Consider the following 57,671-nt stretch of genomic DNA (forward strand, 5'->3'; position numbering starts at 1 on the left):
CTGTGGAGCACCGTCACGGCGATGAACGGGAACGCGTCGAGCGCGAGCCACGTGCCCGCGGTGCTCGTGGCGTAGGCCAGCCACAGCCGTCGGAAGTCCTGCCCCAGCGCCACTCTCGTCCCCCTGTAGTCGTCCGACGCATCCAACAGCGCGCGAAACGGCGGTGGCAAACAACCTCGTGACGCGGTGCACAACCTGCGGTTGTGAGCCCGCGTCACCAATCCGACCAAAGGCGGGCGGACACCCAACTGCACGTCACAGCGTGTGCCGGCGGTCTCCGCCGTGACTGTGGTCGGATTGGTGACAAACGGCGCAGTAGGCCCCCCGTGCGTTCGTCACCCACGCGGACTAGCGACAATGGACAGCGTTGTCGTCGGTGCGAGAAGGGACATCACGTGCGGGATCTGGTCGAGATCGGGATGGGTCGCACCGCGCGGCGGGCATATGACCTCGATGACGTGGAGATCGTGCCCTCGCGGCGCACGCGGTCGTCGTCGGTGGTGTCGACCTCGTGGCAGATCGACGCCTACCGCTTCGACCTGCCGCTGGTCACGCACCCGACCGACGCCATCGTGTCGCCGGGCACGGCCGTCGCGATCGGCGAGCTGGGCGGCCTGGGCGTGCTCAACGCCGAGGGCCTGTGGGCGCGCCACGCCAACGTCGAGGACGCCATCTTCCGGCTGGTCCGCGCCGCGGAGGACACCGAGGACCCCGCGGCCGTCGTCCGCGAGCTGCAGGAGCTGCACGCCGCGCCGGTCCGGCTCGACCTGCTGAGCGAGGCCATCAAGACCGTCCGCGAGTCGGGCGTCACGGTGGCCGCGCGCGTGAGCCCGCAGCACGCCGCCGAGCTCACGCCCGACCTGCTGGCCGCCGGCGTCGAGATCCTCGTGGTGCAGGGCACGATCATCTCCGCCGAACACGTGCAGCGCGATGCGGAACCGCTCAACCTCAAGGAGTTCATCGGCCGCCTCGACGTGCCGGTGATCGCCGGCGGCGTGAGCGACTACCGCACGGCCATGCACCTCATGCGCACCGGCGCGGCGGGCGTGATCGTCGGCCACGGCTACACCTCGGGCGTCACCAGCACCGACCGCGTGCTCGGCATCGGCGTCCCCATGGCCACCGCCATCGTCGACGCCGCGGCCGCCCGCCGCGACTATCTCGACGAGACCGGCGGCCGCTACGTCCACGTCCTCGCCGACGGCGGCATGACCACCTCGGGAGACATCGCCAAGGCCATCGCCTGCGGCGCCGACGCCGTGATGCTCGGCGCGCCGCTGGCGACCGCCACCGACGCGCCCGGCCAGGGCCTCTACTGGACCGCCGCCGCGGCGCACCCGTCGCTGCCGCGCTCGCGCGTCGTCGCCGGCCCGGACTCCGACTACGCGGTGGACCTGAAGACGCTGCTCTTCGGCCCGTCCTCGGACGCCGAGGGCGTGGTGAACCTCTTCGGCGCCCTGCGGCGCGCGATGGCGAAGACGGGGTACTCGGACCTCAAGGAGTTCCAGCGGGTCGGGCTGACTGTCCGCCGCTGATCGTTCGCTTGGTGAGGCCCCCGCGTCCTGGACGTGGGGGTCTCTTTCACGAGTTTCAGGACGCGGTGCGAGACGCCCAGTGCCGGCCTCGGCGCGGGGTTCGCCAGTGCCGACCGCGCTCGGCGCGCAGGGGTCCACGCCCAGCCGGCCGGTGCGCGGCGAACCGGGCCGCCGTGAGTCCCATCAGGACGGGGTACCGCACCTCCCCGTGCCGCAGCTCGGTGTCGCGCGGCCGGCCTTCCTCGCGGAAGCCGAGTTCTCCGTGCAGCGCAAGGGAAGCGAAGTTGGCGCCGTTCACGCTCACCACGCACTCGCGGTAGCCGCGCTGCTCGAACATGACCGTGAGCAGCACGGCGACGGCGTCCGCGGCATACCCGCAACGGCGGTGCTGCGGGCCGATCCCGATGCCGTAGCTGAAGCGGCGCGTCGCCGGATCGGCCTGGATCCACATGGACCCGACCACTGCCCGGCTGTGCCGCGCCTCGATGGCGAAGTGGAAGTCGTCGCCCGAATCGGCTGCCCGGCCGCGGTGCGCGGCCCAGTGCCGGTAGCCGCCGAGACGCAGGTCGTGGCCGCGCGCCGCGTCGCGGTCGAACCCGGCGAGCACGCGGTGGTCGGCGGGGCGGATCTCGCGCAGGCGCACCTTCACGCCGGCCTGGCTCGCCGCGCCGGCCCGTCTCCGGGCTCGGACCGAATTCACCGTCATCGGCGGGCATCGTATCGGTTGGCCGAGCTCGGTTTCCTCGGTTCGACGATGTAACCGGCGAGTAACTTACCTCTGGTCAGAAGGACATCCCCGGGTTACGCTCGGACCTGTGACTGCCAGTAACACCACCACAGCGCAGGGCGGGCCCGACTACGACGTCGTCGTGGTGGGGTCCGGGTTCGGGGGCAGCGTGGCGGCGCTGCGGCTCACCGAGAAGGGCTACCGCGTCGCCGTGGTGGAGGCTGGGCGGCGGTTCGCGGACGACGAGTTCGCGAAGACGTCGTGGGACCTCAAGCGGTACCTGTGGGCGCCGCAGCTCGGCTGTTTCGGGATCCAGCGCATCCACATGCTCAACGACGTGATGGTGCTGGCCGGCGCGGGTGTCGGCGGTGGCTCGCTCGTGTACGCGAACACGTTGTACCGCCCGTTGAAGCCGTTCTACGCCGACCGCCAGTGGGCGCACATCACCGACTGGGAGGCGGAGCTCGCGCCGCACTACGACCAGGCGAGCCGGATGCTCGGGGTGGTCACGAACCCGACGCTGACGCCGTCCGACGTGGTGATGCGCGACGTCGCGAAGGACATGGGCGTGGGCGATTCGTTCCATCCGACGCCGGTGGGGGTGTACTTCGGCAAGCCCGGCGAGACCGTGCGCGACCCGTTCTTCGGCGGCGCCGGTCCCGACCGCGTCGGCTGCACCGAGTGCGGCGCCTGCATGACGGGTTGCCGCGTCGGGGCGAAGAACACGCTGGTCAAGAACTACCTGTACCTCGCCGAGCAGGACGGGGCGAAGGTCATCCCGCTGACGACCGTCGTGTCGGTCGAGCCGGCGGGCGACGGTTACCGCGTGACGCTGCAGAAGACCGGCACGCGCTCGAAGCGCTTCCGCACCACCGTGACCGCGGGCCAGGTCGTGTTCGCCGCGGGCACGTGGGGGACGCAGAACCTGTTGCACCGCATGAAGGACATGGGCGCGCTGCCGAAGCTGTCGCGGCGGCTCGGCGAGCTGACGCGCACGAACTCCGAGGCGATCATCGGCGCCGCGCGCACCGCGGTGGACTCCGCGCGCGACTTCAGCCGCGGCGTCGCGATCACGTCGTCGATCCACCCCGACGAGAACACCCACATCGAGCCCGTGCGCTACGGCAAGGGCAGCAACGCGATGAGCCTGCTGCAGACCGTCTCCACGGACGGCGCTTCGCCGGTGCCGCGCTGGCGCCAGGCGCTGACGTTCCTGGTCAAGCACCCGCTGCAGTCCGCGAAGCTGCTCAACGGCTACCGCTGGAGCGAGCGCACGGTGATCCTGCTGGTGATGCAGAGCCTCGACAACTCCATCACCACGTACACGCGGCCCGGGCTCTTCGGGCGGCGCAAATACACGTCGAAGCAGGGTCACGGCGAGCCCAACCCGAGCTTCATCCCGGCCGGGCACGAGGCCAACGTCCGCACGGCCGAGCGCATCGGCGGGATGCCGGGCGGCACCTGGGGCGAGATCTTCGACATCCCGCTCACGGCCCACTTCATCGGCGGCGTGCCGATCGGGGACAGCGGGGAATCCGGTGTGATCGACCCGTACCACCGGGTCTACGGCTACCCAGGACTGTCCGTTGTGGACGGTTCGGCGATCACGGCGAACCTGGGCGTGAACCCGTCGCTGACGATCACGGCGCAGGCGGAGCGAGCGTTCGCGTTCTGGCCCAACAAGGGTGAGGCGGACCAGCGCCCGGGGCAGGACGCGGCGTACGCGCGGCTCGACGCGGTGGCGCCGAAGAATCCCGCCGTTCCCTCCGACGCCCCTGCCGCACTCCGTCGTTAGGACCCAGCGTCGATAGCTCCTACGATCACCGGGTGACGACAACGGCGTTGACCCGCGTGCAGGAACTGCAGGACGAGTGGGCCCTGGTCATCGGCACCCTCGACGAGACCGCGGTGCGCGCGCCGAGCGCGTTGCCCGGCTGGACACGCGCGCACCTGCTCACTCACCTCGCCCGCAACGCCGATGCCGTCGGCAACCTCCTGACCTGGGCGTCCACCGGCGTCGAGCACCCCATGTACGGCCCCGGCACCGCCCGCGACGACGACATCGCCGCCGGTGCTGCCCGTGGCTCGGCCGAGATCCTCGCCGACGTCATCGCGTCGGGGGAGCGGCTCGTGGACCTGGCTTCGTCGCTGCCGGACCAGGCGTGGACCGCGCCCGTCCGCGGCCGCGGCGGCCAGCCCATGACCGGCGCCGACGCCCTGTCGCTGCGCCTCGCCGAGACCACCATCCACCTCGTCGACCTCGACGCCGGCCACGACTTCACCAGCGCGTGTTCCCTGCTGGGCGGCTACGTCGACGACGTCGTGGCCAACATGATCCGCATGTACCTCGGCGACCTGCCCCCGATCCGCCTCACCGACGGTACCCACACGTGGACCATGGCCGACGGCTCGGCCGGCCTCGTCACGGGCACCCCCGGCGACCTCCTGGCGTGGCTCTCGGGCCGCGGCCCCGGCGACGCGTTGGCGGGCCCCGTGCCGGAGTTCAAGTCCCTGGTGTGAGGCGGTTTTTCGCGTTGTGCTTGGCTTTGCCCGGTACTGGGGAAGGGACGGCTTCGTGCGCTGGTCTTCGGTTGCGGCTGTGCTGGCCGTGGTGGTGGTTTCGGGGTGCTCGGCGAGTCCGCAGCCCGCGCCCGTCCCTCCGCCGGCCTCGTCCTCCCCGGCGGAATCCGCGGCCTACCACTGGGTGGGCGAGTTCTGCAGCGGTCCTTCGGCGGCGCTGCTGTCGCTGAAGAACACCGGCTACGGCGCCATCCCGTACGACGCCATGGTCGACGCCACCGTCGCCGAGCGTCAGAAGGCCCAGCAGGACGCCGAGCTGAACCTCGCGCTCCTCGACGACGTCGTGAAGACCAACGCGGCCCACGTCGCCGGCGCCTCGCCGAGCCCCGCGCGTGACCGCCTGACCGCGGTCTACACCCAGCTGCGGGCCGACCTCACCCGCATCGAGCACCAGGTCACAGGCCTCGTGCCCACAGCCGCCGCCACCTTCGGCCCCCAGCTCGCAGCCGACGCCGGCCAGGTCCACACCTCCTTCGAAGCCGCGCGCCAGGTCTTCGCCGCCGAACCAGTCACAGCCCGGTTCATGCGCGACTTCCGCGTCTGCTCGTAGAAAGTCCCTGATCATGCGCTGGTTTCCGGTGATGGCCGTCGTGGCGGCCTTCGGGCTTTCCGGCTGCGCGGCGAGCCCGCCGCACGCTCCCGCGCCGACCAAGTCTTCGGCCCCGATGTCGCTGACCGACACCCTGGCCTGGCACTGGGCGGGCGCGTTCTGCAGCACACCCAGGGAGATCCTGACCGAGATCGGGAACCTGGGCGCCCACGCCGCAGGCGACCAGACCGCCGGAACCAGCACTCCGGCGCACCGCAAGCAGTTCCAGCAGGAAGCCGTGCAGGACACCACCACCCTCGCCGGGCTCGTGCACGACAACGCGGTCCAGGTCGCGGAAACCCCGCCGAGCGCCACGCGCGACCGGATCAACGCCGTCTACCAGCGCCTCGAAATCGGCCTCGCCCAGCTCCGACGCCGCGCCGACCAGCTGCCGACCTCCGACGCGGCGACCTTCGGCGACGCCGTCGTGGCGATCACCGACGACGTGCACGCCGCCATGGAGCGGGCCAGGAAACTCGTCGCCGCCGACGCCGTCGTGGGGCACTACCTGCGGGGCTACTCACCCTGCTCGTAGCACTCACTCGGGCGACCCGATGAACCACTCCGCTGTCCGGAACGTCTGATCAAACATGACTGTCGGGAGAAGGACGTTGCTGCGGGCCGCCGGGCTCGCCACCCTCGGTGCGGTGGCCGCCGCGTGTGCGCCGAACTCCGCGCCGCCCGGGCAACCGCCGGCGACGACCACGCCGACGACAACAGCACCGCCGCCGTCGACGAAGCCGTCCGGGCCGCCCGACTGGAACGCGTTGAGGAGCAAGCTCAGCGGCGACCTCGTGCTGCCTGCCGACAGCGGCTTCGGCACCGCCAAGCGCGGCTACAACCCGCTGTTCGACGGCCACACCCCGGCCGCCGTGGCGAAAGTGCGAAAGCCCGAAGACGTGCAGGCCTGCTTCGCCGCGGCGGCGGGAAGGCTGCCCATCGCCGCGCGCAGCGGGGGCCACAGCTACGCCGGCTACTCCGTGCCCGATGGCGGCCTGATCGTCGACGTCGGCAGCATGTCGAGCGTCCAGGTCCAGGGCGACCAGGTCGTGATCGGCGCCGGCGCGCGGCTGGGTGACGTCTACGCGGCGCTCGCCAAGGCCGGCCGCTGCCTGCCCGCCGGCTCGTGCCCGACGGTCGGCATCGCCGGGCTGACCCTCGGCGGCGGCATCGGTGTGGTGGCGCGCAAGTACGGCCTGACCTGCGACCACCTCGTTTCCGCCCAGGTCGTGACGCCCGACGGCAAACTGCGCACGGCCAGCGCGGACTCCGAACCCGACCTGTTCTGGGCTCTGCGCGGCGGCGGGGGTGGCAACTTCGGCATCGTCACGTCGTTCACCTTCAACACCGACCCCGCGCCCGGCATCACGGTGTTCTCGCTGCACTTCCCAGGCGGCTCGGCGGGCGACGTGCTCGACGCGTGGCAGCAGTGGCTCCCGACGACCCCGCCCGAGCTCTGGTCGAACCTCGTGGTGTCTGGCGGTTCGCCGGTGGCGTGCCGCGTCGGCGGCGCGTTCGTCGGCGGCACGAGCGAGCTCACCACGTTGCTGGGCAAGCTCAACGCGTCGCCGTCCAGCCGCACGATGAAGAGCCTCAGCTACGGCGGCGCCATGAACTACTTCTCCGGCAGCTCAGCGCGCCAGACGTTCGTGGCCTCGTCGCGGATCATCACCGACCCCATCCAAGGCGCGAAGGTCAGCGACCTCGCCGCCGGCCACAAGGGCATGGACCTGCTCATCGACGGCCTCGGCGGCGCGGTCGCCGACGTCGCCCCGGCCGACACCGCGTTCCCGCACCGCAAGGCGCTGGCCAGCATTCAGGTCTACGCGCCCGCCACCTCGAGCAACCACGCAGGCGTCGCCAAGTCCGTGTCCACTGTGGTCAGCGGCCTCGCCGACGCGGGCGCCGGTGGCGGCTACGTCAACTACCTCGACCCCGCCATGCCCGACTGGAAAACCGCCTACTACGGCGACAACGCCGCCCGGCTCGATCAGGTCGCCAAGACCTACGACCCGGACGGCGTGCTCAAGTTCGCGCAGTCCGCGTAAAGGCTCGTGGGTGCCGGCGCGAGACCGGCACCCACGAGTCCTACAGATCCACCCCGGTGAACACCGTCACGCGCTCCTCGGTGAGGTCGGTCATCGCCGCCAGCACGCCCTCGCGTCCGACGCCCGAGCCCTTCACGCCGCCGTACGGCATCTGGTCGGCGCGATACGACGGCACGTCACCGATGATCACGCCGCCCACCTCCAGCTCGGCCGACGCGTGGAACGCCAGCTGCACGTCGGACGTGAACACGCCGGTCTGCAGCCCGTACGCGGAGTCGTTGACCGCCGCGAAGGCCTCGTCCACACCGTCCACAACGGACACCACCAGCACCGGCCCGAAGACCTCCTCCGACCACACGCGCGCGTCCGGCGGCACGTCCGTGAGCAGCGTCGGCGCGACCTGGGTGCCCTCGCGCGTGCCGCCCGTGAGCAGCTTCGCGCCCGCGGCCACGGCTTCCTCGACCCACGCGATGATCCGCTCGGCCGCGGCCTCGTCGACGACCGGGCCGACGTCGGTGTTGCGGTCGTAGGGATCACCCGTCTGCTGCGCCTCTACGGCCTCCACCAGCGCGGGCACGAACTCCTCGGCCACCGCCGCGTCGACGATCACGCGCTGCACCGAGATGCACGACTGCCCGGCCTGGTAGTTGCCGAACGTCGCGATGCGCTGCGCCGCGCCCTCGGGGTCGGGCCAGTCGCGCAGCACCACGGCCGCCGCGTTGCCGCCGAGCTCCAGCACCACGTGCTTGCGCGGCGCCGCGTCGGCGATCGACCAGCCGACGGGACCGGAGCCGGTGAAAGACACCACGGGCAGCCGGGGGTCGGCCACCAGCGCCTGGGTCTCCGCGTTTCCCAGCGGCAGCACGGAAAACGCGCCGGGCGGCAGGTCCGTCTCGGCCAGGATCTCGCCGAGGATCAGCGCCGACAACGGCGTGCGGGGCGCCGGCTTCACGATGATCGGCGCGCCGACCGCCAACGCCGGCGCGACCTTGTGCGCCACCAGGTTAAGCGGGAAGTTGAACGGCGAGATGCCCAGCACGGGCCCGCGCGGCACCCGCCGCGTGAGCGCCAGCCGCGCGTCGCCCGACGGATCGGCGTCGAGCCGCTGCACATCACCGCTGAACCGCCGCGCCTCCTCGGCCGCGATGCGGAACACCGAAACCGCGCGGCTCACCTCGGCTTCCGCCCACTTGAGCGGCTTGCCGTTCTCCGCGGTGATCACCTCGGCGATCTCCTCGGCCCGCATCCGCAACCCGCGCGACACGTGCTCCAGCGCCGCCGCGCGCTCGTGCGCGGGGGAGCGGCGGAACTCCCGCGCGATGCCCGCGGCGGCTGCCACGGCGCGCTCCACCTGCTCCGCGCCGGGCACCGCCACGGTCGCCACTTCGCTGCCGTCGACCGGGTGCCGTACGACGAGCGTCTCGGCCCCCTGCTCCGCCCGTCCGGCGACCCACGCGGGCCGCGGCTCCGGGGTGATCATGTCCATGCGTACCAAGGTATGCGGGCGCGGCGCGCGCCGGGTGAACCCCCACCCTTACGGGGCTCACACGGCGCGTCGGTCACGGCTTGACGAGGACCTTCAGCGCCTCGCGGTCGGCCATCGCCTGGTAGCCCGCGGGCACGTCGGCGAGCCCGATCGTCCGGTCGAACACGCGGCCCGGCTGGTAGCGCCCTCGAGCACGTCCGGCAGCAGCTGCGGGATGTAGTGGCGCGCGGGGGCGACGCCGCCGGTGATCGTGATGTTGCGCGTGAACACCGGGCGCCCGATCGGGCCCTCCGGGTACTGCGGCACGCCCACGCGGCTCAGCGCACCGCCCGCGCGCACCACGCCGAGGCCCATCTCGAACGCCGCTTTGGTACCGACGCACTCCAGCACGGTGTGCGTGCCGTGGCCACCGGTCAGCTCGCGCACGCGCGCGATGCCCTCGTCGCCACGCTCGGCCACGACCTCCGTCGCACCGAACTCGCGGCCCAGGTCGGTGCGCGCCCGGTGGCGTCCCATGAGGACGATGTGCTCGGCGCCGAGGCGCTTCGCGGCCAGCACGGCGGACAGGCCCACCGCGCCGTCGCCGATCACGGTCACCGCCTTGCCCTGCGCGACGCCGGCGGTCACGGCCGCGTGGTGGCCGGTGGAGAACACGTCCGACAGCGTGAGCAGTGAAGCGAGCAAGTCGTCGGAAGTTTCGTCAAGCCCCAGAGGGAGCTTCACGAGCGTGCCGTCGGCCTGCGGTACGCGCACGGCCTCGCCCTGACCGCCGTCCACGCCGTCGACGCCCCAGTTGCCGCCGTGCAGGCACGAGGTCTGCAGCCCCTCGCGGCAGAACTCGCAGGTGTTGTCCGAGTACACGAACGGCGCCACGACCAGGTCGCCCTTGCGCACGCTCGTCACGTCGGCACCGGTTTCCTCCACGACGCCGAGGAACTCGTGGCCGATCGGCCGGCCGTTCTCCTGCGCGGGCATGCCGCCGTACGGCCACAGGTCGCTGCCGCAGATGCAGGAGCGCACGACGCGGACCACGGCGTCCGTCGCCTGGGCCACCTTCGGGTCGGCCACCGTCTCCACGCGGACGTCGCCGGCGCCGTAGATGAGTGTCGCTCGCATAAAGATCCTTTCCGGGTTTTCGCGGTCATCTGTTCCGAGTCATCCGGGGGGCCGGGATTCATTCCTCATGACGCATGCCCCGGCCGTGTCATGACAAATGTCCGGGGTGCTCAGCCGGGTCTCCACTTACGTTCAGAGCATGACCAACCCGACCTCGGAACGCTGGCACAGCAACCCATTCGTGGCCGTCTTCGACCGGATCGGCCCGCGCCGGGTACCCGTCCTCACGGGCGCGGTGTTCCTCGTCACGGCGGCGGCGCTCGTCGCCCAGCTTGCGGTGCCGGGGCTGCTGGAGCACGTGCGGCGCGACGGCGCGGCGATCGACGCCGGGCAGTGGTGGCGCCTGCTCACCGGCATGTTCTTCCAGGACGGCGGACTGCTCGGCGGCGTCTTCAACCTGGTGATCCTGGCGATCTTCGGCACGCTGGCGGAAAGCTACTTCGGCCGCGTGCGCATGTTCGTCCTGTACTTCGGGTGCGGGCTGTTCGGCCAGTTCATGAGCTACGTCTGGCTGCAGCCGGTGGGCGCGGGCAACTCGATGTGCGTCGCGGGGCTCATCGGCGCGCTGGCCGTGGCGCTGCTGCGGGCGCCGGCACGCCACGGCGTGCAGCTGCCGACGCAGGCGTTCGTGGTGCCGATCCTCGTGGCGCCGCTCGCGGTCGTCGACACGCTCGTGCAGGACAACCACGGCCTGCCCGCGTTGCTGGGCATGGCGCTCGGATTCGCGCTCCTGCCCAAGGTGCGCGGCTAGCTCGGGGGCACTGGGGGTGCGACGGCCCGATCGGGGACCGGGCCGTCGTTGTGTCACTTGCTCCGGTAGAGATCGCGCAGCAGCAACACTTCCGCGCAGTGGTGGATGGTCTCGCGGTTGATGTGCAGCACGAGCGCGGCCATCGGGTACTCGGCGAACGGCCCCTCGGCCTCGCCCACCGGACGGGCGAGCGCTTCGGCGTCGAGCCCCCGCACGCCCTTGATCCAGCTGTCGTACGCGGAGTCGAGCTGGTCGAGCGCCTCGGCCGCGGTGCCGGCGTAGGGGAAGGTCTCGTAGCTCATCGCCGGCCCGCCGAAGTGCGACGCGGCGCGCATGCCGAGCACGCCGACGATGACGTGCGAGAGCCGCCACGCGATGGTCGTGACGGGCGGCGGCACCGGCTCCGGGTACGCGAAGTCGACGGTGAAGTCCCCTGCCCCGGGCCCGTCCGGCTTCTCCGCACGCGGGCGTACGGTCCAGCAGTTCGGCACGGGTTGCCAGAAGTACTCGTCGTCCCCGAGCCCGTCGAGGCGCGGACGCACGTGGTGCTGCCAGTGCCAGTCGAGTTGGTCGTGCAGTTCGGTGGTCCATTCGACAGTCATGGGGGAACGGTAAGACGCTTCGCGGACAGGTGCGGTCCTCATTCGGAGGCCAGTCACGGGGTGAGGGCGGCGTGACCCAGCCCACCTGGGACGATGGAGGCAAAAGCGCTCATTCGCCTGGAGGTCGTAGGTGGCCAATCCCACCGGTCCGGTACTCGTCGTCGACTTCGGGGCGCAGTACGCGCAGCTGATCGCCCGCCGCGTGCGCGAGGCGCAGGTGTACTCGGAGGTCGTGCCGTCGAGCTCGACCGCCGAGGACCTGCTGGCCAAGAACCCGTCGGCGATCATCCTGTCGGGCGGCCCGTCGAGCGTCTACGCCGAGGGCGCCCCGGGCATGGACCCGAAGCTGGTCGAGGCCGGCGTGCCGATCCTCGGCATCTGCTACGGCCACCAGCTGCTCGCGCGGGCGCTCGGTGGCATCGTCGAGCCCACCGGCGTGCGCGAGTTCGGCCGCACCGACGTGCGCGTGGTCGGCGAAGGCGGACGGCTGCACGCCGGTCTGCCCGGCCACCAGACGGCGTGGATGAGCCACAACGACAGCGTCACGAAGGCGCCCGAGGGCTCCGTCGTCACCGCTAGCTCCGACGGCGCGGCCGTGGCCGGCTTCGAGGACGTCGACCGCGGCTTCGCCGGCGTGCAGTACCACCCGGAGGTGGCGCACTCGCCCCACGGGCAGGAGGTGCTGCGCCGGTTCCTGTCCGAGATCGCGGGCATCAAGCCGCAGTGGACCACGTCGTCCATTGTGGACGAACAGGTCACGCGCATCGCCGAGCAGATCGGCGACGGACGGGCGATCTGCGGCCTGTCCGGCGGCGTCGACTCGGCCGTCGCGGCGGCGCTCGTGCAGCGCGCGATCGGTGAGCGGCTCACGTGCGTGTTCGTGGACCACGGCCTGCTGCGCGCGGGCGAGCGCACGCAGGTGGAGCAGGACTTCGTGGCGGCCACGGGCGTGAAGCTCGTGACCATCGACGCGCGCGAGCGGTTCCTCGGCGCGCTCGCCGGTGTGACCGACCCGGAGCAGAAGCGCAAGATCATCGGGCGCGAGTTCATCCGCGTGTTCGAGCAGGCCGAGCGCGACCTCAAGGCGCAGGGCGACTACAAGTTCCTCGTGCAGGGCACGCTCTACCCCGACGTCGTCGAGTCCGGCGGCGGCGAGGGCACGGCGAACATCAAGAGCCACCACAACGTCGGCGGCCTGCCCGACGACCTGCAGTTCGAGCTCGTCGAGCCGCTGCGCCTGCTGTTCAAGGACGAGGTGCGCCGCGTCGGCCTCGAGCTGGGTCTGCCCGAGACGATCGTGCAGCGCCAGCCGTTCCCCGGCCCCGGCCTGGGCATCCGCATCATCGGCGAGGTCACGGCCGACCGGCTCGAGACGCTGCGGGCGGCCGACGCCATCGCGCGCGAGGAGCTCACGTCCGCGGGCCTGGACCAGGAGATCTGGCAGTGCCCGGTGGTGCTGCTGGCCGACGTCCGCAGCGTCGGCGTGCAGGGTGACGGCCGCACCTACGGCCATCCGATCGTGCTGCGTCCGGTGTCCTCCGAGGACGCGATGACCGCCGACTGGACGCGGCTGCCGTACGAGGTGCTGGAACGCATCTCGACGCGCATCACCAATGAGGTGCCGGAGGTCAACCGCGTTGTCCTCGACGTGACGAGCAAGCCGCCGGGCACCATCGAGTGGGAATGAGCTGAACGCCAAGGGGCCCCGTCGGGATTCGACGGGGCCCCTTGGCGTTCAGTGGTGTTTGAAGGGTCAGTACCGCTTGCGCCGCAAGGAAGCCGCCAGCAGCAGCACTCCGATGAACACCGCGCCGCCCGCGACGACCCAGCGGAAGTCGAAGGCGGGCAGCCAGCTCGCGCCGTCGGAGAGCACGTAACCCGAGACCAGCAGGGTCGCGAGGCCGACGATCAGGGTGATCACGTCCACGCCTCGGCGGCGGGTCGGGATGTTCGAGTTGTCAGCCACGGAGCACCTCCACGCTGCCGGCACCGTTGGTCACGTTCAGGGTGATCTTCTGCCCGCCCGGCCCGTCGTCGCCGAAGTCGGTGCCGGTCAGCGCCGCCTGGCCGACGCCGCTCGTGGAGCGGTCGAGGCAGTCGACGTCGCCGGCGGAGTTCTTGCAGGTGTAGGTGACATCGGCGTTCGCCGGCACGGTCACCCGGGTGTCGCCGGCGCCGTTGCTGACCGAGGTGGTGATCGGGTCACCGGCCGGCAGCTGCGTCAGGTCGAGGTCGATGTCGCCCGCCGCGTGCCGGTACACCGGCTGCAGTTCGGTGACCGAGTGCGGGGTCGCGTTGAGGTCGCCGACGCCGCCGCGCAGGTCGATGCTGTTGAACGCGCTGGTCGTCATGATCATGCCGACGATCGCGAGCGGCAGCGCCAGCGCGATGAGCCCGCGTGAGCCGCGGACGAACGCGCCGGCCACCATGCCGACGCCGAGCACGCCCAGCACCAGGCCGATGATGTGGCGCACCGAGAACCAGTCGACGCCGTTGAGGTTCAGGACCACGCCCACGCCGGCCACGACCACGGCCGCCGCCATCGTCACCGAACCGATCTTCGACCGCGGCTGCCGCGGCTGCGGGGCCGGATCGTCGGACTCGTAGTGGTAGGGGTTCTCCGGCGGCGTCGGCCCCGCCGGGTCCGGCAGGTCCCAGCCCGCCGGATCGGCGGCCAGCGGGTCCCAGCCGGGAGCGGCGGCGCCCATGGGCTCCGTCGTGGTGTCCGTCATCGTGAAGGCTCCGGTTCCGGGCGCGGCCTGGGCCGTCTCATACGCGGGGTACGCGACGACCGGCGCCGGGCGGTTGTCCTGCCCGCGGCTGCGGTGCAGGAGGTAGAGGCTTGCCGAGAGCAGCGCGAACCCGATGAGGCCACCGCCGTCGAACCAGCCGTTGCCGAACGTGAGCCCGACCGCCGGGATCAACGCGATGGAGAGCACCACGGCGAACGCCTTCGACATCGTCGAGCGCCCGCGGCCGATCATCGCCTCGAAGCCCGACGTCTCGTCGCCCTCGCTCGGGAACAACAGCCAGCCGAGCAGGTAGAACACCAGCCCGAAGCCGCCGAACACCATCGCCGCGACCAGCGCCACCCGGATCACGACCGGGTCGATGCCGTACCGGTTCCCGACCCCCGCCGCGACCCCCGCGACCTTGCGCCCCACGTGCGGCCGGCGCGGCCGGCTCACCCAGAAATCCTTCACCGTCTCCTCGAAGCCGTTGAAAGGATTCGACTTCGGGCTCGGCGCCTCGTTCGCACCACTCATACGGCAAAGCATGCGCGACCCGCGGCGGCGCCACATCGGGGACGTTCCCTGAGGTTTCCCCTGAGTGCCACCGGTGTCCGGGTCGTGATCAGGGGCTTCCCCGATGTCAGAACTGTTCGCGGCGTGTGACGATGGACGGCGTGCAGGACTTCCTCGACCTCGGCGCCGCCGGGCAGGTGAGCGACCCGGCCCGGGGGCCGGTGCCGCCTGCCGTCATGACGGCAGGCGCGGCTTCCGGGGCCCCGGGGACTTCCGGGCCGTCCGGGGCCTCCGAGGTCGCCGGGCAGCCCGGGCGGCCGAAGATGCACCGGCGCCGCAGCGGGCGGGCCGTGGCCGGCGTCGCGGGCGGGCTCGCGGACCACCTCGGCGTGCCCGTGCTGTGGGTGCGCCTGGCGTTCGCGCTGCTCGCGGCCCTCAACGGCGCCGGTTTGCTCGCGTACGGGCTGCTCTGGGTCTTCGTGCCGCAGCAGGCCGAGGACACCGCCGAGGTCGACAGCAAGAAGGCCGGGAAGGAACGTCAGCAGGCGTTCGGCCTCATCGCGCTCGGCATCGGCCTCGCCATCGCGAGCGGCACGCTGTCCGGCACCATCCGCGGCTGGGTCGCCGTGCCGCTGGCCATCGCCATGCTCGGCGCGGCCGTGGTCTGGCGCGAGGCCGACGAATCGCAACGCCGGCGCTGGCGCACGGGAGCGCGCGACGGCGTCACGGGCGCGTTCGTCGGCGGGGGCGGCCGCAGCGCGGCGATCATCCGGATCCTCGCCGGCGTGGCACTCGTGGCCACCGGCATCGGGGTCGTCGTGTTCCGCAGTGGCAGCTTCGACCAGGTCCAGTTCGCCCTCATCGCCGTGCTGGCCACGCTGGTGGGTGTGGCCGTGCTGACGGTTCCGTTCTGGCTGCGCCTGGTCCGCGACCTCGGAGACGAGCGCCGCGCGCGCATCCGCACCGACGAGCGCGCCGAGATCGCCGCGCACCTGCACGACTCCGTGCTGCAGACGCTCGCTCTGATCCAGCGCCAGTCCGACCAGCCGCACGAGGTCGCGCGGCTGGCGCGCGGCCAGGAGCGCGAGCTGCGCGGCTGGCTCTACGGCCCCGGTGGCTACGGCAAGCCGAGCGACAAGAAGTCGAAAGAGCAGGAAGAAGGCGCCGTCCCGCTGTCCGAGGCGCTCGGCGCCGCGTGCGGCGAGGTCGAGGACACCTTCGCGATCTCCGTCAGCCAGGTCGTGGTCGGCGATGTCGAGATCGACGGACCCCTCACGGCCCTCGTCCAGGCCGCCCGCGAAGCGCTGGTCAACGCGGCCAAGCACGCCGGCGTCGACGAGGTCAGCGTGTACGCCGAGGTCGAACCCACCGAGGTCACGGTCTTCATCCGCGACCGCGGCAAGGGCTTCGACCCCGACGTGGTCCCCGCCGACCGCCACGGCCTCGCCGACTCGATCCGCGGCCGCATGGAACGTCACGGCGGCACCTGCAAGCTGCGCACCGCGCCGGGCGAGGGCACCGAAGTCCAGCTGGCCATGCCGCTCAAAGCGGCCAAAGGCGCGGCGTGACGTCGCTATGCTCAGGCTGGGCGACAACGAGCGAGGGAGCAGCACGGTGACGGAGACCCAGCGCGAGCCGGTCAAGGTGTTCCTCGTGGACGACCACGCGCTCTTCCGCGCCGGGGTCCGCACAGAGCTCGACTCGATCACCGACGAAGTGCAGGTGGTCGGCGAGGCCGGTTCGGTGGCCGACGCCGTCGCCGGCATCGCGCGCACCAAACCGCAGGTCGTGCTGCTCGACGTGCACATGCCCGACGGCGGTGGCGCCGAGGTGCTGCGCCGCGTGCGCCCGGAGCTGCCTGACGTCGTGTTCCTCGCGCTGTCGGTGTCCGACGCCGCCGAGGACGTGATCGCCGTGATCCGCGGCGGCGCGCGCGGCTACGTCACCAAGACCATCTCGTCGAAGGAGCTCGTGCGCGCGATCGTCCGCGTGGCCGACGGCGACGCCGTGTTCTCCCCGCGCCTGGCCGGCTTCGTGCTCGACGCGTTCGCCGACCGCCCCGGTTCGGCGCCGATCAACGACCCCGAGCTCGACCTGCTCACCCCGCGCGAGCGCGACGTCCTGCGCCTGCTCGCGCGCGGCTACGCGTACAAGGAGATCGCGTCGGAGCTGTTCATCTCGGTCAAGACGGTGGAGACGCACGTGTCGAGCGTCCTGCGCAAGACCCAGCTGTCCAACCGCTACGAGCTCTCCCGCTGGGCCTCGGACCGCCGGCTCGTCTAGGCGGCGGGCTCCGCGGCCACCAGCGGCTTCGGGGCCACGGCCTTCTTCCGCTGCACCCGCGTGAGCGCGACGCCGCCCAGCACCACGACCATGCCCGCGATCACGCGGAAGCTCAGCTGCTCGTGCAGGAAGATCGCGCCCAGCGCCACCGACACGATCGGCAGCAGGTACCCGACCACCGACGCCGCGACGGCGCCTTCGCTGGCCAGCAGCTGGTAGTTGAGGGCGAACGCGATCCCGGTCCCGCCGATGCCGAGGATCACCACCGCGAACGCCGCCAGCGGCGTCAGGTGCACCGGCGACAGCCCGCCGAACGGCACCACCAGCACGAGGAACCCGGCGGCGATCATCATCTGCCCGCCCGACAGCGCGTAGGGCGAGTCGCCGGTGTCCGACAGGTAGCGGCCCTCGTAGACGAACGCGAAGCCGTAGCTCGCCGCCGCCGCGAGGCACGCCAGCGCGCCCCAGCTCAGCAGCCCGGACGCCTCCCACGGCGCGAAGATCAGCAGGATTCCCGCCAGGCCCACGACAAGTCCGGCCGCGCGCATCGCCGTCATTCGGTGGCGGACCCCGAGGAACGGCGCCACCACGAGCACCCACAGCGGCGTCGTCGAGTTCAGCACGCCGGTGATGCCGGAGTCCACAGTGGTCTCACCGATCGCGAAGAGCAGGAACGGCAACGCATTGTGGAAGAACGCGGCCACGGTGAGGTGGCGCCACGTGCGCTTGTCCGTCGGGAGCCGGCGGCGACCGAGCCGGCACAGCGCCACGAGCACCACGGCGCCGAGCACCAGGCGAGCCAGCACCAGCTGCACCGGCGAGAACGCCGCGAGCCCCAGCTTGATCCAGAAGAAGCTCGAACCCCACATCAGTGCCAGCGCGGCAATCCTGAGCAGGGTCTTCGTCTCGCCCACCCCAAGTCCTCCTTCTCGGCCGAAGTTCAGCCTGACCCCGCCCAGACGTAAGGACAAGCGAAAATAACTGCAGGAACGCTTAAGCAGAGCTGTAGAATTCGGCCATGCTCGACGTGCGGCGAATGCAGGTGCTCCGCGCGGTGATCACCAGCGGGTCGATCACCGCCGCGGCGCGGAACCTCGGGTACACCCCGTCGGCGATCAGCCAGCAGCTCTCGGTCCTCGAACGCGAGGCGGGCACCGAGCTGCTCGAACGCGTCGGCCGGGGCATCCGGGCCACGCCCGCGGGCGTGCTGCTGTCGGAGCACGCCGAGACACTGAGCGCGGAGCTGGCGCGCGCCGAAGCGGCGTTGACGGAGCTCAAGGAGGGGCGCACCGGCAAGCTGGCCATCCGCTACTTCGCCACGGCCGGCGCTTCGGTGATCCCGCACGCCGTGGCCGCCGTCCGTCGCGAGCACCCCGGCGTGTGGCTCGACCTCAAGCTCGTCGACCCCGACGACCCGATGCCCGAGGTGGAGGAGGGCCGCGCCGACGTCGCGATCGTCGTCTTCCCGCGGCCCGCGCCGCCGGCGAAGGGGATCGAGCTCGTGCACCTGCTCGACGACCCGTACCGCGCGGTGCTGCCCCGCGCGCACCCGCTGGCGCGCAAACGCGTGCTCGACCTGACCGACCTCGCCGACGAGCCGTGGGTGGGCGTGGACCCGATGCCCGGGATGTGCCGCGCGATCCTCGACGGCGCGTGCGCTTCGGCCGGGTTCGCGCCCAACATCGTGGTCGAGTCGGAGGACTACCTCACGGCGCAGGGCTTCATCGCGGCCGGGCTGGGTGTGGGGCTGGTGCCGGAGCTGGGCGTCGGGCCCGCGCACCCCGGCGTCGCCGTGCGGCGGATCCGCAACCCCGAGCCGTGCCGGATCATCCACGCCGCCATCGCCGCGCGGGCCGTCGGAAATCCGGCCGTGCGGACACTGATCGACGCGATGCGTCAGGCGACGGCGAAGGTCGCCTGACGGCTCTGACGGCTCAGACGAACAACAGCTCGGAAACGCCGATCCCGATCAGCACCGCGCACAGGATCGCGGCGACCGTGAGGATCAATTTCCGGCGGGCGGCCGCCTTCTGCCGCACCTCCGCGGCCGACATCGCCTGCTGAGCCGCCGACGGCACGAACCGCGCGGACGGCGGCTGCAGGGGCTGCTGCGGCACCGGCTGCTGCTGGGGCAGGATCTGCTGCGTGGGCTGGGCGGCCATCGGCTGCTGCATGGGCTGCGGCGCGGCCGGCGCGTAGGGCACCTGCTGCACCGGCATCTGCATCAACGGCCCCGGCTGGCCCGGCTGCTGCTGCGGGGGCAGCGGCCACGACGCGGGCATGGTCGGCATCGCGGGTGCCGTCGGCGGGATGAACGCGGTCTGCTCTCGGCCCTCGGTGATGGCGCTGAGCGCGGCCACCGTGTCGGCCATCGTCGGACGCGCCGTGGGGTCCATCCGCAGCATCTTGCGCAACGCGGCGGCGAGCACCCCGGAGTTCTGCGGCGGCCGCTCGGACGCCTCGCCGTCCTCACCGAACGGCGGCACGCCCTCCACGGCCGTGTACAGCGTGGCGCCGAGCGAGAACACGTCGGCGGCCGGAGATGCCGGTGCACCGCGGGTGACCTCGGGCGCTCGGTAGGCGGGGTGCGCCCCGCCGCCGGTGATGCCGATGTCGGTGAGCTTCACGCCGCCGTCGTCGGCCAGCAGCACGGTGCCGGGTTCGAGCGTGCGGTGCACGATGCCGGCCGCGTGGATCGCCGCCATCGCGTCGCCCAGCATGATCCCGAGCGACGCCGCCTGCTCGGGCGTGAGCCGCCCGTGCTCGGCGAGGAACGACGCCATCCCGCGCGACGGGATGTACTCCATCACCAGCCAGACGTCAGGTCCGTCGGGCAGCACGTCGTACACGGTGATCGCGCTCGCGTGGTCCACGCGAGCCGCGTCCTTGCCCTCCTGCATCACCGCGGCGCGCGCTTGCTCGGCGCGGTCCGGCGGCAGGCCGACGGGCAGGTACATGCGCTTCATCGCGACCGTGCGGAACAGCCGCGTGTCGAACGCTTGCCACACGATGCCCGCGCGGCCGCGGCCGATCGGCTGGTCGAGCCGGTACCGGCCGCCGACGATGGTGCCTTCTGAACTCAAATCTGTTCCTGGATCAAGGGTTGGCCGGCGGCGAACTCGGGATGTTGGACGACGACGGCGGGTTGTCCGAGGACGTCGGCTCGTCCGGAGTCGACGTCGGAGTCTTCGTCGGCCTCGAGGTGGTTTCCCGCGACGAAGTCGTCCGGGGCGTGCTTCGGCGAGACGACGACGTCTCGCGTGAGGAGGACTCCTCTGAAGAAGACGTCTCTTCCTCGCTCGTGGTTGCTTCCTCGCTCGAAGGCGCCGTATCTGTGGTCGGGACCACGTTCGACGACGTCGCCGGGGGAGCGGGCTGCTGCGAAGCGTCCGGCGGGTTGTTCGAGCTCAGCAGCCACACGCCGAGGGCCACGAGGCCGACCACCACGATCGCGCCGATGATCGCCGGCTTCTTCCACGCGCCGGGCTTCTCATCCTCGTCGTCGGTGGGGCTCGTCTGGGCCCGCGGGGGCGGCGGCTCGTCGTAGCCGTCGTCATACCCGTCGTCGTACTGGTCCTCGTCGTACTGGTTGTAGGCGTCGTGGGTCGGCACGGACCGGGTGGCGGCCAGGCCGTTGCGGCCCGGGTCGCCGTACAGCGGCGGCTCGCCCTGGTACTGCTGGTCGTACCGGTCGTAGTCGTTCTCGGGATACGCGGCGGCCGCGGGGTACTCGGCCTCGTCGTCGTAGTACTGCTGCGCCGGGCCGGGCGCGTCGAGCAGCGTGCCCGAGTGCGCGGCGTCGTCCATGTCCTCTTCGGGGAACAGGTGCGTGGCGGCCGCGCCGGCCACGGCGGCAGCGCCCAGCGTGCCGGCCGCGGCCACCATCACGGTCTCGCCGGCCGGTCCGCCCAGCGGCGTTTCGCCCCGTGCGACGGAGGCCAGCAGCTCTTCGCACTCCTCGGCGGTGGGCCGGTGGTGGATGTCGGGGTGCAGCAGCACGGCGAGCACGCTCGCGAGCGGGCCCGACTGGCGCGGCGGGTTGATCTGCCCCGCGGCGACGGCGTGCAGCAGGCTCAGCGTGTTCTCCGACAGCCCGAACGGCGGCTGGCCCTCGCACGCGGCGTACAGCGTGGAGCCGAGCGAGAACACGTCGGACTCGGGGCCGGGGTCACCGCCGATCGCGACCTCGGGCGCGAGGTAGGCGGGCGTGCCGGCGATCATCCCGGTCTTGGTGACCGTGACGTCGTCCTTGGCGCGCGAGATGCCGAAGTCGGTGATCTTCACGGTGCCGTTGCCGGCCAGCAGGATGTTGCCCGGCTTGATGTCGCGGTGGACGATGCCGACGGCGTGCGCCTCGCGCAGCGCGGCGGCCACCTGCGCGCCGATCCGCGCGACCTCCAGCGGCGGCAGCGTGCCGCGCTCCTGCAGGACCTGGGCCAGGCTCGTGGAGTTGAGGTACTCCATGATCAGGCACGGCTGCCCGTTGTCGTCGGTGACGACGTCGAACACCGAGATCGCGTTGGGGTGGTGCAAGCGCGCGGCGATGCGGCCCTCGCGCATGGTGCGCTGCCGGGCGTCTTCGGCGTCGTGCTCATCGAGGCCCGGCTGCATCAGCAGCTGCTTGACAGCCACCGTGCGGCCCAGCACCTCGTCGTGTGCCTGCCAGACGGCACCCATCGCGCCCGAGCCGATCCGGCCGATGATGCGGTACCGGCCGGCGACCAGACGACCCTCGTCGCTCACGCGACCTCCCTTTGGGGCTCCGACTGCCCGGAGCGGGACGTGCCCACCCCGAAGATGCGACCTCGAACCGGCCGCAGCACCGCAGCGTAGGCACCTGTCTTGGGCCGTGTGCCGGTTTTCCCGAGACCGGCCCGTGACAAGGCTAGGCGTTCACTCTGTGCACACACACTCGGCACGGTCTGATCGTCTACCCGGAACAGGATCGTCGCAGGTCACGAGAATGCGACGGCGGAGAGCAGTCGCGCTTCGGAGATGACGTCGCGCTCCACGACGTCGAACAGTTGCGTGACGCGGAGCAGTGTTCCGTCGGTCTGGTGCAGCACCGCGATGGCGACGACCGAGCCGTCGTCCTGCACGCGGGCCTCCTGGACGTCGATCGAGCGGGCCGCGCTCCACGCGCGGACGAGGCTGCCGGCTTCGCCCTGGGCGAGCCCGGGGGCGAGCAGCGCCAGCGCGCTGTCGGGGTTCTTGTCGATCGAGGCGTAGAAGGCCTTCACGGCCTTCAGCTTGTCGGCGACGGACGTGGTCTCCGCGCCCGTGGACTCGGCGTGCTCCGACGGCGGCGTGCTGCTCGGCGCGGACGTGCTGGGCGTGCCGGCCTGCTCCGTGGTCGAGCCGATGTCGTGCGTGGGCCGCGTGGTGCCGGCGCCGGACTCGACCTGCGTGCCCTCGCGGTGCCCGGACGTGGTGCCGCCGGAGCCGTGCTCTTGCGAGCCGGGTACGGCCTGGCCGCCGAGCGCAGCGGCGCCGCTGAAACCGGTGGGGATGGTGTCCTCGGCGACCGGCGTGGTCGGCCGGGGCCCGCCGCTGAGCAGGGCCGCGGTGACCACGGCGCCCGCGACGAGCGCGCCAGCGCCGACGAGGCCCACCTGCTTGGCGCGGCGGGCGAAGCGGCTCTCGGGCTCTTCGGCCGGCTCGGCGGATCTGGCGGTCTCCGCGCGGTGTGACCGCGGCGGCAGGTACTTCTGCGGCTCGCGGAAGACCTGCTCGAGGTAGTCGCGGTCCGCGTCGCCGACGCCGTCGAGCAGCTCGGGAGGGATCACGTCCTCGACGCGGACGGCAGTGACCTCGCGGGTCTCACGCCGTGTGCGCTGCCGATCAAGCACGAAAGTCCTCGCTCTGGGGTTCGGGGGGACGACGGTACGGCCGTTCGGTCGTACGCCGCTCGTCCGGACGGCCGACTCGTGGTCGGATCCAGACCTGCTGTCGCCAGGTAACCCTGTGGCGACGGGCACCCGCCAGGCTCAGTCGCCGGAATGCCGTCGTCATACGACGAGCGGCAGCTTATGTCACCCACCCGGACCAAGTTCAACCGCTTACCGCACCGCACGTGCATCGGAACGGGCAGTTTGCACCTGCACGAAACGCGCGGCCCATGCCGGACGATCATGCCTGGTCAGGCGCCGTCGTCGGCGATCTTCTCGTCGTCGCCGAAGGTGAGCGTGCGCTGCTCGACGGTCTTGGTGCCGTCGGTGTGGGTCACTTCGAGCGTGTTGACCGTGGTGTTGTTGTCGGGGTCGATCTCGACCTTCTTGACCTCGAAGTACGCGACGTTCGCGTAGCGCTGGCGCAGGCCCTGCGAGCCCTCCTGCTTGAGGTCCCCGGTGGTGACGGCCGAGGCCTCCGAGGGGTCGGTGGTGACGTTGTTGAAGAACTTCTCGGTGTTGTCCCCCATCGCCTTGGGGTCGGGGGAGGTCTCGTAGAAGACGTTGGTCGGCGAGGTCTCGCGCTGCGCCGGGGTGACCGGCGGCTTCGCGGGCGGCCGGGCCGGCGTCGACGTCGGCCCGGTGGTGACGGGGTCCGACGAGTCTCCGCTGGACGAGGAGTCCGTCGGCGACTCGTCTTCGCTGGTCTCGGAGCCCACGGCGTTCTGCGGGTGCGTGTCCGGGGCGTCGTCCCGGGTGCCGGAGCGGCCGCCGCCGGAGCTGCTGCTGTCCTGCGGGTCGCCGCCCGCGCCGCCCGTGCCGCCCTGCTGGCCGAGCGACGGGTCCGGGAGGATCAGCGGGTTGCCGCCGTTCTGCCGGCCCGGCCAGCCGCCGCCGAGCGCGTCGGTGGTCGTGGTGGGTCCGCCGACGAGGAAGGTCCCGGCGAACAGCAGCCCGACGACTACCGCGCCCGACGCGCCGGTCGCGAACCACGCCGCCTTCCGCCACGTTTTGGGCGGGGTCACCGACGCGGGCACGGAGCCGAGGTCGAACTTGCCGAGCCCGTCAAGCAGGGGAGCGGCGTACACGCGCACTTCGTCGTCTTCGTCGAGCGAGGCCTCGTCGAACGGACCGCGCACCCGCGGCTTGGCCGGGGCCCGCAGCGTGACGCGCTGGCGCCGCGGGGGCTCGGGCTTCGCCGGCTGCTCGGCGGCGGGCTCCGGCGGCGCGCTCAGCTCGATGTGTTCGCGGGCGAGCTCGGCGTCGTCGTGCTCCGGGGGCTGCGGCTGGGCCAGCGTGGCCGCGGTCGCCGCGACCCGCTCGCGCCTGCTGCGGCGCACCTGCGGCCGGCCGAGTCCGTCGTGCATCGGCATGTCGGCGAGCGAACGCGTGGTCCCCGGCGCCGCCCAGGCGCGGTCGATCTCGCTCACGGGCTGGGGGTCCGGCACCACGGCCTGTCCGGTGGGCAGGCGCCACTCGTCCTGCGCGAACTCCGGTGCGCCCTCGCCGGACTCCGGCAGCACGGCTTGCCCGGCGAACGCACGCGGTTCTGTCTCCGGACGGGGCTCGGCGAGGTCGTCGGTCCGCGGAAGCACGGTGTGTCCGGCGGGCCCCTGTTGTTCGGCCGGTGACTCCGGCCCCGCCGCGTCGGCGAGGTCGCCGGACTGAGCTCCGCTCCAGAACGACTCGGGTTCGGGCGGGCCGTCGAGCGGGCCGGCCTCGTCGAGCCGGCCGGCGGTGAAGCCCCGGTCGCCGTGGCCGGGCTGCGGCAACTCGGTGCGGCCTCGCGTCGGCGGTGCGTACGGCCCGCGCCCGTTCAGCGCGTGCTCGGGGAGCGCGTCGTAGGCGCGATAGTCCTCGTGGACGCGGTGCTCGTCGCGCGGCTCGTCCGGCCTGCGCGTCGGCTGCGGGAGCGGGATCGGGCGGCGCGGGTGCGTCTCCCGGGCCTGCTGGGGCTGCGGCAGGAGCACACCGGGCCCTGGCACGGGCAGAGTCCCGTGCGTCGGCGCGAACGTCGAGCGCGGATCGGCCGCTCGCCGGCGAGGTGGCGGCAACGGCAGGGCGCCGGCCGGGGCGCCGACGTGCTCGCCGCCGGGCCGGTGGCGGTGGTGACCTCCGCCGAGTGGCGGGACCACGGGCGTCCACGTGTCTGTGTCCTGAAGACTGCGAGCCCGGTGCCTGCCCGGCACCGTGACCTCCGCGGCCGTCACCGTGTCCGGGTGGCTCGAGCTTCTCGACCCACCCATCGCGTTTCCCGTCATGCCCGTCCGACCCCTCCCCGGTGTGGGCGTGACGGCGCCGGCACTCCGATCAACCCGATCGGAGCAGAGGCGCGAACGGAGTCACTTGCGACCACACTTGCGAACTCCCGCGCATCTGCACGCGCACGCGGCAGTGGGCACGCGGAGCCGCAGCTACCGCGCGTCCTCCGGGCATCGCCCGACTCAGACGCAAGGGTCCTCACGAACCCAAGAGTAGGAAACCGCCAGGCGAAAGTCTCTGGGCAACCTGCAACTTGCACAGGTTTCACTCTGTCGGGGACGACCGAACGGGCGTGGGGTCACGCTACGCAGTGCAATCGCCCCAGGTAGAGCAGATCACCCTCCGCTGCGGTACTTCTCTCGGGTCGTCTGGAGAGCCTTCGTCGCCACAGCACCGCTACCGACAGCAATCACGATGGCGATGACGTCGGCTACGCCTCCCCCGGAAGTGAGCAGCCACGCGAACAGTGATGCCGCCGTGGTACCACCGGCGACCGCCCAGCGGCTGCGCACGTACTGCGCGACGGGCGCACCGCCGGCCCGCTTACCCGCTGCGTTGTTCAGCAGCGCCAGGTACCCGACATGGCCCAGTGCCGCCAGCACGCTCGCGATCGCGATGATGACGGCGATGACGTTAATCATGGGTCCAGTCTGCCCGTTTTCGCGGCCCGGCGGATCGGGGAAGTCCCCGATGTGGCCGGAAGTTCATCGGCCGAGGCGGCCGCGGCCCAGGTTGAGCAGCGCCATGGCGAGCTGGCGGCCCTCCGGACCCAGCTCGCGGTAGCGCGCGAGCACGTCCATCTCGCGGTTGTAGACGATCCTCGTGCCGCCGGCGGCCATGCGGGCCGCGCCGATCGTCTGCGACACCTCCACGCGACGTTTGACCAGCCGCAGGATTTCGGCGTCGAGCCAGTCGATCTCCTTGCGCAGCGAGGAGATGTCCTCGCCGGCGGCAGTGTTCTCGGCGGGCTGTCCGTCGGCGTTCTGAGTCTGCGCGTTCATCGGGACCTCTCTGAAGTCCGGACTCCCAGTGGCCCCTGGGACGGCGAAAGCCCCGGGTCCGTGGACTCCGGGGCTGCGGGTGATGGCGGGTGGGGCACTACGCGATCACGGGAGCCGGAGTCCGGGTCCCGTAGAAAAATCGCTCACTACTGTGCCGCATGCGGTCAGTATGGCACAGGAGTTTCACCGCGCCGCCGGAAACTCCGCACCCGCGCGTGCACCATGAGGGTGACGAACAGCCAGAACAACGGCATCGCCGGCCAGAAGAACCCGACGCCCAGCACCGCCCACCGCACGATCAGCAGCACCGCCAGCGCCACGACGATCGCGGCGTGGATCCGCAGCGCCGGATGCTCGCGCAACGCGGCGCGGGTGAGCGGCCAGCCGGATCCCGGCCGTCGCGCGACTTCGGGGCGGGGAAGGTCGGTGGTGAGCGCGCCGAGCTCGTCGACGTAGCGCGTCGCGTAGACCGTGCCGAGTCGTTCCTCCACCTCTTCGAGCGTGAGCCGGCCTTCGGAACCGGCGGACTGGATGGTCGCGGCGACGCGTTCTCGGTCGCTGTCGGATGCCCTCAACCGGGCGGGGATCTTGTCGTCCATACCGTTCGATGCTCCGCGCGCGAACGCCCCCGCGCGTCGGACGGGAGGCGACACCGTGGCGTACGTCGACAGGCGCAGTTGCCTCTGACGAACCTGTCGTACCCCAGGGGTAGCGTGGACAGGCGATGGACACCCTCTTCGATCTCCCCGCAGAAAAGCCCGCGCCTGCCCGGAAGGCCGCCGCCGAGCTGCTCGAGGACCTCAATCCCGCGCAGCGCGAAGCGGTCATGCACGCCGGCGGGCCGCTGCTCGTCGTCGCCGGCGCGGGGTCGGGCAAGACCCGCGTGCTCACGCGCCGCATCGCGTACCTGTTGGCGGAGCGGGGGGTGCACCCCGGCGAGATCATGGCGATCACGTTCACCAACAAAGCAGCGGCCGAGATGCGCGAGCGCGTCGCGTCGCTCGTCGGCCGCCGGGCCAACGCGATGTGGGTGTCCACGTTCCACTCGATGTGCGTGCGGATCCTGCGCCGCGAGGCGAAGACGCTGGACATGTCGTCGAGCTTCTCCATCTACGACTCGGACGACACCAAGCGCCTCATCACGCTCGTCGCTCGCGACCTCGACATCGACCCGAAGAAGTACGCCGCGCGCACGCTCGCGGTGCACATCTCGAACCTCAAGAACGAGCTGACGGACCCCGACGCGGCCGTGGCGAACGCCGCCAACGACCTGGAGCGCCGCGTCGCCGAGGTCTACGTCGAGTACCAGCGCCGGCTCGAGGCGGCCAACGCGTTCGACTTCGACGACCTGATCATGCGCACGGTCTCGCTGCTGCAGGCGTTCCCGGACGTCGCGGAGTACTACCGCCGCCGGTTCCGCCACATCCTCGTCGACGAGTACCAGGACACGAACCACGCTCAGTACACGCTGGTGCGTGTGCTGGCAGGCACCGAGTCTGATGGAGCCACGGACACCGGCATCGACCCCGCCGAGCTGGTCGTGGTGGGTGACGCGGACCAGTCGATCTACGCCTTCCGCGGCGCGACGATCCGCAACATCGAGGAGTTCGAGCGCGACTTCCCCAACGCGCACACCATCCTCCTGGAGCAGAACTACCGCTCCACGCAGACGATCCTGTCGGCGGCCAACGCCGTGATCGAGCGCAACCCCAACCGGCGCGCGAAGCGGCTGTGGACGGATTCGGGCGACGGCGAGAAGATCGTCGGCTACGTGTCGGACAACGATCACGACGAGGCCGCGTTCGTCGCGGGCGAGATCGACGCGTTGGCGGAGAAGGGCGAGGCGGATTACTCCGACGTCGCCGTCTTCTACCGCACCAACAACCAGTCGCGGGTGTTCGAGGAAATCTTCATCCGGCTCGGCCTGCCGTACAAGGTCGTCGGCGGCGTGCGGTTCTACGAGCGGCGCGAGGTGCGCGACATGCTCGCGTACCTGCGTGTGCTGTCGAACCCGGACGACACGGTTTCCTTGCGCCGCATCCTGAACGTGCCCAAGCGCGGCATCGGTGACCGCGCCGAGGCCGTGGTGGCCACGCACGCGGAGCGCGAGCGCATCACCTTCGCGGCCGCGTTGCGCGATGCCGTCGAGGGCAAGGTGGCGCTGCTGAACCCGCGCTCCGCCAAGGCGATCACCGGGTTCGTGTCGCTGCTCGACGACCTGGGTGACCTCGCGGCGTCGGGTTCCGAGGTGCACGACCTGCTGGAGGCCGTGCTGGAGCGCACGGGGTACCGCGCGGAGCTCGAGGAGTCGGACGACCCGCAGGACGCCTCCCGTGTGGAGAACCTCACGGAGCTCGTCACGGTGGCGCGCGAGTTCGCGGAGTTCACCGCCGAGGTCCAGCAGGACGAGAACGCCGAGCTGGTGCTCGACGACGGCGTGCCTGCGCCCGGTTCGCTACCCGCGTTCCTGGAGCGCGTGTCCCTGGTCGCCGACGCCGACTCGATCCCGTCGCCCGACGGCGGCGACGAGGGAGACGGCGGCGCGGGGGTCGTCACGCTGATGACCGTGCACACCGCGAAGGGCCTCGAGTACCCGGTGGTGTTCTGCACGGGCTGGGAAGACGGCGTCTTCCCGCACATGCGCGCACTCGGCGACCCGACGGAGCTCGCGGAGGAGCGCCGGCTCGCGTACGTGGCCATCACGCGTGCGCGGCAACGGTTGTACGTCTCGCGCGCGCTCGTGCGTTCGGCGTGGGGCCAGCCGCAGATGAACCCCGCTTCGCGCTTCCTCGACGAGCTGCCGCCCGACTTGGTCGACTGGCGCCGGCTGGAGCCGTCTTCGCCGGGCTTCGGTAACTTCGGATCTTCCTCGGGTTCGTCGTCCTCGGGCCCGCGCGCGGCCACGACGTGGGGCCGACGATCCACTTCGTCGACTACGACGACGTCGTCTTCGCCGTTCGGCAAGGGCTGGAAGGACACGGTGGCCCTCAAGCTCGACGTCGGCGACCGCGTCAGCCACGACAAGTACGGCCTCGGCACCGTCATCTCCTGCGACGGCGTCGGCCCTCGGGCCACGGCCACCATCGACTTCGGCGCGTCCGGCAAGGTCCGCCTCATGCTGATCGGCAGCGTGCCGATGGTGAAGCTCTGATTTTTGTCGGACCCCTCGGTTAGGCTCCCTCCAGTCGAACACAAGTTCGAATGAATGAGGTAGGCTGGTGCTCGTTCGCCGGCCGCCTCGGGAGGGAGCACGAGGGTGTGGACGCGATCTTGTTTGGGGTCCTGGCCGCGGGGGTACAGGACTATCTACGGGGAGTTCTGGGGACCTCGGGGGTTTCCGGCGGTTCTGCCGGTTCGGGGTGCTACTCGGCGGAGCTCGGTTCGGGCGACTCTGCGGAACCCGGCTCCGGGTGTGCTTCGGGGGAAGCTCACCGCTTGGCCGCTGCGTGGCGCGCCCTGCTCCGCCACCATGACCTCGGCCCTGACGGCCACTGCCAAACGTGCGGCGCGGGCCGCCTGGGCCGCTGGCCCCTCCGCCGCCGCTCGGCAAGCCTCTGCACGGTCTGGCAGGTCGCTGTCGCGTACTTCATCCGCCGCTCACCCACCGGGGAGCGCTAGAGCTGTCTCCGGCGGTCGAGAGGATGCGTGGGCGCCGTAGCCGCTTCTTCGGGCAGTGCGTGGAAGGGCTTGCGAAACGCACACGGCCACGGAGAGCGCGGGGGCGCTGACCGTGGCCGAGTGGAACAGTATTGAAACTGAAGAGCAGTGTTGAAACCGAAAACAGCGTTGAAACCGAAGAACAGTAAGGAGAGCCAGCCGAAACTCAGACGACGATGCCGCGAGCGGCGAGCCACGGGCGCGGGTCGATCTTCTTCGTGCCGTTCTGCCAGACCTCGAAGTGCAGGTGCGGGCCGGTGCTCTCGCCGCGGTTGCCGATCTCGGCGATCTGCTCGCCGCACTTGACCTTCTGGCCTTCGTGGACGGAGAAGCTGTTCATGTGGCCGTAGACCTGGATGGTGCCGTCGTCGAGCTGGACGCGGACCCAGAGGCCGAAGCCGCTGGCGGGGCCGGCCTGGATGACGGTGCCGTCGGAGGCGGCGTAGATCGGGGTGCCGATCGAGTTCGCGATGTCGATGCCGAGGTGGCTGCTGCCCCAGCGGGCGCCGAAGCCCGAGGTGAACGTGCCGTGGGCCGGCAGGCAGGTCTTGGGGCGCTCGGCTTCTTCCTTGGCCTTCTGAGCGGCCGCGGCTTCGGCCTTCTCGCGGGCTTCGGTGACCTTCAGGCTGTCGGCCATGCGGGCGGCCTCGGCAGAGGCGTCCATCGAGTGGCCGGCGGGCAGCAGCTCGGGGGCTCCCCCTGAACCCGCGCTGCCGAGGGTGAACGAGGCGCTCGCGTCCTGGGCGTTGGCGAGCGGGGCGACGGCGGTGTCGGAGTCGGTCGTCACGGTCTTGAGGGTCTGGCCCGCGGCGGCAGCGGCGAACGCGCCGGCCGCGACAGCTGCGACCACGACCCGCCCACGCAGGGCGGAGGACGGCGGGGCGATGCGGTGCGAACCCCGCACGCGGATGACCGCACCGTCCAGTGCGTCCTTCAGCGCCGGGGAAGGGGCTTGGCCGCCGGGGGAGCGGTGTGAAGCCAAGACAGGGCCTTCCATCGTCGGGGAGCCGGGTCGTCGCGTGACTACGGGCGGGGGATCCCGTTGAGCCGACCTCGGGGGTGGTTGGCTCGGCGTTGCGCTTCGTGACCTGACTGTAATGGGGACCGTGGGACAGTAACGAAGGGGAACCGTTGTGAGCAAGGTGCCCTCGCCGTTTCGGCCGAACGGGCGGTCCCCATCACGCTGCTAGCTGTAGGGATTACCCAAAGTTAATCCGAAACTACTCCGATCGGTGTGATCTCCGTTACAAGACTTTCGGGCATTCGCACCCCCAAACGGCCCCCTCGCACCCCACCGAACGGCCCCACCGTTGAAATAAACGTTTGCGGTCCCGTGTTGAAGGGAATCCACGCCCGCGCATGTGGCGCCGGTCACTCGCCTCCTCGGGTGATCACCCGGTTGACCGATCAACCCGCCGACGTGGGCCGCCGCTCCGCCGCCACCGGTTGCGGCCGCCGCGATGCCGTGCCCACCGCCGCCAGCGGCCGTTCGCACCTCGGGCCTCTGCCTCGCACTGCGGGGGCCGCGCGGTGTCCGACTTGCTAGCGTCGCGTCCGATGACTTCGTCCGAAGGACCCCACGACGGGGACTCTTCCCCGGCCCGTTCCGGCTCCGACCCGGACAGCCCCAGGCCGTCCGCGGGCCCCCGACGGGCCAGCCTCGCCGAGCGCAAGGCCGCCGCCCGCGAGCTCGCCCGCGCCGAGACCCGCCGCGGGCGCCGCACGGGCGGCCGCGGGGCCGCCGACAGCCCCGGCGCCGCGGCCGACCTCGATGCCACCGGCGGCGTCTCGTCCCGCGCGAATGGCAACGCCCCCGCGAACGGCACCGCTCCCGCCGATGCCGGCGACGAGCCACCCGCCGCCCACGGCGAGACGGCGACCTCGACCAGGAGCGCCCGGAGCGGCGAGCCGAGTGGCGACGAGCCGGCCGCCGCCCACGGCGAGACACGGACCTCGGCCAGTAGCGCCCGTGGCGCGGGCCGAGCGCAGAGCACGGTGAGCGGCGAGGTGCGCGCCGGCGAGCAGGGCGCCGCGACCGGCGGCACCCACACCGCGCGGCAGCGAGAGCGCGGCAGTGCTCGCGATGAACTCGGCACGATGCATCGTGAGGCGAGCGCCGGGAGCGGAGCCGGGGCTGTGAAACAAGGCAGTCGTGGCAGTCGTAGCAAGGAGAGCGCCGCGGTCAGCGGTGGCGTTACCCGCACCAAGCCCGGCAGCGCCAGGACCACCGAACCGGACCAGACCCCCAGCCCCCACTTCGACCTCGAATACACCGACCGCGCCCCCTCACCGCAGCTCAAAACCGCCGTCGCGCTCCTGAGCATCGGCGCCCTCGCCCTGACGGCCGGTGCGATCCTGCCCGTCTCACCCGACGCGAACCCGGGCTACCTCGCCTGGCCCCTCCTCGCCCTCCTCGCGCTGGTCCCCGCGGGCATCGTCGCCGCGGCGGCCTACAGCGGCAGGCACGGCCTGGCCGCCGGCCTCACCGTGGGCCTGGCCGCCCTCGCTCCCGGCCGTCTCCTCCTCGACCTGCAGTTCTTCGCCAATGGCTCCAAAACCGTCCGCCCCGAGCTGTACCTCCCCGACCGCCTGCTGGACCGCAGTGCGGTCGGCGCGGGGTTCTGGCTGCTCCTCGCCGGCCACGTCCTCACGATCGCCGCCGGAATCGCGGCCGGGCAGGTGGCGCGGCAGCTCAACGAGGTCGCGGGCGACGACGGCGGGCGACGGCGGTGGCGGCTGGTCGTGCCGCTGCTCACCATCGCCGCGGGCGTCGGGCTGTTGATGGCGCCCGTCATCTCGGACAACCCGTTCTTCCCGGCGTACTCGGCGTTCGAAGGTCCCGGCCTGGCGCTCACCGGCTACGTCGTCATCGCGGGCGCGCTGCTGCTCGCCGTCGTGCTCGGGTTCGGCGCGGCGTCCGACGGGGTGGCGCGCGGGACGCTGGGCGGCGCGGCCGCGGCGACGTTCGCCGTGGCACTGCCGCCGTTGGTCGGCGGGCTGGCAGTCGGCGGGCTGCATCTCGCGTGGGGTCCGGTCGTCGCCGTCGTGGCGATGCTGGTGGTGCTCGTTCTCGCGCCCCTCGCGACGCCTCAACTCGCCCAGGTCGAACGCACCGATCTGGCCGGAGAAGCACGCGTCCCGAGCCTCACGCTGTGGCGCACCGCCACGGCCCTGCTCGCCCTGCTGACGGCGGTCGTCGGAGTCGTCGGCGCGCTCGCCCCGCAGCTCGACACGGCCACCGCGACCCAGAGCCCCGCCCGCTGGCTCCTGCTCACGGCCGCGATCCTCGTCGCCCTGCCGGCGCCGTTCCTGTTCGCGTTCAAAACCGCCCGCGGCATCCTCGCCGTCCTCTGGGCCGGCGTCGTCCTCGCCGGCACGGCCGTGCTCAGCACCGCGATCACCGCGTCGCAAGCGACCGGCCTGACGGGGCTCGACGGTCTCGGCGGCACCATCAGCTACCACCTCGGCGCCGGCGCCGTGTTCACCGCGATCGCGCTCGGCCTCGCCGGGCTCACGGCGCTCGCGGCCGCCATCACCGGCGTCGTCGAGCGCGACGACGAAGGCACCGAAGGCCCGCGCCCCCGGGTGCTGCTGCCCGTCGCCGCGGCCGCGATCCTGTCCGTCCTCGCTTTCGGCACGCCGGTGTTCACGGCGCCCGACTACCCGTCGCCCGGGCTCTGGTCCGATTTCGACACTCCGTCGTGGGGACTGCTCACCGCGCTGCTGGTCGTCCTCGGCGTGCTCGCGCTGAGCGTCCGCTCACGGCCCGGCGCCGCCGCGGCCGCGCTCACCGGGGCGGTGCTCGTGCTGGCTGTCCACGTGGCACAGCTGCCGCTCGTCGGGATCGCCGGACGGACGCCCGCGCTCGGGTTCTGGTTCGGCCTCGCCGCGATCGTCGTCACGGCGACAGCCGCCGCGACGGCCGCCGCCGGGGGCGAAAAAACGGCCCCGGTGGGCGGACTCACACCCCCTGACCGCGCACGGTGACCGACTTCACCAGGTGCGGAGTCCCCTGCTCCTGCGCTGGTCGCTAACCTCGACTGGTCCGACAGCGCGGTTCGGTAACGGACCACCACAGTGGCGTGTCGTCAGGAGACTGGAGTAGTGGACCTCTACGAGTACCAGGCGAGGGATCTCTTCGCCGCCCACGGAGTACCGGTTCTGCCGGGCTCGGTGGCAAACACCCCCGAAGAAGCCAAGGCCGCCGCGGAGCAGATCGGCACCCAGGTCGTCGTCAAGGCGCAGGTGAAGGTCGGCGGACGCGGGAAGGCCGGTGGCGTCAAGCTGGCCCAGACGCCGGACGAGGCCAAGGAGAAGGCGGAAGCCATCCTGGGTCTCGACATCAAGGGCCACATCACGCGCCGCGTGCTCGTGGCGGAAGCGTCGGACATCGCGTCCGAGTACTACTTCTCCTTCCTGCTGGACCGGTCCAACCGGACCTTCCTGGCGATGGCGTCGTCCGAGGGCGGCATGGAGATCGAGCAGCTCGCCGTCGAGCGCCCCGAGGCGCTCGCCAAGATCCCGGTCGACTCGGTCACCGGCGTCGACAAGGCGAAGGCGCTCGAGATCCTGAAGGCCGGCAACTTCCCGGCCGACATCATCGACGAGGCCGCCGACGTGGTCGTGAAGCTCTGGGAGACCTTCGTCTCCGAGGACGCCACCCTCGTCGAGGTCAACCCGCTGGTGCGCGACCCCCAGGACAAGATCATCGCCCTCGACGGCAAGGTCACCCTGGACGAGAACGCTTCCTTCCGTCAGCCGGGCCACGAAGCCCTGGTGGACAAGGACGCCGAGAACCCCCTCGAGGCGAAGGCCAAGGCCAAGAACCTCAACTACGTGAAGCTCGACGGCGAGGTCGGCATCATCGGCAACGGCGCCGGGCTCGTCATGTCCACTTTGGACGTGGTGGCGTACGCGGGTGAGAAGCACGGCGGCGTGAAGCCGGCGAACTTCCTCGACATCGGCGGCGGCGCGTCGGCCGAGGTCATGGCGGCCGGGCTGGACGTCATCCTCAACGACACCGACGTGAAGAGCGTCTTCGTCAACGTCTTCGGCGGCATCACCGCGTGCGACGCGGTAGCCACCGGCATCGTCGAGGCCCTGAAGATCCTGGGCGACGAGGCCACCAAGCCGCTGGTCGTCCGCCTGGACGGCAACAACGTCGTCGAGGGTCGCCAGATCCTGGCCGACGCGAACCACCCGCTCGTGACCGTGGTGGACACAATGGACAACGCGGCCGACAAGGCTGCCGAGCTCGCCGCGGCAGGTGCGTGAGATGTCGATCTTCCTGAACGAGAACAGCAAGGTCATCGTGCAGGGGCTCACCGGCTCCGAGGGCATGAAGCACGCGACCAAGATGCTGAAGTCCGGCACGAACATCGTGGGTGGCGTCAACGCCCGCAAGGCCGGCCAAACCGTGAGCATCGAGGGCAAGGACCTCAAGGTCTTCGGCACCGTCGAAGAGGCCATCAAGGAGACCGGCGCAGACGTGTCGGTCATCTTCGTGCCGCCGAAGTTCGCCAAGGACGCGGTGCTCGAGGCCGTCGACGCCGAGATCCCGCTCGCCGTGGTGATCACCGAGGGCATCCCGGTGCACGACTCGGCCTACTTCTGGGCCCACGCTGTCGCCAAGGGCAACAAGACCCGCATCATCGGCCCGAACTGCCCGGGCGTGATCAGCCCCGGCAAGTCCAACGCCGGCATCATCCCCGCCGACATCTCGGGCCCGGGCCACATCGGCCTCGTCTCGAAGTCCGGCACGCTGACCTACCAGATGATGTACGAGCTGCGTGACATCGGCTTCTCCACCGCCGTCGGCATCGGCGGTGACCCCATCATCGGCACCACCCACATCGACGCCCTCGAAGCGTTCGAGAAGGACGCCGACACCAAGGTCATCGTGATGATCGGTGAAATCGGTGGCGACGCCGAGGAGCGGGCCGCGGCTTTCATCAAGGAGAACGTGACCAAGCCGGTCGTCGGCTACGTCGCGGGCTTCACCGCCCCCGAGGGCAAGACCATGGGGCACGCGGGTGCCATCGTGTCCGGTTCCTCCGGCACGGCGGCCGCGAAGAAGGAGGCCCTCGAGGCTGCCGGCGTGAAGGTCGGCAAGACCCCGAGCGAAACCGCCATCCTCGCGCGCGAGCTGTACAACAGCCTCTGACCTGCCTGAACGCGGGTCACACGGGCCGGGCACCAGTATGGGTGCCCGGCCCGCGGCGTTTCCGGCCGCAACCGATCGGGCATCCCGTGCGTCCAACGGCCCGGACGGGGGACCCTCGGATGCGCTAGCGTTCGGCGACGCGGCCGTCACGTGATTCGTCCGGGTGCCACCTTCCCCCGGAGTTGCCGGCGAACGACAGGAGAGCTTCCGATGACCTTCCCCAGCGGCGGGCCTGGCTACCCCCAGCAGGGCGGTGGCCAGCAGCAGCCCCCTCAGGGACCGCCCCCGTCGGGCGGGTTCCCGCAACAGCAGCCGCAGCAGGGACCGCCGTCCTCGGCCGGGCCCGTGCTGCCGCAGAACCTTCCGCTCGTCCTCGCGCTCGTGGTGACCGTGCTGGGCGTCGTCCAGTACTTCATCGGCTTCTCCGACGAGGCGGGTGACGTCGGCCAGGACACGATCTTCCTGCTCACCGGTGGCCTGCTCGCGGCGCTGCACGCGCTGCCGAAGGCGCCGCGCGTGCTTCCGTTCGCCGCGCTGTTCAGCGTGGTCGGCGCGCTCGGGACGCTCGACACGGTGGTGGCCGAGCAGAGCACGCCGGGCATCGTCACGGTGGTGCTGATCCTCGGCATCGTGCAGATGCTGGTCGCGGTGGCCGCGCTGCTGATGGAGTACGGCGTGCTCAAGCCGCCGGCGCCCAAGCCGGCGGTGCCGCACTACCAGCAGTACGGCCAGGCCGGGCCCTACCAGCCGCCGCAGCAGCAGCCGGGCCAGTTCCCGCAGCAGCCGGGCGCGACGCCGCCGGGCCAGCAGGCGACCACGTACGCGCCGCAGCAGGGCCAGTTCTTCCAGCAGCCGCAGGGGGAGCAGGGCAAGCCCCCGGGCACGCCGCCAGGCGGCTTCGGCCAGCAGGGCTGACCCGGTGCCCGGCCCGACCGCCCCAACGTGGCCTTCGGTGCGTCGGGCGCACCCGATGCCGCGTTGAGGCGCTTGTCACCTCGTGAAAACACCCGCTGTGACTCTCCGTGTCACAGCGGGTGTTTTTTGTGTCCGGGTGCCCCCGACCGGGTGGGTTAGCTTCGCCACGCCCGGGGCGGGCGGCGTGCCTCACCCGGACGGTCCAGCGCGGGTGTCAAGGTGCGAAGCATGCAGCAGCTCACCAGTTCTCAACGCCCGCCGGGCGGCGAGCCGGTGGGCGACACCGTCGAACTCGACGCCCAGGTCGCTCCGGCCACCCGGGTGCGGGTGTTGCTCACCACCGCCTTCGGCCCGCTGATCACGGAGTACGCCGTGGTCGCGACGCTGGTCGCGCTCGTCGCGCTGACCGCCGAACGCACCGCGTTCTCCGCCGCCGGCGTGCTGCTCTCGGCCGGCCCCGGCTGGCTCGCGGGGTTCCAGGTGCAGCTCGGTATCGGCGGCCACCCGCTGGGCGTGCTGCCGCTGCTGCCGACGATCGGCGCCGTGCTGCTCGTGGCGCGCACCGCGTCTGGCGCCGCGCTGCGGCTCGGCTGCACGACGCTGCGGCAGGCCGTTCCCCTGATCTCCGTGATCGGCGCCGCGCACGCGTTGTTCGGCCTCCTGATCGGGCTGCTCTCGCTCAGCGCGCCGGTGCGGGTGAACCCGCTGCTGGCGTTCGTGGTGCCCGGCGTGTTCGCCGTGCTGGCGGCCACGGGCGGCGCGGTGCGTCGCTGCGGCCTGCCCGCGGCGGTAGCCGAACGGCTCGACCCGTCGGCCGTGCGCGGCCTGCGCGCGGGCGCGCTGGGACTCGCGGCGCTGCTGGCGGTGGGCGCGATCGTGTTCACCGTCGCGACGGTGGTGTCGGTATCCACTGTGGACGATCTGTTCGAGCCCTCGTTCGGCAACAGCTTCGGGCTGTTCCTGCTTTCGGTGGCCTACCTGCCCAACGCTGTGGTGGCGGCCCTGTCGTTCGTCAGCGGACCCGGTTTCACGATCGGCTCGCTCGACGTCAGCCTCGTCGGCTACCGCGGTGGCTCCGTGCCCGCGGTGCCGCTGCTCGGCGGCATCCCCGAGCACACCGCCGCGTGGTGGCCCGTGCTGCTGGTGCTACCGGCGGCCGTCGGCGCGCTGGTCGGCTGGTCGGTGCGCCACGCGGACGACGACCCGGCCGGCCGGATCCGGATCGTCGCCGTCGCGGGTGCCGTGGTCGGGTTCGGCTGCGTGGTGCTGGGGACGCTCGCGGGCGGGCGCCTCGCCGACGGCCCGTTCGACCCGGTGAGCGTGCCGGTCGGGGTGGCGTCGATCGTGGCGTTCTGCTGGATCGTGATCCCGGGTGGGTTCGTGGCGTTCTTCGCCGGTGAGCACACACCGGCCGCGCCGCCGGACACGCTGGAGGTCGAGGACGCCGGCGAGTTCGCCGACGAAGAGGACCTGGCTGACGAAGACCTGGCCGAAGATTCAGACGAGTCCGAAGAGGACACGGACGAACCGGGCGAGGAAGACGTCGACGAGGTCGATCCCGACGAGTTCGATCCCGAAGCGGGGCCGGCCGACGTCGACCCGGAAGAGCTCGACACCGACGAGTTCGACACCGACGAGTTCGACACCGATTTCACCGAGCCGGAAGCGGGGCCCGGAACCGCTCCCCAGCCTCGGCAGCCCGAGCCCGACTATGACGAGTACGACGCCGAAGCCGAGGCCGAACTGGGCCTCGAGCTGCCCGAAGACGTCGCGCTCGACCAGCCGGAAGCAGGCCCGGACCGGGCCTCCGACGGGCGCGGAGCTGTGACCGAGTCCACCGACGGCTCCGGTGAGGACGAGGGCCGCGAGCGCGACCGTTAGGGTTGGGGTGACCTGGTGAAGCGTGGTGCGCCCGAGGTGCGCCGCCGCCGTGCAAGGAGCCCGTTCTGGCCAGCCGCTTGGACCTGCCGACCCCGGTGAAGATCGTCGTGCTCGCATCCGGTTCGGGCACGCTGCTGCAGGCGGTGCTCGACGCCGTTGCCCGCCCCGCCTTTCCGGCGCGGGTCGTGGCCGTGGGCGCCGACCGCACGGGCATCGAGGCGCTGGCGCGGGCTGAGCGCGTGAGCGTGCCGTCGTTCACCGTCCGCGTCGCCGACCACCCCGACCGCGACGCGTGGGACAAGGCGCTCACCGACGCCGTGGCCGCGTACGAGCCCGATCTGGTGGTGTCGGCGGGGTTCATGAAGATCCTCGGCGCGCAGTTCCTGTCGCGCTTCGCGAACCGGGTGATCAACACGCACCCGGCGTTGCTGCCGTCGTTCCCGGGGATGCACGCGGTCGCCGACGCGCTGGCGGCCGGCGTGAAGGTGACCGGGTCGACCGTGCACTTCGTCGACGCGGGCGTGGACACCGGCCCCGTCATCGCCCAGGAGGCGGTGGTCGTGGAAGCCGACGACACCGAAGACGTCCTGCACGAGCGGATCAAGGCCGTGGAACGCAGGCTGCTGGTTGAAACGATCGAGCGACTCGGCCGTGGTGGCTGCACCGTGGACGGACGAAAGGTGAGGTTTTCGTGAGCACTCCAGAGGGACGACGCCCGGTCCGGCGCGCGCTGATCGGCGTCTCGGACAAGGCCGGCCTGCTCGAGCTCGCGACCGGTCTGCACGCCGCGGGCGTGGAGATCGTGTCGACCGGCGGTACCGCGAAGGTGATCGCGAACGCCGGGGTGCCCGTCACGCCGGTGGAGCAGGTGACCGGGTTCCCCGAGTCGCTCGACGGCCGCGTGAAGACGCTGCACCCGCGCGTGCACGCGGGCCTGCTGGCCGACCAGGACAACCCCGACCACGTCGAGCAGTTGCGGAAGCTCGAGATTGCGGCGTTCGACCTGCTCGTGGTGAACCTGTACCCGTTCACGCAGACGGTGGCGTCGGGCGCGAGCCCCGAAGACTGCGTGGAGAACATCGACATCGGCGGCCCGGCGATGGTGCGCGCGGCCGCGAAGAACCACGGCAGCGTCGCGGTGGTCGTGGACCCGTCGCGTTACGCGTGGGTGCTGGAGCAGGTCGCGGCGGGAGGCTTCGAGCTCGTCGACCGCAAGCGGCTCGCGGCGCAGGCATACGCGCACACGGCGGCGTACGACACGGCTGTCGCTTCGTGGTTCGCCAACGTGTACGCGCCCGCGGACGACTCCGGTTTCCCCGACTTCCTGGGCGCCACCTGGGACCGCGCCGACGTGCTGCGCTACGGCGAGAACCCGCACCAGAAGGCCGCGCTGTACCAGAGTTCGCAGCCGGGCCTCGCGCACGCGGAGCAGCTGCACGGCAAGGCCATGTCGTACAACAACTACGTCGACACCGACGCCGCTCGCCGCGCCGCGTTCGACTTCGCCGACCCCGCCGTCGCGATCATCAAGCACGCCAACCCGTGCGGCATCGCGGTGGGCGTGGACATCGCCGAGGCACACCGCAAGGCCCACGCGTGCGACCCGGTTTCGGCCTACGGCGGCGTGATCGCCACGAACCGGCCGGTGACCGTGGACGCGGCGGAGCAGATCGCCGAGGTGTTCACCGAGGTCGTGCTGGCGCCCGACTTCGAGCCGGAGGCGCTCGAGATCCTGCAGCGCAAGAAGAACGTGCGGCTGCTGAAGCTGCCCGTGATCGAGAACCCGGCGCCCGTCGAGCTGCGCCCGATCTCCGGCGGCGTGCTCGTGCAGACCGTCGACGCGATCGACGCGCCCGGCGACGACCCCGCCAATTGGCAGCTCGCCACGGGCACGCCGGCCGACTCGGCGACCCTGTCCGACCTCGCCTTCGCGTGGCGCGCGCTGCGTGCGGTGAAGTCCAACGCGATCCTGCTGGCCCACGACGGCGCGACCGTCGGCGTCGGCATGGGCCAGGTCAACCGCGTCGACTCGTCGCGGCTCGCGGTCGCGCGTGCGGGCGACCGGGCGAAGGGTTCCGTCGGCGCGTCCGACGCGTTCTTCCCGTTCCCGGACGGCCTCGAGGTCCTGCTCGAGGCCGGCGTGCGCGCCGTCGTGCAGCCCGGCGGCTCCATCCGCGACGCCGAGGTGATCGCGGCGGCCGAGAAGGCAGGCGTCACCCTGTACCTGACGGGGACGCGCCACTTCGCGCACTGAGGGTTCTTGGGGGGCCGGCTCTCTTTTCGAGGGCTGGCCCCTTTTATTCGCGAAGGCGCGCGTACACGACTTCGTCACGGTAGGCGCCGTCTCGCCAGGTCACCTGGCACATCAGGCCCTCACGGTGGAACCCGGCCTTCTCCAGCACGCGCTGCTCGGCGAGGTTCTCGCTGTCGGTGAACGCCTCGAGCCGGTGGGCGCGCGTGAAGCGGAACAGGTGCTCGACCAGCAGGCGATGAGCCTTCGTGCCGAGGCCGTGGCCGCGGTGGTCGGGCAGCAGCGTCACCCCGATCTCGTAACAGCCACCCGCCGGCCCACCCCGATCGGCGGCCTCCCAGCTCGCCATCCCGGCCACCACCCCGTCCACGGTCACCGCGACGGCCGTCGACGCGTCCCCCACGAACCCGTCCTCGGCGAACCGCCGACGGCGCTCCTGCGCGCTGCCGAACCCGGCCCACTGGAACGCGCCCATCACCTCGGGCTCCACGGCGAACCGATCGAGCACCGGCAGATCTTCCTCGGCGAACGGCCGCAGGGCGAGGTGTTTCATGCTTGTCTCCACCAGCTTCGCTCGGACGTGGTACGGACCGGTGGCCCCGTTCGGCCCAGTGTATCGCGGACACCGAGCGTGTTGTGGTTGTCGCGCTTCGGGTTCTGTGGTTCTACTTAGGACGGTGGTGTGCGGCCGTTCAGTCGTTCTCGAAGTCCCACGGGTAGTCACGGCTGTCGGGTGGTGTGTCGTTCACGCCGGCGGCAAGCAGGTCGGCCGAGGTGAACACGAGGTCGCCGCGCTCACCGAGGAGCACGCCGAGCAGTTCTGCCAGGAGGTCGAGGTGGGCCTGGCGGGACTGGCCGGTCAGCTGGGTGATCAGCTCGGATGCCTCGATGATCCGAACGCCCGCGGGGCCCAGTTCGCCGAGCCTGCGGTGCAACAGGCCTGCTTCCGGGTAGCTCGACCAGGGTGTTCGCAATGCCAGGCAGGAGCCGGCGGTGCTGGCGAACAGCATGAACAGCGGAGCCGCGCCGGGCGTGGAGCTGATCGATTCCCTGTCCAGGCTGAGCTGGAACAACGTCTGTAGTCCATCCAGCACGCGCTGGCGGTGTGCGCGTAGTGCGGTGTTGTACGCCGACTGTTCCTGCTGGTACTCCCCGAAGGCATCGCCTTCGGAGGCTTGCGCGAGCACGTACGCCTCAGCGAAGGCCCTCCGGTTGTAGGAGACCTCGCCGGCTGGGTTCGTCCCGTCCACCCGCCGACACTACCGAGCACGAGCGGTGGCGTTTCCCGTCTGGCTCGGCTGTCGCCTGGCTTGTGGCGCCGGCGACCGTGACAACAACGACCTGAAAGTGCGAACTATCGTCCGTCGGCCCCAGACCCGGCTTGACACGGCTGCTGGATCCCGGTCTACTTGAGGCATCGAACAGGTGTTCGATGCAGGGTGTCGAAGGCCGCCTTCCCCGCGGTGCGTCGGTGCTCGTCCTGTGGGGCCCTGGCCTGGGCCTGCGGTGAGGGTGGGCGCCGGCGTGTGCGTGGAGGGGAGGGGTGTGCGGTGACGGCAGTGGTGGAGCCCGTGGCTCGGCTCGCTGCGCTGCCCGGCGTGAGCACGGCGAGCCGGGTTGCGGAGCAGGCCGAGCACGCCAGGACGACGGGAAGGGTGCTCCCGGTGTCCCCGGCGTTGGCCGGCCTGCTGCCCGACGCGGGGCTCCGGCGCGGGAGCACCGTGGCGGTCCACCGCTCCCCGTCGTTGCTCCTCGCCCTGCTCGCCGAGGCCACCGCCGCCGGGTCGTGGGCGGCGGTGGTCGGCGTGCCCTCCCTGGGCATCGCCGCGGCGGCGGAGCACGGCGTCGAGGTGTCGCGCCTCGCCCTCGTGCCCCGCCCGGGCGCCGAGTACCCGTCCGTGGTCGCCGCCCTCCTCGACGGCGTCGACCTGGTGGTCACCGAGCCCCGCTCCGTCCGCCCCGCGGTCGCCCGGCGCCTCTCCGCCCGCGCCCGCCACCGCGGCACCGTCCTGCTCACCCTCGGCCCCTGGCCCGCGGCCGACGTGGAACTCCACTGCGTCCCGGGCGAGTGGACGGGGTTTCTCGGCACTGGGGCGGGGTTCCTGCGCTCCCGGCCCGCCGAGGTCCACGCTCGCGGGCGGGGCTCCGCTGCTCGGCCCCGGTCGGTTTCCGTGGCCTTGCCCGGCCCCGACGGCCGTGCGCTTCCGGTGGAGCCGCTCGTGGTTCCGGTGGGTCTTCCGCTGCAGCGGCTTGACGAGGAGGCTGTGGGATGACTGCCGTCTGCGTTTCGCTGGGACAGCGAGTACGCGATTCACATCGTTTCGCACCGGACTTCGCGCGGGATGGTCGTGCGAAGGCAGACCGGGGCCGTGGCGCCGCCTGCGCGGGTTTCGCGCTCGTCGTTGTGCCGCGTGGGTCGGCTTTGCGCCGGCGTGCGCCCGGTTCGCACGTCCTGTCCTTTCCGGCAACCGCCGGAACTCGCGTGACATCCGTCCACATCAGACACCCCGAGGTGGCCGGATGACCATCACCGAAGAAACCCCCAGAACCACCATCCTCCCCGCCCGGATGCTCGTCCTCTGGTGCCCAGACTGGCCCGCCGTCGCGGCGGTGGCCGCGGCCGGCGCGCCGCTCACCAAGCCGGCCGCGGTGTTCCTCGCCAACCGCGTCGTGGCGTGTACCGCGGTGGCGCGCAAGAACGGCGTGCGGAGGGGGATGCGGCGGCGGGAGGCGGAGTCGAAGTGTCCCGAGCTGGGCGTGTTCGGCGTGGACGACGGGCGGGACGCGCGGCTGTTCGAGAACGTCGCGCGCGCCGTGGAGGAGCTGGTCGTCGGGTTGGAGGTGGTGCGGCCGGGGCTGATCGCGGTGCCGGTGGCGGGCGCGGCGGGCTATTTCGGCGGCGAGCACCCGCTCGCGGAGAAGCTGCTGGACCAGGTGGCCGCGGTGGCGGGCGTCGAGTGTCAGGTCGGGGTGGCGGAGGGGCTGTTCGGGGCCACGATCGCGGCCCGGCACGGTGAGTTCGTGCCGCCAGGGGAAACGAGACAATTCCTCGCACCCCTGCGCATCACCGAGCTCGACCAGCCCGACGTCGAGCGCAAGGAGCTCGTCGACCTGCTCACCCGCCTGGGCCTCAAGACACTCGGGGCGTTCGCGGAGCTGACCGAACGCGACGTGATGTCCCGCTTCGCCCTCGACGGCGTGCTCGCCCACCGGCTGGCGCGCGGGCTGTCGGAGCGTCCTCCGCTGCGCCGCAAACCGCCGGCCGACCTCACGCTCACCGAGGAGTTCGACCCGGTGCTGGAACGCGTCGACGTCGCGGCGTTCCTCGCCAAGAATCTCGGTGCGCGGTTCCACGCGGCGCTGGCCGACCGCGGCCTGGCGTGCACGCGCCTCGGGATCTACGCCACCACCGAGGGCGGCGAGCAGCTCGGCCGCGTCTGGCGCTGCGCGGAACCCCTGACACCCCAAGGGGTCGCCGACCGCGTGCGGTGGCAGTTCGAGGGCTGGCTGAAGGGCAACCGGCCCACCTCGGGCGTCGCGCGGCTGCGGCTGGAGCCGGAGGAAACGGTCGAGGGCAAGTCCCTGCAGCTCGGCCTCTGGCACGGTGGCAACCGCAGTGAGGACGACGAGCTCACCACCGAACGCGCCGCCCGCGCCTTCGTCCGCGTGCAGGGCCTGCTCGGCCCCGAAGGCGTCGTCACCCCGATCCTCGACGGCGGCCGCGACCCCGCCGGCCGCGTCCGCCTCATCCCGTGGGGTGACCCGCGCGAGCCCGTCTCGCCGCCGGACGCCACGTGGCCGGGCCGCCTGCCCGCGCCGTCACCCGCGACGGTGCTCGAACAACCCGTGCCGGTCAAGGTCGTCGACGAGCAGGGCGTGCCTGTCGGCATCACCAGCCGCAAGCAGCTCACGGCGCCGCCGTGCCGGCTGAGCGTCGCGGGCGCCCCTCCGCGGATGGTCCTCGACTGGGCCGGCCCATGGCCCGTCGCGGCGAGCCGTCGCGCGGCCACGCCGCAACAGGCCCGCCTGCAGCTGCTCCTGGCCGCCACCGGAGGAGACGACGCCGACGAAGCCGTGCTCGTCCTGTGCTCCGGCACCGAAAATCCTGTGTGGACAGTGGAAGGAATCTACGACTGATGGACGACGAAACCGAAACCACCTCCGTGCGCCGGGAACCCCCGCTCATCCCGGGGCCCCGCAGTTCCCCCGAAAACGACTAGATGGGCTGGAACAACCCGCCCGTCCCCTGGCAGGACCTCGCGCGGGCCCTGTCCGGCGACGGCGACGTGCCGCCCGGCGACCACGGAGACAGCCCGGCCTGGGGCCGCAAACGCGACGTCTACCGCCGCCCCGCCGACGTGCCGCCGCCGCGCAGCGAGGTCGAGTCCGGGCCGCGCGTGCCGTACGCCGAGCTGCACTGCCACTCCAACTTCAGCTTCCTCGACGGCGCCAGCCACCCCGAGGAGCTCGTGGAGGAGGCCGCGCGGCTGGGCCTCGACGCCATCGCGCTGACCGACCACGACGGCATGTACGGCGTCGTCCGCTTCGCCGAAGCCGCGAAGGAGCTGGGCGTTGCCACAGTGTTCGGCACCGAGCTGAGCTTCGGCCTCTCCGCCCCGCAGAACGGCGTCGCCGACCCCGAAGGCGAGCACCTGCTCCTGCTCGCGCGCGGCGACGACGGCTACCGCAGCCTGTGCCGCGCCATCACCGCCGGCCAGCTGCGCGGCTACGACGGCGCTGTCGGCGCCGCCGGCGAGCAAGAGCGAGCCGAAAAAGGCCGTCCCGTCTACGACCTGCGAGCCGTCGCCGAAGAGGTGATCGGCCAGTGCGCCGTGCTCACCGGCTGCCGCAAAGGCTCCGTCCGGCAAGCGCTGCTGGGCGAGGGCCCGGCCGCCGCGGCCACGCAGCTGAGAAAACTCGTCGAGCTCTTCGGCCGCGACAACGTCTACGTCGAGCTCTTCGACCATGGCCAGCCCCTCGACAGCACCCACAACGACCTCCTCGCCGAGCTGGCGAGCGCCTTCGGCCTGCCCACCGTCGCCACCACCGCCGCGCACTACGCCCGTCCCGAACGCGGCCGTCTCGCCGACGCCGTCGCCGCGATCCGCGCGCGCCGCGGCATCGACGACCTCGAAGGCTGGCTGCCCAGCGACGGCGCCGCTTTCCTGCGCTCCGGCACTGAAATGGCCGAGCGTTTCCGGCGGTATCCCGGCGCGGTCCAACGCTCGGCGCTGCTCGGCGTCGAATGCTCGTTCAAGCTGGAGCTCCTCGCGCCCGAGCTGCCACCGTTCGACGTGCCGGACGGCCACACCGAGACGACGTACCTGCGCCACCTCACGATGAAAGGCGCCGAAGAGCGTTACCTCGGCAAGGAGGACGAAGCCGCCGCGTACGCCCAGATCGAGCACGAGCTGAAGATCATCGAAGACCTCGGCTTCCCCGGCTACTTCCTGATCGTCTGGGACATCGTGCGTTTCTGCCGCGACAGCACCATCCTCTGCCAGGGCCGGGGCTCGGCCGCGAACTCCGCCGTCTGCTACGCGCTGGGTATCACCAAGGTCGACCCGGTGAAGTACAAGCTGCTCTTCGAACGCTTCCTCGCCCCCGACCGCGACGGTTACCCCGACATCGACCTCGACATCGAGTCCGACCGCCGCGAAGAGGCCATCCAGTACGTCTTCGCCAAACACGGCCGCCTCAACACCGCGCAGGTCGCCAACGTGATCACCTACCGCGCCCGCTCCGCGATCCGCGACGCCGCCCGCTCGCTCGGCTACTCACCCGGCCAGCAGGACGCGTGGAGCAAGCAGATCGACCGCTGGGGAGCGTTGCGCAGCACCGAAAAGGACCACGACCACGACATCCCGGACGACGTCGTGCAGCTCGCGTTCGCCCTCGAGGACTTTCCACGCCACCTCGGGATCCACTCCGGCGGCATGGTGTTCTGCCAGGAGCCGGTGAGCCAGGTCTGCCCGGTCGAGTGGGCGCGGATGGAGAACCGCAGCGTGGTGCAGTGGGAGAAGGAGGACTGCGCCGCGGCCGGGCTGGTGAAGTTCGACCTGCTGGGCCTGGGCATGTTGTCCGCGCTGCACTACATGCTCGACCTCGTCGAGGAGTACAAGGGCGAGAAGATCGACCTGGCCGACCTGGACCTGAAGGACCAGAACATCTACCGGATGCTCTGCCGCGCCGACGCGATCGGCGTGTTCCAGGTGGAAAGCCGCGCGCAGCTGGCCACGCTGCCGCGGCTGCGGCCGGAGGAGTTCTACGACCTGGCTGTGGAGGTCGCGCTCATCCGGCCCGGGCCCATCCAGGGCGGCTCCGTGCACCCGTACATCCGGCGCAAGCAGGGGCGCGAGGAGTGGGAGTACGACCACCCGCTGCTGGAAAACGCGTTGCACAAGACCAAAGGCGTGCCGCTGTTCCAGGAACAGCTGATGCAGATCGCGCTCGACGTCGCGAACTTCACCGCCGCGGAGGCCGATCAGCTGCGCCACGCCATGGGGTCCAAGCGTTCCGAGCGGAAGATGGAGCTGCTGCGTCAGCGGTTCCTCGACGGCGCAGCCGCCAACGGCCTGGAGCTGGAGCTCGCGGAGAAGATTTTCCTGAAGCTGAAGGCGTTCGCGAACTTCGGTTTTCCGGAGAGCCACGCGCTGAGCTTCGCGTACCTGGTGTTCGCGAGCGCGTATTTCAAGTATTACCACCCGGACGCGTTCTGCGCGGGGCTGCTGCGCGCGCAGCCGATGGGGTTCTACTCGCCGCAGTCGCTGGTGGCCGACGCGCGGCGTCACGGCGTCACGGTGCTCGGCCCCGACATCAATCTCAGCCTGCCCCAGGCGACGTTGGAACCGTTGCCGGACAACGGAAATCTGCACGCCGTCCGCGGCGGCCTCGGCACCGTGCGGCTGATCGGCGACGAGCTGGCGGAGAAGATCGTCGCCGAACGGTCGGGCGTCCCGTTCGCGAGCATGTCCGACCTCGCCCGCCGCGTGCGGCTCACCGCGCCACAGCTGGAGGCCCTCGCCACGGCCGGCGCCTTCAGCTGCTTCGGCGGCGACCGCCGGCAGGCCCTGTGGTCCGCGGGCGCCGTCGCCCAGGACCGCCCGGAGAAGCTGCCGGGCACGGCTCCCGGCGCCGACGCCCCGACGTTGCCCGGCATGGACGACCTCGACCTCGCCGCTGCCGACGTGTGGGCCACGGGCCTCTCGCCGGACAGCTACCCGACGGAGTTCGTGCGCGACCACCTCGACACCCTGGGCGTCGTCCCGGCCGCCCGCCTGCTCGACCAGCCCGACGGCGCCCGCGTCCTCGTCGGCGGCGCCGTCACGCACCGCCAGCGCCCCGCCACCGCCGGCGGCGTCACCTTCATCAACCTCGAGGACGAGACGGGCATGGTCAACGTCGTCTGCACCCTCGGCCTCTGGCAACGCTTCCACCGCGTCGCGCGCTCGAGCACCGCCCTGCTGGTCCGCGGCGTCGTCGAGAAGGCGGACGGCGTGGCGAGCGTGCGGGCTCAGAAGCTGGAGCCGCTGCCCTTGCGGATCACGGCGAAGTCGCGGGACTTCCGGTGACCCCGGCAAAGAGAACTTCGCCCGGCTCATCGGCAAAGTGCAGGAATCGGGCCGGCTCAGGCCCGATTTCGTCGCCGAAGACCTGATCATGCTGCTCATGGCCAACGCCGGCGTGCTCACCGCGACCGCCCAGACCGCGCCGAACACCTGGCGCCGCTTCCTCGCCTACATGATCGAGTCGTTCGACACGGCCGCGCCCACCGACGAACTCCCCGCGCCACCTTCGGCGCCGGCCATGTTCCGCGCCATGCGCCAAGCCCGCTGAAGCCGTGTGACATCCTGTCGAGGTGATCGAGACCGGTGAGGACTACCGCGACGCCGTGCTTTCCGGGCAGTGGTGGGAAAAGCGTCAGTTCACGGGTTGCGACTTCACCGAGGCCGACCTGCGTGACCTGCGCACGCGCGGCTGCACCTTCGACAACTGCGACTTCACCAAGACCGACCTCGCGGGCTCGCGCCACGACGCCTCGGCCTTCCGCAGCTGCACGTTCGACCGCACGGTGCTCGCCGACAGCAGGTGGTCGTCGTGCTCGCTGCTCGGCTCGTCCTTTGTGGACTGCCGGTTCCTGGGCATCGCACTGACGGAGTGCGACCTCTCGCTGGCCTCGCTCGCGCGCGGACGGCTGCGCAAGCTGCACCTGTCGGGGCTGCGCATGCGCGAGGTCAACCTCACCGAGGCCGACCTCACCGACACCGACCTGCGCGACTCCGACCTCACCGGCGCCCGCCTCCTCGGTGCCAAGCTCTCCGGCGCCGACCTGCGCGGCACCCGGCTCGACGCCAACGCCCTCGTGCAGGCCGACCTGCGCGGCGCCTACGTCGACGTCGAGACGGCCATCGGGTTCGCCGCCGCCCACGGCCTCATCGTCAAGTAAAACCGGGCACGAAAGTGGCAGCCGGGCCGGGCGCCGGGACATGATGGTCGCGTGCAGCCCGACGACGTGATCCAGGCCTACCAGGCGTTCTTCGCCGGCGAGCGGCGTCCTCTCGACGTCGTCGACTTCTTCCACGACGTGGTGGCCACCGTGCCCGCGTACCGGAAGTTCCTCGCGGCCGCCGACGTGGACCCCGAAACCGTCCGGAGCGAGGACGACTTCCGGCGGCTCCCGGTGACGTCGAAGGCCACCTACCAGAGCCAGTACCCGTTGCCTGCGCTCTGCCGCGACGGCCGGCTCGACGCCTGCGACATGATCGCCGTCTCCTCGGGTTCGTCCGGCACCCCGATGATCTGGCCGCGGTCCCTGGCCGACGAGCTCCACGTCGCCGAGCGCTTCGAACAGGTCTTCCGCACGTTCGAAGCCGACACCCGCAGCACGCTTGCCGTCGTCTGCTTTCCGCTGGGTACGTGGGTCGGCGGCCTGTTCACGGCCGCGTGTGTGCGGCACCTGGCGGCGAAGGGTTTCCCGATCACCACCGTCGCGCCGGGCAACAACAAGGCCGAGATCCTGCGCGTGCTGCCGGAGCTGGCGCCGCACTTCGAGCAGGTCGTGCTGCTGGGCTACCCGCCGTTCGTCAAGGACGTGGTCGACAGCGGCACCGGCTGGGCCGACCACGCGATCAAGATGGTGTTCGCCGGCGAGGTGTTCAGCGAGGAGTGGCGCGACCTCGTCGCCGAACGCGCGGGCGTCGCCGATCCCGTGACCGACATGGTTTCCCTCTACGGCACCGCCGACGCCGGCGTGCTCGGCACCGAAACCCCGACGTCCGTGTCGATCCGCCGGTTCCTCGCGGGACGACCGGAACTCGCCCGCGAGTTCTTCGGCGAATCTCGCCTTCCGACCCTCGTGCAGTACGACCCCACCAGCCGCTTCTTCGAGGCCGACAACGGGACTCTGCTCTTCTCCGGCGACAACGGCGTGCCCTTGATCCGCTACCACATCGCCGACGAAGGCGGTGTCCTCTCGCACGCCGACCTGCTGGAGTTCTGCTCCCGCAACGGTTTTACGCCCGCCGACGGCCCGGACCTGCCGTTCGTCTACCTCTTCGGCCGCTCCCTGTTCACGGTCTCCTTCTTCGGCGCCAACATCTACCCGGAGAACGTGACCGTCGGCCTCGAACAGCCGGAAGTCAGCGGCTGGGTCACCGGCAAGTTCGTGCTCGAGACCTACGAGGACGCCGATCGCGACCGGCGCCTGCGGATCACCGTGGAGCTGGCGCCCGGCCACGACGGCGACGCCGCGCTGCTTGCCACCTCGATCCGCGACCAGCTCCTGCGTCTCAACAGCGAGTTCGCCCACTACGTGCCCGCCGAACGGCAGCTGCCCGAGATCGTCCTGCGTCCGGCCGGCGATCCCGAGTACTTCCCGGTCGGCGTCAAGCACCGCTACACCCGCGGCACATGAGAAAGGGCGGGACCCGCAGGCCCCGCCCCTTTCACCAAGCAACTCAATCAACAACTCAGTCGATCGGCGGTTCACCCGGCTCCAGCTCGAGCAGATCGCCCTCGGCCAGCAGTTCCTCGATCGACGCGGGCAGCAGGTACGCCGAACCCCCGCCGGGCTGGTTGAACCACGGGATCGCGACGCCGGCGAGCGTCTCGAGCGGACGCTGCACGCGGTACACGTGGTACGGCCGGTTCACCCACTCCGGCACCAGCGAACGCTCCTCGAACGGCGTCCCCGCGGCGTAGGTCAGGTTGCCGCTCGGGCCGCCGAAGCGGTCGAGCTCGCTGCCCGCGGGCAGTTCACGGATTTCCTTGCCGCGGAACAACGTCAGCGGCGGCTCACCCGACAGCGGCCCGATCGGCCACTGGTTGTTGCCACCGCCACCGGCGGCGGCTCGCGGCGCTCCGTTGGCCCGCGCCGGCTCCTCCCGACGCGGCGGCGCGACGGGCGCACCCGGTCCACCGGAGCCACCAGGACCGGCCGGACCACCGAGACCAGGACCACCCGGCCCGCCAGGACCACCAGGCCCACCGAGACCAGGACCACCAAGACCGGGTCCACCCGGTCCGCCGACGGGAGCACCCGGCATCACACCGGGCCCGGTCGGCAGGCCCAACCCGCCACCCACAGGGGGAGCGGGCGGCATCGGCGGCTCCCGGCGCTGCAGCGGCTGAACCGGAGGGGTCACCTGCGTCGGCGGCTGCGGAGGCGGGGGCGGCGGGACCTGTCGCTGCGGCGGCTCTTCGGCCTCGGGCTCGTCGCCCAGCAGCTCCTCGGCCGGCGTGAACGCCGTCTGCTCCTGCGGCGGCACGGCCTCGCGCGGGCGCACCGGGAACGAACCCGTGGCGACCTCCGGCGAAAGCGTCGCCACCACCGGCGGCTTCGGGGCTTCGGCCACGGGCTCTGCCGGCGGTGCGGGCGGCTGCTCCTCGGCGGGCTCGTGGCCGTCGGGGTGCAGCAGGACCTTGCCGAGCATGAACGCGGCGGCGTCGTCGGAGTCGCCGAACACGGCCGGGTTGATCAGCTCGCCGTCGTACCAGCCGACGCGCCAGCCCTCGTCCACCTGCTCCACAGTCCAGCCGCGCTCGGTCGGCGTGCCCAGCTGGTAGGCGGCGTCCGGCACGTCCAGCTCGTCGAGGCGCGTCTGCAGCTTCGCCAGAGCGGGTTCGGCCGGAAGATCCCGACGCGGCCGTCTCGGCGGCTGCTGGGGCTGCCGCTGCGGGGCCGGCGGTTCCGCAGCCGGCTCCGGCCGGGCACCGGCCCGCGGCGGCACGGGCAGCTCGGGCACCGGCAGGACACCCGGCACCCCCTCGTCGGGCGTGATCATCGTGGTCGGCGGGCCCGGGTCGAAGTCCGGTTCGTGGCCGGCGGGGGCCCCACCATCGCGGGGCTGGTCGCCGTACTGGGACTCGCCGTACGGCCGCTCGTCGTAGTGCTCGTCGCCCTCGTACTGCTCGTCCTGGTACTGGCCCGACTGGTCGTACTGGCCGTCTTCGAAGTGCTGGCCGCTCTCGAACGACTGGCTGCTCTCGAACGTCTGCGTGTTCTCGAGCGGCTGGCCACCCTCGAACGACCGTGTGTCCTCGAACGACCGCGCCTCCTCGAACGGCTGCGCGTTTTCGAAAGACTCGGCTTCTTCGTACTGCTCCTCGCCGCGGTCGGCCGGGGCGTACAGCGCGGTGTGCTGCTCGGCCGGCTCCTCGTGCCGCGAAGATTCGTCAGTGTGGGTGAACAGCACCGGCTCTTCTTCGAGCGGCTGCTCGGCCGGAGCGGCGTCGACGGGCGCGTACAGCGCCGTCTGCTCGGCGTCCTCCTCCGGCGGGGCGGAGTTCGGGGTGACCGGCGCGTACATCGCTGTGCGCTGATCGTCGTGCTGCTGCGGCGGGGCGGCACTGGGGTCGACGGGCGGGTACATCGCCGTGCGTTGCTGCTCTTCGTGCGCGGGCGGTGCGGCGTTCGGGTCGACCGGCGGGTACATCGCCGTGCGCTGCTGCTCTTCGTGCGCCTGCCGTGCGGCGTTCGGATCCACGGGCGCGTACATCGCGGTCCGCTCGGCCACCGGCGTCGGGTTGTCGGCCGTTGCGCCGTTCGGCGGCGCGCCCGCGTTCGACCCGGCGCCGTTGGGGGCCGGTTCGAAGTCCGAGTGCTGCTGGTCCTCGAAGTGGTCCTCGCCGCCGAAGCGGTCGCCGAACTCGTCGTAGCGCTCGTCCTGGTACTGCTCGTTCTCGAACCCCGGGCCGTCGTCGTGCTGCGGGCCGGACCCGTCGAAGACCTGCTCGAACGGCGGTTCGGCCGGGGTCTCCGGCTCGGCGGGCGGTGTGTGCACGGCGAGCGGCACGTCGACCGGCGCGGGCGGAGCGGCTTCGGGAGCCGGGGCCGGCGGCGCCTGGGCGGCCGGGGGAGCAGGCGGCATGGGCGGCTGCTGCGGCTGCTGCTGTTGCGGCGGCGGGCCCGGACGCTGCTGCTGACTGCCCCGCGTGAGGTACGCGGTGGCGCCCTGCAGCGCGAGGTCGTCGACCTGCGGCAGCTGGAAGCCGTTGGACCGGATGTGCTCCACCAGGTCGGGCTCGGGCGATACGCCGTACTGGCGCAGGTAGAAGTTCACGGCCGCGGGCCAGATCCACTGCCCGTCGCTGTGGAAGGCCACGGGCACGGTCGCCTCGGGCGTCGGAGCGAGGCGGTCGATGTCGTAGCCGCGGTCCTGCACCACCACGGGCGCGTGGTCGAGGTAGTCGAGCAGGCGGTCCTGCTCGGCGACGTCGAGGTCGGGCCGGTTGATGACCGGACGCCCGGCCGGACCGATCGTGTCGAAGATCCGCGCGATGCGGAAGTGCGGGCCGGGCTGCTCGGGGCCGAGGCCGGACAGGCGCCGGATCAGCCACTCCGGCACGTTCTCCTCGGTCCGGGGGAACATGCGCAGCTCGTCCTGGTACGCCTGGGGCGGCGGCGCGAGGTGCCACGTGGGCTCCTCGCGGTTGTACTCGAGGTTGTAGCTGGACGGGTGGTCGAGCTGGTAGCGCGCGTTGAACCACGTGCCGCGGCCGTCGCGGTACATGCCCGCGCGCAGCCGGCCGAAGAGCGTCGCGATGTCGTGGGTCGCGACCCACTCCTGCCCGGTGCCGTCTTCGGTGCGGATCTCGCCCGTCAGCTCGTGGTACCTGCCGACGGCCCGGTACTCCACCGTGACCTTGCGCCAGTCGCGTGGTGCTGCGCGCAGCAGGGCGAGTCCGATCTGCTTGACCAGTGTGTCCTGCTCGGTCGCGTTCAGCTGCGTCGTCGGTTGTGCCACGGGAACATTTTGACTGTTCGCGCGCGCGAACGCACCCCGCATAGGTCTTTTGCCACTCAGGGGCGGTCTGACCTCGGTCGACGCGCGATGCTCAAGATCACACACCCGTGCGGGCTGGGACTGGGCTCCGGCGTTGGGGTGACGACGAGTCTACGTCCGGTGGCCCTGCGCGTCCGATCACGACGCGCGGGCCGATCGGGTGGTGCGGCGAGCACGCTGCGTATGCGCCCCGGGCGAGGTCCGGGCGCGGGCAGCGCTTTGCGAGAATGGTCACCGTGACGGCGAAGATTCTGGACGGCAGGGCCACGAAAGACGCCATTTTCGCGGAGCTGCGCCCGCGGGTGGCCGCGCTCGCCGAGCGGGGCGTCGTCCCCGGGCTGGGCACGGTGCTGGTCGGCGACGACCCGGGCTCGCACTCGTACGTGAAGATGAAGCACGCGGACAGCGCGAAGATCGGTGTCAACTCGATCCGCCGCGACCTGCCCGCCGACATCTCGCAGGAGAAGCTCGAGGCCGTCATCGACGACCTCAACGCCGACCCGGCGTGCCACGGCTACATCGTGCAGCTGCCCCTGCCCAAGCACCTCGACGCCAACCGCGTCCTCGAGCGCATCGACCCCGACAAGGACGCCGACGGCCTCGCCCCCACGAGCCTCGGCCGCCTCGTCCTCGGCCAGCGCGGCCCGCTGCCGTGCACGCCGTACGGGATCATCGAGCTGCTCCGCCGCCACGGCGTGGTGCTGGACGGCGCCAACGTGACGGTGGTCGGCCGCGGCATCACCGTCGGCCGCACGATGGGCCTGCTGCTCACGCGCCGCAGCGAGAACTCCACCGTGACGCTCTGCCACACCGGCACGCGCGACCTCGCCGCCGAGGTCCGCCGCGCCGACATCGTCATCGCCGCCGCCGGCGTGCCCGGCATCATCAAGCCCGACATGGTGGCCCCCGGCGCGGCCGTGCTGGACGTCGGCGTCTCCCACGTCGACGGCAAGCTCACGGGCGACGTGGACCCAGGCGTGGCCGAGGTCGCGGGCTGGCTCTCGCCGAACCCGGGCGGTGTCGGCCCCATGACCCGCGCGATGCTCGTGTCGAACGTCGTCGAAGCCGCCGAGCGCGCGGTCGCGAGCCGGTGACCATGACCGCAGGCCGGCCCCGCACGAAACGGTCGTGGACCGTCCACGTGCCGTTCGGGCTGGTGATGCTGCTGCTGCTCGCCGCGGCGCTGCGGATCCTGCAGTACCACTGGCGGGAGGGCGCGGTGCTGGTCGGCGCCGCGCTGCTCGTGGGCGGGCTGTTGCGGCTGCTGCTGCCGGAGGACCGCGTCGGGCTGCTGGCGATCCGCGGCAAGGTCGTGGACATCGTCACCTACTTCGCCCTGTGCGCTGCCGTGTTGTACATCGCCTTGACGATCACGGGCGGTCCGTTCGACGCCACGTCCTGACGGTCTGTAGTCCCGGAACGCGAAGCGGCCCCGCACCGAGCACTGGTGCGGGGTCGCTTCGCGTCATCCGGGTGTCACGAAGCCAGGGCCAGCTCCCGCTGCTCCTCGGCCCGCGCGTCCCGCCGGTCCAAGGTCCCGGAAACCGCCGCGATCGACAGCCCGAGCACGGCCAGCGTCGCGCCGACCCAGTTGGGCGCCACCAGCCCGAGGCCGCCGGCGATCACCAGTCCGCCGAGGTACGCGCCGATCGAGTTCGCGATGTTGAACGCCGACTGCACGGCCGCCGACACCAGCGACGGAGTTCCGCCGGCCTTCTGCATGATCCGCGTCTGCATCATCGGGCCGATCATGAAGCCCGCGACACCGACGAAGAAGATCGTGATCGCCGCGCCGACCTTCGACTGGGCCGTCAGCGTGAAGATCCCCAGCACCACCGCCAGCGACAGCATCGCCACGTACAGCGAAGGCATCAGCGCGCGGTCCGCGAGCCGCCCGCCCAGGTAGTTGCCGACGGTCATCCCGACACCCGCCAGCGACAGCAGCAGCGTCACGTCCGCGGGCGAGTAGCCTGCGACGTCCGTGAGCATCGGCGCGATGTACGACATGCACGCGAACACCCCGCCGAGCCCGAACGTCACGATCGCCAGCGCCAGCCACACCTGCGGCCGCCGGAACGCGCCCAGCTCACCGCGCAGCGATGCCTCGGCGGGCCGGCCCTGGTGCGGCACCAGCTTGGCGATCGCGGCGGCGGCGAACAGACCGATCACCGCGACCACCCCGAACGTCGCCCGCCAGCCCACCTGCTGGCCCAGCAACGTCCCGAGCGGCACGCCGACGACGTTCGCCAGCGTCAGGCCCATGAACATCATCGACACGGCCTTCGCGCGGTCACCCGGCTTCACCAGGCTCGACGCGACCACCGCGCCGGCGCCGAAGAACGCGCCGTGCGGCAGGCCGGCCAGGAAGCGGAACGCGATGCCGAAACCCTGGTTCGGCGACAGCGCGAACAGGGCGTTGCCCAGCGTGAACAGGCCCATCATCGCGAGCAGCATGGTCTTGCGCGGCAGCCGCACGGCCACCGCGGTCAGCAGCGGGGCGCCGATCACGACGCCGAGCGCGTAGGCGGAGATGAAGTAGCCGGCGGTGGGGATGTCGATGTGGAAGTCCGCGGCGGCCTGGGGCAGCACACCCATCATCACGAACTCGGTGGTCCCGATGCCGAAGGCACCGATGGCGAGCGCGAGCAACGCGACGGGCACGGCTCTCCTTCCTTGAGAAATCGATTACTCAGCCCGGGGTGACCCCGTTCTGAAGCGCTTTAGACGAAGGGCAAAAAACAAGACAGCCGTGTACGGCCCCGACGCCGTCGTGCTGTCTGCAACCCAGTTCAACTGATGGGGTGTGCCTTTGTCATCCCGGTATCCGGGTGAGGCTCTTCACGTAGTGCGACCGTCAGCGGCGCGCGGCGAGCACTCCGTCGAGCAGGCCCGGCGCGAGTTCGTCAAGATCGGTGCGGCGCAAGGAGTTGAACCGCGTCGTGCCTTCCTGGCGGCCGGCGATCACACCCGCGGCGCGCAGGATGCCGAGGTGGTGCGTGAGTGTGGACTTGGTCACCGGCACCTCGAGCCCGCCGCACGACACCTCGGCTTCGGTCCGGGCCAGCTGACGCACGATCGCCAGGCGCACAGGGTCGGCGAGCGCGCGCAGCACCGACTCGACGGTCATCTCGTCGCGCTCGGGGTGGACGAGCGGAGTCAGGTGCGTGGTGGCGGCCATGCGTCCATAGTACGACGTTCCTCGAAATTGTCGGGCCCGCGGTGTACGGTCGTCATCGAACTACGACGTTCGTCGAACCAATCCCGTTCACCTCTTGGGGGCACCACCATGTCCAGCGTCTCCACCTCGGGGAGCTCGCGCAACGCCGTGCTGGCGTTCGGGGCCTTCGGGGTCGGCACCAGCGGCTACATCGTCGCCGGACTGCTGCCGTCGCTCGTCTCGGAGCTGCA

48 protein-coding genes and 1 pseudogene (2 of these 49 only partly in view) are annotated in these 57,671 nt (G+C 71.5%); 28 read left to right on the plus strand and 21 right to left on the minus strand.

The window, feature by feature from the left end:
* On the minus strand, positions 1-113 hold the start of the coding sequence (locus tag ABZU76_RS32290; RefSeq protein ID WP_354876064.1) for an MFS transporter. 1,165 nt of this gene lie to the left of the window's left edge; the window shows 113 of its 1,278 coding nt (coding positions 1-113); it begins with the start codon at positions 111-113; its stop codon lies beyond the left edge, outside the window.
* 282 nt (positions 114-395) lie between these two features.
* Between ABZU76_RS32290 and ABZU76_RS32295 the strand changes: the two genes are divergently transcribed.
* Positions 396-1,535, plus strand: a complete 1,140-nt coding sequence (locus ABZU76_RS32295) for a GuaB3 family IMP dehydrogenase-related protein (protein WP_354876066.1) — start codon at positions 396-398, stop codon at positions 1,533-1,535.
* A gap of 55 nt (positions 1,536-1,590) precedes the next feature.
* Here ABZU76_RS32295 and ABZU76_RS32300 read toward each other — a convergent pair whose 3' ends face one another.
* Complete coding sequence (locus ABZU76_RS32300) at positions 1,591-2,178, minus strand: GNAT family N-acetyltransferase (RefSeq protein WP_354876222.1); 588 nt, start codon at positions 2,176-2,178, stop codon at positions 1,591-1,593.
* Between the two features lie 172 nt (positions 2,179-2,350).
* On the opposite strand from ABZU76_RS32300, the gene ABZU76_RS32305 reads away from it, so the two are divergent.
* The 5 genes from ABZU76_RS32305 to ABZU76_RS32325 are packed head-to-tail and all read left to right on the plus strand — an operon-like array spanning position 2,351 to position 7,479.
* Entirely contained in the window at positions 2,351-4,057 is a 1,707-nt protein-coding gene (locus tag ABZU76_RS32305; RefSeq protein ID WP_354876068.1) for a GMC family oxidoreductase, read from the plus strand.
* A gap of 32 nt (positions 4,058-4,089) precedes the next feature.
* Positions 4,090-4,782, plus strand: coding sequence for a maleylpyruvate isomerase family mycothiol-dependent enzyme (locus ABZU76_RS32310; protein ID WP_354876070.1), 693 nt, complete (start codon positions 4,090-4,092; stop codon positions 4,780-4,782).
* A gap of 55 nt (positions 4,783-4,837) precedes the next feature.
* On the plus strand, positions 4,838-5,392 hold the full coding sequence (locus ABZU76_RS32315; protein WP_354876072.1) for a hypothetical protein: 555 nt from the start codon (positions 4,838-4,840) through the stop codon (positions 5,390-5,392).
* A 13-nt stretch (positions 5,393-5,405) separates the two neighbouring features.
* Complete coding sequence (locus ABZU76_RS32320; RefSeq protein WP_354876074.1) at positions 5,406-5,966, plus strand: hypothetical protein; 561 nt, start codon at positions 5,406-5,408, stop codon at positions 5,964-5,966.
* Positions 5,967-6,021: 55 nt separating this feature from the next.
* Complete coding sequence (locus tag ABZU76_RS32325; RefSeq protein WP_354876076.1) at positions 6,022-7,479, plus strand: FAD-dependent oxidoreductase; 1,458 nt, start codon at positions 6,022-6,024, stop codon at positions 7,477-7,479.
* A gap of 40 nt (positions 7,480-7,519) precedes the next feature.
* Here the strand turns inward: ABZU76_RS32325 and ABZU76_RS32330 are convergent, their stop codons facing one another.
* Both ABZU76_RS32330 and ABZU76_RS32335 read right to left on the minus strand, forming a co-directional pair.
* Positions 7,520-8,965, minus strand: a complete 1,446-nt coding sequence (locus tag ABZU76_RS32330; RefSeq protein WP_354876078.1) for an aldehyde dehydrogenase family protein — start codon at positions 8,963-8,965, stop codon at positions 7,520-7,522.
* Positions 8,966-9,038: 73 nt separating this feature from the next.
* Positions 9,039-10,081, minus strand: a pseudogene (locus tag ABZU76_RS32335) (alcohol dehydrogenase catalytic domain-containing protein).
* A 139-nt stretch (positions 10,082-10,220) separates the two neighbouring features.
* Here ABZU76_RS32335 and ABZU76_RS32340 point away from each other — a divergent pair.
* Positions 10,221-10,832 carry a rhomboid family intramembrane serine protease gene (locus ABZU76_RS32340; protein ID WP_354876080.1) on the plus strand — a complete coding sequence of 204 codons (612 nt, stop codon included), beginning with the start codon at positions 10,221-10,223 and terminating at the stop codon, positions 10,830-10,832.
* A gap of 53 nt (positions 10,833-10,885) precedes the next feature.
* On the opposite strand, the gene ABZU76_RS32345 is transcribed toward ABZU76_RS32340, so the two are convergent.
* Positions 10,886-11,434, minus strand: coding sequence for a DinB family protein (locus ABZU76_RS32345; RefSeq protein ID WP_354876082.1), 549 nt, complete (start codon positions 11,432-11,434; stop codon positions 10,886-10,888).
* 130 nt (positions 11,435-11,564) lie between these two features.
* On the opposite strand from ABZU76_RS32345, the gene guaA reads away from it, so the two are divergent.
* The gene (gene guaA, locus ABZU76_RS32350) at positions 11,565-13,121 is read left to right on the plus strand and encodes a glutamine-hydrolyzing GMP synthase (protein ID WP_354876084.1); all 1,557 of its coding nucleotides are present in this window, start codon (positions 11,565-11,567) and stop codon (positions 13,119-13,121) included.
* 66 nt (positions 13,122-13,187) lie between these two features.
* Here guaA and ABZU76_RS32355 read toward each other — a convergent pair whose 3' ends face one another.
* Entirely contained in the window at positions 13,188-13,400 is a 213-nt protein-coding gene (locus tag ABZU76_RS32355; protein WP_255638644.1) for a hypothetical protein, read from the minus strand.
* Positions 13,393-14,700 carry a PspC domain-containing protein gene (locus tag ABZU76_RS32360; RefSeq protein ID WP_354876086.1) on the minus strand — a complete coding sequence of 436 codons (1,308 nt, stop codon included), beginning with the start codon at positions 14,698-14,700 and terminating at the stop codon, positions 13,393-13,395. The genes ABZU76_RS32355 and ABZU76_RS32360 overlap by 8 nt, the downstream gene beginning before the upstream one ends.
* A gap of 302 nt (positions 14,701-15,002) precedes the next feature.
* Between ABZU76_RS32360 and ABZU76_RS32365 the strand changes: the two genes are divergently transcribed.
* Complete coding sequence (locus tag ABZU76_RS32365; protein ID WP_354876224.1) at positions 15,003-16,247, plus strand: PspC domain-containing protein; 1,245 nt, start codon at positions 15,003-15,005, stop codon at positions 16,245-16,247.
* Positions 16,248-16,254: 7 nt separating this feature from the next.
* Entirely contained in the window at positions 16,255-16,962 is a 708-nt protein-coding gene (locus ABZU76_RS32370; RefSeq protein WP_255638645.1) for a response regulator transcription factor, read from the plus strand.
* On the opposite strand, the gene ABZU76_RS32375 is transcribed toward ABZU76_RS32370, so the two are convergent.
* Entirely contained in the window at positions 16,959-17,876 is a 918-nt protein-coding gene (locus ABZU76_RS32375) for a DMT family transporter (RefSeq protein ID WP_220246169.1), read from the minus strand. The genes ABZU76_RS32370 and ABZU76_RS32375 overlap by 4 nt on opposite strands.
* Positions 17,877-17,980: 104 nt before the next feature.
* On the opposite strand from ABZU76_RS32375, the gene ABZU76_RS32380 reads away from it, so the two are divergent.
* Positions 17,981-18,883, plus strand: coding sequence for a LysR family transcriptional regulator (locus ABZU76_RS32380; RefSeq protein WP_220246170.1), 903 nt, complete (start codon positions 17,981-17,983; stop codon positions 18,881-18,883).
* A 13-nt stretch (positions 18,884-18,896) separates the two neighbouring features.
* Here the strand turns inward: ABZU76_RS32380 and ABZU76_RS32385 are convergent, their stop codons facing one another.
* From ABZU76_RS32385 to ABZU76_RS32415, 7 genes are all read right to left on the minus strand, one after another.
* The gene (locus ABZU76_RS32385; protein WP_354876089.1) at positions 18,897-20,045 is read right to left on the minus strand and encodes a serine/threonine-protein kinase; all 1,149 of its coding nucleotides are present in this window, start codon (positions 20,043-20,045) and stop codon (positions 18,897-18,899) included.
* 13 nt (positions 20,046-20,058) lie between these two features.
* A complete protein-coding gene (locus ABZU76_RS32390; RefSeq protein WP_354876091.1) occupies positions 20,059-21,705 on the minus strand; it encodes a serine/threonine-protein kinase in 1,647 nt (548 codons plus the stop codon).
* A 212-nt stretch (positions 21,706-21,917) separates the two neighbouring features.
* Positions 21,918-22,811: a hypothetical protein gene (locus tag ABZU76_RS32395; RefSeq protein ID WP_354876093.1), complete on the minus strand. Its 894-nt coding sequence runs from the start codon at positions 22,809-22,811 to the stop codon at positions 21,918-21,920.
* Between the two features lie 290 nt (positions 22,812-23,101).
* Positions 23,102-24,985: a hypothetical protein gene (locus tag ABZU76_RS32400; RefSeq protein ID WP_354876095.1), complete on the minus strand. Its 1,884-nt coding sequence runs from the start codon at positions 24,983-24,985 to the stop codon at positions 23,102-23,104.
* A 462-nt stretch (positions 24,986-25,447) separates the two neighbouring features.
* Entirely contained in the window at positions 25,448-25,753 is a 306-nt protein-coding gene (locus ABZU76_RS32405) for a hypothetical protein (protein ID WP_354876097.1), read from the minus strand.
* 63 nt (positions 25,754-25,816) lie between these two features.
* Positions 25,817-26,113 (minus strand): chorismate mutase, encoded by a 297-nt coding sequence (locus tag ABZU76_RS32410; protein WP_220246175.1) that lies wholly within the window; start codon positions 26,111-26,113, stop codon positions 25,817-25,819.
* A gap of 164 nt (positions 26,114-26,277) precedes the next feature.
* A complete protein-coding gene (locus ABZU76_RS32415) occupies positions 26,278-26,712 on the minus strand; it encodes a DUF1707 domain-containing protein (RefSeq protein WP_354876099.1) in 435 nt (144 codons plus the stop codon).
* A 125-nt stretch (positions 26,713-26,837) separates the two neighbouring features.
* Between ABZU76_RS32415 and pcrA the strand changes: the two genes are divergently transcribed.
* Positions 26,838-29,264 carry a DNA helicase PcrA gene (gene pcrA / locus ABZU76_RS32420; protein ID WP_354876101.1) on the plus strand — a complete coding sequence of 809 codons (2,427 nt, stop codon included), beginning with the start codon at positions 26,838-26,840 and terminating at the stop codon, positions 29,262-29,264.
* A 672-nt stretch (positions 29,265-29,936) separates the two neighbouring features.
* On the opposite strand, the gene ABZU76_RS32425 is transcribed toward pcrA, so the two are convergent.
* A complete protein-coding gene (locus tag ABZU76_RS32425) occupies positions 29,937-30,620 on the minus strand; it encodes a M23 family metallopeptidase (RefSeq protein ID WP_220247353.1) in 684 nt (227 codons plus the stop codon).
* A 707-nt stretch (positions 30,621-31,327) separates the two neighbouring features.
* On the opposite strand from ABZU76_RS32425, the gene ABZU76_RS32430 reads away from it, so the two are divergent.
* The 7 genes from ABZU76_RS32430 (at position 31,328) to purH (ending at position 40,983) form a co-directional block, all read left to right on the plus strand.
* Positions 31,328-33,757, plus strand: coding sequence for a hypothetical protein (locus tag ABZU76_RS32430; RefSeq protein ID WP_354876103.1), 2,430 nt, complete (start codon positions 31,328-31,330; stop codon positions 33,755-33,757).
* 117 nt (positions 33,758-33,874) lie between these two features.
* Positions 33,875-35,044, plus strand: a complete 1,170-nt coding sequence (sucC, locus tag ABZU76_RS32435) for an ADP-forming succinate--CoA ligase subunit beta (RefSeq protein WP_326568197.1) — start codon at positions 33,875-33,877, stop codon at positions 35,042-35,044.
* Between the two features lies 1 nt (position 35,045).
* Positions 35,046-35,933, plus strand: a complete 888-nt coding sequence (gene sucD, locus ABZU76_RS32440) for a succinate--CoA ligase subunit alpha (protein WP_220246180.1) — start codon at positions 35,046-35,048, stop codon at positions 35,931-35,933.
* Positions 35,934-36,143: 210 nt separating this feature from the next.
* Entirely contained in the window at positions 36,144-36,848 is a 705-nt protein-coding gene (locus ABZU76_RS32445) for a DUF5336 domain-containing protein (RefSeq protein WP_354876105.1), read from the plus strand.
* A 228-nt stretch (positions 36,849-37,076) separates the two neighbouring features.
* Entirely contained in the window at positions 37,077-38,729 is a 1,653-nt protein-coding gene (locus ABZU76_RS32450) for a DUF6350 family protein (RefSeq protein ID WP_354876107.1), read from the plus strand.
* 77 nt (positions 38,730-38,806) lie between these two features.
* On the plus strand, positions 38,807-39,424 hold the full coding sequence (gene purN / locus ABZU76_RS32455; RefSeq protein WP_220246183.1) for a phosphoribosylglycinamide formyltransferase: 618 nt from the start codon (positions 38,807-38,809) through the stop codon (positions 39,422-39,424).
* The gene (gene purH / locus ABZU76_RS32460; RefSeq protein ID WP_354876109.1) at positions 39,421-40,983 is read left to right on the plus strand and encodes a bifunctional phosphoribosylaminoimidazolecarboxamide formyltransferase/IMP cyclohydrolase; all 1,563 of its coding nucleotides are present in this window, start codon (positions 39,421-39,423) and stop codon (positions 40,981-40,983) included. The genes purN and purH overlap by 4 nt, the downstream gene beginning before the upstream one ends.
* Before the next feature lie 43 nt (positions 40,984-41,026).
* On the opposite strand, the gene ABZU76_RS32465 is transcribed toward purH, so the two are convergent.
* Together ABZU76_RS32465 and ABZU76_RS32470 are read right to left on the minus strand one after the other, a co-directional pair.
* Positions 41,027-41,533 carry a GNAT family protein gene (locus ABZU76_RS32465; protein ID WP_354876111.1) on the minus strand — a complete coding sequence of 169 codons (507 nt, stop codon included), beginning with the start codon at positions 41,531-41,533 and terminating at the stop codon, positions 41,027-41,029.
* A 139-nt stretch (positions 41,534-41,672) separates the two neighbouring features.
* Positions 41,673-42,230, minus strand: coding sequence for a hypothetical protein (locus ABZU76_RS32470; RefSeq protein ID WP_354876113.1), 558 nt, complete (start codon positions 42,228-42,230; stop codon positions 41,673-41,675).
* 300 nt (positions 42,231-42,530) lie between these two features.
* Here ABZU76_RS32470 and ABZU76_RS32475 point away from each other — a divergent pair, with 300 nt between their 5' ends.
* The 6 genes from ABZU76_RS32475 to ABZU76_RS32500 all read left to right on the plus strand — a co-directional run bounded on the left by ABZU76_RS32475 (position 42,531) and on the right by ABZU76_RS32500 (position 50,893).
* On the plus strand, positions 42,531-43,253 hold the full coding sequence (locus ABZU76_RS32475; RefSeq protein ID WP_354876115.1) for a hypothetical protein: 723 nt from the start codon (positions 42,531-42,533) through the stop codon (positions 43,251-43,253).
* Between the two features lie 295 nt (positions 43,254-43,548).
* Positions 43,549-45,117 carry a DNA polymerase Y family protein gene (locus ABZU76_RS32480; protein ID WP_354876226.1) on the plus strand — a complete coding sequence of 523 codons (1,569 nt, stop codon included), beginning with the start codon at positions 43,549-43,551 and terminating at the stop codon, positions 45,115-45,117.
* A gap of 83 nt (positions 45,118-45,200) precedes the next feature.
* Positions 45,201-48,551 carry an error-prone DNA polymerase gene (locus ABZU76_RS32485; RefSeq protein ID WP_354876117.1) on the plus strand — a complete coding sequence of 1,117 codons (3,351 nt, stop codon included), beginning with the start codon at positions 45,201-45,203 and terminating at the stop codon, positions 48,549-48,551.
* Positions 48,552-48,588: 37 nt separating this feature from the next.
* Complete coding sequence (locus tag ABZU76_RS32490) at positions 48,589-48,816, plus strand: hypothetical protein (RefSeq protein ID WP_354876119.1); 228 nt, start codon at positions 48,589-48,591, stop codon at positions 48,814-48,816.
* A gap of 22 nt (positions 48,817-48,838) precedes the next feature.
* Positions 48,839-49,426, plus strand: coding sequence for a pentapeptide repeat-containing protein (locus ABZU76_RS32495; RefSeq protein ID WP_354876121.1), 588 nt, complete (start codon positions 48,839-48,841; stop codon positions 49,424-49,426).
* Positions 49,427-49,477: 51 nt separating this feature from the next.
* On the plus strand, positions 49,478-50,893 hold the full coding sequence (locus ABZU76_RS32500; protein WP_354876123.1) for a phenylacetate--CoA ligase family protein: 1,416 nt from the start codon (positions 49,478-49,480) through the stop codon (positions 50,891-50,893).
* Between the two features lie 55 nt (positions 50,894-50,948).
* On the opposite strand, the gene ABZU76_RS32505 is transcribed toward ABZU76_RS32500, so the two are convergent.
* A complete protein-coding gene (locus ABZU76_RS32505; RefSeq protein WP_354876125.1) occupies positions 50,949-54,224 on the minus strand; it encodes a glycohydrolase toxin TNT-related protein in 3,276 nt (1,091 codons plus the stop codon).
* A 275-nt stretch (positions 54,225-54,499) separates the two neighbouring features.
* Here ABZU76_RS32505 and ABZU76_RS32510 point away from each other — a divergent pair, with 275 nt between their 5' ends.
* Both ABZU76_RS32510 and ABZU76_RS32515 read left to right on the plus strand, forming a co-directional pair.
* Positions 54,500-55,357, plus strand: a complete 858-nt coding sequence (locus ABZU76_RS32510; protein ID WP_354876127.1) for a bifunctional methylenetetrahydrofolate dehydrogenase/methenyltetrahydrofolate cyclohydrolase — start codon at positions 54,500-54,502, stop codon at positions 55,355-55,357.
* A gap of 2 nt (positions 55,358-55,359) precedes the next feature.
* On the plus strand, positions 55,360-55,665 hold the full coding sequence (locus ABZU76_RS32515) for a DUF3017 domain-containing protein (protein WP_354876228.1): 306 nt from the start codon (positions 55,360-55,362) through the stop codon (positions 55,663-55,665).
* 74 nt (positions 55,666-55,739) lie between these two features.
* Here the strand turns inward: ABZU76_RS32515 and ABZU76_RS32520 are convergent, their stop codons facing one another.
* Together ABZU76_RS32520 and ABZU76_RS32525 are read right to left on the minus strand one after the other, a co-directional pair.
* Positions 55,740-56,924: an MFS transporter gene (locus ABZU76_RS32520; RefSeq protein ID WP_354876129.1), complete on the minus strand. Its 1,185-nt coding sequence runs from the start codon at positions 56,922-56,924 to the stop codon at positions 55,740-55,742.
* Positions 56,925-57,117: 193 nt separating this feature from the next.
* Entirely contained in the window at positions 57,118-57,441 is a 324-nt protein-coding gene (locus ABZU76_RS32525) for a metalloregulator ArsR/SmtB family transcription factor (protein ID WP_354876131.1), read from the minus strand.
* 108 nt (positions 57,442-57,549) lie between these two features.
* Here ABZU76_RS32525 and ABZU76_RS32530 point away from each other — a divergent pair, with 108 nt between their 5' ends.
* Positions 57,550-57,671, plus strand: partial view of an MFS transporter gene (locus ABZU76_RS32530; RefSeq protein ID WP_354876133.1) — the 5' end (the start) only. The gene runs 1,078 nt beyond the window's last position; the window shows 122 of its 1,200 coding nt (coding positions 1-122); its start codon is at positions 57,550-57,552; its stop codon lies beyond the right edge, outside the window.

Source organism: Amycolatopsis sp. NPDC005232, from assembly GCF_040607795.1.
In the GTDB taxonomy this organism is placed as follows: domain Bacteria; phylum Actinomycetota; class Actinomycetes; order Mycobacteriales; family Pseudonocardiaceae; genus Amycolatopsis.

What these genes read in the sequence shown, in the direction of transcription:
- sucD (WP_220246180.1), top strand. Translation starts at nt 35,046, where the DNA reads ATGTCGATCTTCCTGAACGAGAACAGCAAGGTCATCGTGCAGGGGCTC.
- ABZU76_RS32430 (WP_354876103.1), top strand. Translation starts at nt 31,328, where the DNA reads ATGACTTCGTCCGAAGGACCCCACGACGGGGACTCTTCCCCGGCCCGT.
- ABZU76_RS32485 (WP_354876117.1), top strand. Translation starts at nt 45,201, where the DNA reads ATGGGCTGGAACAACCCGCCCGTCCCCTGGCAGGACCTCGCGCGGGCC.
- ABZU76_RS32515 (WP_354876228.1), top strand. Translation starts at nt 55,360, where the DNA reads ATGACCGCAGGCCGGCCCCGCACGAAACGGTCGTGGACCGTCCACGTG.
- ABZU76_RS32325 (WP_354876076.1), top strand. Translation starts at nt 6,022, where the DNA reads ATGACTGTCGGGAGAAGGACGTTGCTGCGGGCCGCCGGGCTCGCCACC.
- ABZU76_RS32480 (WP_354876226.1), top strand. Translation starts at nt 43,549, where the DNA reads ATGCTCGTCCTCTGGTGCCCAGACTGGCCCGCCGTCGCGGCGGTGGCC.
- ABZU76_RS32365 (WP_354876224.1), top strand. Translation starts at nt 15,003, where the DNA reads ATGCACCGGCGCCGCAGCGGGCGGGCCGTGGCCGGCGTCGCGGGCGGG.
- ABZU76_RS32360 (WP_354876086.1), bottom strand. Translation starts at nt 14,700, where the DNA reads ATGAGTGGTGCGAACGAGGCGCCGAGCCCGAAGTCGAATCCTTTCAAC.
- ABZU76_RS32370 (WP_255638645.1), top strand. Translation starts at nt 16,255, where the DNA reads ATGCTCAGGCTGGGCGACAACGAGCGAGGGAGCAGCACGGTGACGGAG.
- ABZU76_RS32465 (WP_354876111.1), bottom strand. Translation starts at nt 41,533, where the DNA reads ATGAAACACCTCGCCCTGCGGCCGTTCGCCGAGGAAGATCTGCCGGTG.
- ABZU76_RS32525 (WP_354876131.1), bottom strand. Translation starts at nt 57,441, where the DNA reads ATGGCCGCCACCACGCACCTGACTCCGCTCGTCCACCCCGAGCGCGAC.
- ABZU76_RS32405 (WP_354876097.1), bottom strand. Translation starts at nt 25,753, where the DNA reads ATGATTAACGTCATCGCCGTCATCATCGCGATCGCGAGCGTGCTGGCG.
- ABZU76_RS32380 (WP_220246170.1), top strand. Translation starts at nt 17,981, where the DNA reads ATGCTCGACGTGCGGCGAATGCAGGTGCTCCGCGCGGTGATCACCAGC.
- ABZU76_RS32445 (WP_354876105.1), top strand. Translation starts at nt 36,144, where the DNA reads ATGACCTTCCCCAGCGGCGGGCCTGGCTACCCCCAGCAGGGCGGTGGC.
- ABZU76_RS32415 (WP_354876099.1), bottom strand. Translation starts at nt 26,712, where the DNA reads ATGGACGACAAGATCCCCGCCCGGTTGAGGGCATCCGACAGCGACCGA.
- ABZU76_RS32450 (WP_354876107.1), top strand. Translation starts at nt 37,077, where the DNA reads ATGCAGCAGCTCACCAGTTCTCAACGCCCGCCGGGCGGCGAGCCGGTG.
- ABZU76_RS32345 (WP_354876082.1), bottom strand. Translation starts at nt 11,434, where the DNA reads ATGACTGTCGAATGGACCACCGAACTGCACGACCAACTCGACTGGCAC.
- ABZU76_RS32320 (WP_354876074.1), top strand. Translation starts at nt 5,406, where the DNA reads ATGCGCTGGTTTCCGGTGATGGCCGTCGTGGCGGCCTTCGGGCTTTCC.
- pcrA (WP_354876101.1), top strand. Translation starts at nt 26,838, where the DNA reads ATGGACACCCTCTTCGATCTCCCCGCAGAAAAGCCCGCGCCTGCCCGG.
- ABZU76_RS32330 (WP_354876078.1), bottom strand. Translation starts at nt 8,965, where the DNA reads ATGGACATGATCACCCCGGAGCCGCGGCCCGCGTGGGTCGCCGGACGG.
- ABZU76_RS32410 (WP_220246175.1), bottom strand. Translation starts at nt 26,113, where the DNA reads ATGAACGCGCAGACTCAGAACGCCGACGGACAGCCCGCCGAGAACACT.
- ABZU76_RS32340 (WP_354876080.1), top strand. Translation starts at nt 10,221, where the DNA reads ATGACCAACCCGACCTCGGAACGCTGGCACAGCAACCCATTCGTGGCC.